This is a genomic window from Rossellomorea sp. H136 (assembly GCF_056838065.1).
Window position 1 is genome coordinate 4795858 of sequence record NZ_CM166371.1, and the last position, 57671, is coordinate 4853528.

Genomic DNA, 57671 nt, shown 5'->3' on the forward strand with positions numbered 1-57671 from the left:
CATTGCCCAACGACGGAATCCCCACATCTGTCCCTGGACGAATACATTTTGAGCCAGCATATGGATCTGATCTTCATCAAGCTCAAGCTTTCCACTCTCGACACAGCCTACGATGAGATTTTCCACCATCCCCACCATTTCAAGTTCTTTACGCAGTACATATGGAAGTGCGTCCTTCGATAAAGATTTCGCCTCCTGATACATGACGAGGACTTCATCCTGCATACGATCCATCACTTTAAAATAATGAGCGATGCCAAGCCTTAAGCTCTCAAGTGTCCCTTTTCCGACATCCAGCTCCTCAAGCTCCAACCGAACCTGCTCATAGATGCTGTCACACACTAAATACAGGACATCTTCCTTTGTTCGAATATATTCGTATAGCGTCCCGATACTGAATCCGGCGGCCTTTGCGATCTCTCTAGTCGTGGTGCGATGAAACCCCTTTTGTTTAAATAGAGAGACGGCCCCACGAATCATCTGATCACGCCGCTTTTCTACTAAACGCTCATCCTTAACCGAAGCATGAACTTCCCTCTTCTTATTCAAAACAACCGACCGCCTTTACTATCCATTTCTCCCATTGACCTGAAGTCCAAAACCACCTGCTCTATCCCCAACAAAGCAGACCAATCTATCTCTCTAACCACATATCTATACATACCGGGTCTGGCACCCTAAAGTCGCATGCAATAATACGAACCCCTCTACGCTGAAGCATAGTAGAACCTATCAGGTGCCTGACACGCTTCAGGACGACCAAGAGATCTCTCAAAGAAATCCCCTACAAAGTACCCTACTTCGTCACCATCCGAGAAATAACCAACCTCTGAATCTCCTGCGTCCCCTCATAAATCTGCGTAATCTTCGCATCACGCATATAACGCTCTACCGGATAGTCTTTTGTATATCCATATCCACCAAAGATCTGAACAGCTTCCGTTGTCACTTTCATCGCTGTATCCCCGGCCATCAGCTTCGACATCGCCGATTCTTTTCCGTACGGAAGACCTTCTGACTCCAACCAGGCAGCTTGATAGGTTAGTAGACGGGAAGCTTCGATGGACGTCGCCATATCGGCAATCTTGAATGAAATTCCTTGGTTCGCTGCAATCGGCTTCCCGAATTGCTCACGCTCTTTTGCATAATCGACAGACGCATCAAGTGCCCCTTGCGCAATCCCGACCGCCTGTGCAGCAATTCCGTTACGTCCGCCATCAAGAGTCATCATGGCAATCTTGAATCCATCGCCTTCGTTCCCTAGCATGTTTTCTTTCGGTACCTTACAATCTTCAAACACGATCTCAGTCGTTGGAGATGAACGAATCCCCAGCTTCTTCTCTTTCTTCCCTACAGAGAATCCTTCAAATTCTTTCTCTACGATGAACGCACTCGTTCCACGCTGACGCTGAGAAGGATCTGTCAAAGCAAATACGATGTACGTATCGGCAATTCCACCGTTCGTGATGAAAATTTTAGAGCCGTTCAATACGTAGTGATCACCTTCTAAACGAGCCGTCGTTTTCATACCGCCGGCATCAGATCCTGAACCAGGCTCAGTCAATCCGTAAGCCCCGATTTTTTCACCTTGCGCCATTGGACGAAGGTACTTCTGCTTTTGCTCTTCTGTACCGAATTTATATACTGGCCAGCCTGCTAAAGACGTATGAGCGGAAAGAGTCACTCCTGTAGATGCACATACTCTTGATAGCTCTTCAACAGCGATACAGTATGCCAGGTAGTCACTCCCGATTCCACCGTACTCTTCCGGCCAAGGAATCCCCGTCAGCCCAAGCTCAGCCATCTTCTTAAACAAATCCATATCAAAGCGCTCTTCCTCATCACGCTCGGCAGCAGTCGGCGCCACCTCATTCCGCGCAAAATCACGCACCATCTTACGTATCATTTCATGCTCTTCCGATAACTTAAAATTCATCTCAATTCCCCCATATCATAAATGTATTACAGTACCGGGTCTCTCACCTTAACGAGGCGAGCAAAGAAACAAACCCCTTTTCCCCACTAAACCTCTCAATCAAGATAAGGTGCCAGACACGTTTCAGAATATGTGCACACGTACACTCTTCCAAGATCTCAAGCTCACCAATCAAACTAAACCAACAAATTCTTCCCAATCACCATTCTCTGAATCTCACTCGTACCCTCATAAATCTCCGTCACCTTCGCATCACGGAACAAACGCTCAACCGGATATTCTTTTGTATAACCATATCCGCCGTAGACTTGAATCGCTTCGGTCGACACTTCGACCGCTGTTTTAGAAGCAAATAACTTTGCCATGCTTGCTTCTTTTGCACAGGAAATGTTGTTTGAACGAAGATTTGCCGCACGGTACACAAGAAGCTTCGATCCTTCAACAGCCGTCGCCATATCGGCAAGCTTAAATCCAATGCCTTGCTGGGCTGCGATCGGCTTACCGAATTGTACGCGCTCTTTGGCATAAGCGGTGGAATAGTCGAAAGCCGCTTCAGCAATCCCTAATGCTTGTGCTGCGATCCCGATCCTGCCGACATCCAGATTAGCCATGGCGATTTTGAAGCCTTCCCCTTCTTGACCCAGAAGGTTTTCAACCGGGACTTTCATATCTTCAAAGGTCAACTGAACCGTTCTTGAACCGTTGAGACCCATTTTATGTTCGTCTTTTCCAATCACAAGGCCCGGTGTATCTTTCTCTACGATGAAGGCTGATACTCCCCTGCTTCCTTTTGACGGGTCCGTTGCAGCAAAGACAATATACGTATCCGCTTCGCCACCATTTGTAATAAAGACTTTTGAGCCATTTAATACATAGTGATCGTCACGTTTTTCGGCTTTCGTTTTCAAGCTTTTCGCATCCGATCCTGCACTTGGTTCCGTTAAGCAAAAAGCGCCTAAATATTCCCCGGTCGCAAGCTTAGGAAGATACTTTTGTTTCTGATCCTCGTTTCCGAAATATAGAATCGGATTTGTTCCTACTGAAGTATGCACAGACAGGATCACCCCGATGGTTGCGCTTACTTTAGACAGCTCATGAATGGCAATGATATAGGATGTGAAATCCATTTCAGAACCACCATATTTCTCAGGAATCGTGATTCCCATCAGGCCAAGCTCAGCCATTTTGTTCAAAATCTCCCTCGGGAATTGTCCCTCTTCCATCTTCTCGATAAACGGCTGGATTTCCGTTTCGGCAAAATCCCGTACCATTTTTCTCATCATCTGTTGCTCTTCCGTGAATCGTAACTCCATGAATGGTTCCTCCCTGATGTTCGTCGTTATTACTCGTATGAATAGAAACCGCGGCCTGTTTTACGTCCTAACCAGCCTGCTTTAACATATTTTCTAAGTAGCGGGCATGGGCGATATTTGTCATCACCGAAGCCTTCATGCAGTGTTTCCATGATGTATAGGCATGTATCAAGTCCGATGAAGTCTGCAAGAGTGAGAGGACCCATTGGATGATTCATACCGAGCTTCATCACTTCATCGATCGCCTCTTTACTCGCGACTCCTTCATACAGCGTATAGATCGCTTCATTGATCATCGGCATAAGGATACGATTTGAGACGAATCCAGGAAAATCTTCTACTTCAACCGGTACTTTGTGGAGGGATTTCGTCATGTCTTCGATCACTTGATACACTTCATCCGTTGTTGCAAGGCCACGAATGATTTCAACTAGTTTCATGACCGGTACCGGGTTCATAAAGTGCATTCCGATTACTTGCTGGGGACGCTTTGTCGCTGCAGCGATTTCTGTAATCGGTAGTGATGAAGTGTTAGAAGCAAGGATCGTGTGCTTTGGTGCAATCTCATCCAGTTGAGCAAAGATTTTTGTTTTGATATCCATGTTTTCAACCGCTGCCTCGATGACAAGGTCTACTTGCTTCGCGTCGTGAATATCGGTTGAAGCCGTTAACCGGTTCACTGTAGCTGTTCTATCTTCTTCTGAAATTCTTCCTTTTTCAACGGAGCGCGTCAGATTCTTTGTGATCACGCTGATGCCCTTTTGTACAAATTCCGCTTTCAAATCGTTCAGGTAGACGTCGAATCCTGCTTGCGCACACACTTGAGCGATCCCTGATCCCATTTGTCCTGCCCCGATGACCATTACTTTTTTGATGTTCATTATTTTCTCCCCTTTGTTATAGCTAACACTAGTAAACTAGTTGGATTCGTTTGTAATTGAAGTTGTGGCTGATCACATTTATGCGTGCCAGGTATAAATTAGCCGTTTTGTATTGGTACAATCCTATCGCCCTACTGCTTCGCGACCTCTATCATAATCGCATCCCCTTGACCACCGCCGCTGCAGATCGATGCAATTCCTACACCGCCTCCGCGACGCTTCAGTTCGTATGCCAGTGTCAGGATGATACGTGCTCCGCTTGCTCCGATCGGATGACCAAGGGCGACTGCTCCACCATTCACATTGACTTTTTCCGGATCTAACCCGGCGATTTTCCCACTTGTTAATGCAACAGCTGCGAATGCTTCATTAATTTCAAACAAGTCAATTTCTTCAAGTGATTTGCCTGTTTTCTTCAGCAGCTCATTGATGACGAGTCCCGGTGTTTGCGGGAAGTCCTTTGCTTCAACGGCAATTGCTGTATGTCCAAGGATAGTAGCTAATGGCTTCTTTCCTTCTTTTATGGCTCTTTCTTCGCTCATGAGTACCATTGCTGCCGCACCGTCGTTGACCCCTGGTGCGTTCCCTGCTGTGATCGTTCCTTCTGATCCGAAGACCGGACCTAATTTGGCCAGAGCTTCGATGGACGTTTCTTTGCGTGGGGCTTCATCTTTACTGACTACTACTGGTTCCCCTCTACGCTGTGGTACTTCCACCGCGACGATTTCTTCCCCCAGAATACCTGTATCTGTCGCTTTAAGAGCGCGTTCATGGCTTCTAAGTGCCCACCCGTCCTGCTCTTCTCTTGATAGTTCAAATTCCTTCGCTGTTTCATTTCCGTACGTTCCCATGTGAACATTGTTGAAGCTGCACGTTAATCCGTCATGAACCATTAAGTCCTTCACTTGGGAATCCCCCATCTTGAAGCCCCAGCGAGCTTTCGGAAGGATGTACGGTGCATTTGACATGGATTCCATTCCCCCCGCCACGATCACCTCGCCGTCACCTGAACGGATGATTTGGTCACCCATTGTCACACTGCGCATTCCTGAAGCACATACCTTGTTGATGGTTTCCGTTTTGACGTTCCACGGTAATCCTGCATGACGGGATGCTTGTCGGGACGGGATCTGCCCCTGCCCCCCTTGTAGTACAGATCCTAGGATCACTTCTTCTACCTCTTCACCTTTTATTCCTGATCGTTTCAGGGCTTCCTTCACGGCAAAACCGCCCAGCTCTGAAGCTGTAAAACTGCTTAAGGCTCCACCGAATTTACCGAATGGCGTTCTTGCTCCATCTAAAATAACCGTTTTTCCCATCTCAATCGCTCTCCTTTATATATGAATGATTTGATTCGACAAAAACAAATTGTATACGCTTTCAACTGTTCTTAAAAAAATAGGACTTACTTATATTCGACTGAACGCTCGCTCAACCAGTCCCCAAAAGAGAAGGGACAGATTTCGTCCCTTATATACCTTTATTGTACTTCATATTAGGATAGAACGTAATGATTTTTTAGAAAGTTTTTATTTTTCTTTTAATTATATTATTGTAGAAAAACAATAGGAGTGAAACGCAGGTAGAGGCTTTTGTTTCACTCCTGATTCTTCAACTACTGAGAAGCAGACTTTTCATTATTAAACAGATAATATTCTTTTTACGATGCAGCTGGCTGATCTTTTTGATCGCCACATACCGCTTTTTCAAGGATTTCTGCCACATCCTGAGTAGAGACGGTTTCTTCTACTTCCTTCGCTTTCGTTCCATCAGATAGCATCGTTAGGCAGTATGGACAACCCGAGCTGATGACCGATGGGCTGACCTCAAGTGCCTGCTCTGTACGGGAAACGTTCACGCGGTGACCTGCGTCTTCTTCCATCCACATGAGTCCTCCACCCGCTCCACAGCACATGCCTTTTTCACGGTTACGTTCCATTTCAACCAATTTCACGCCGGAGATCGATTTCAGGATTTCCCGTGGTGGATCGTATACTTCATTGTAACGTCCCAGGTAACAGGAATCGTGGAAGGTGATCGTTTCATTCACTTCGTATTTCGGCTTCAGACGCCCTTCTTTTACCAGGTCATATAGAAGCTCTGTATGGTGATACACTTCCGCTTCCAATCCGAAGTCCGGATACTCATTTTTGAAAATGTTATACGCATGTGGATCGATCGTAATAATTTTCTTGATTTCATTCTTTTCGAATTCGGCGATGTTTTGACCTGCAAGCTCCTGGAATAGGAACTCATTACCGAGTCGGCGTGGTGTATCACCGGAGTTCTTTTCTTTGTTACCTAAGATTGCGAATTTCACGCCTGCTTCATTCAGCAGCTTGGCAAAGGATAACGCAATTTTTTGACTTCGGTTATCGAATGAACCCATGGATCCAACCCAGAATAAATATTCAAAGTCTTCTCCCGCTTTTTTCATTTCTTTCACCGTAGGAATATGAACGTCTTCTCTCGCTTCACGCCAATTTTCACGTTCTTTCCGGTTCAGACCCCAAGGATTCCCTTGGCGTTCGATATTTTGCATCGCGCGTTGTGCATCTGCATCCATCTTTCCTTCTGTCAGGACCAGGTAACGGCGAAGATCGATGATTTTATCCACATGCTCGTTCATGACTGGACATTGATCTTCACAGTTACGGCACGTCGTACATGCCCAGATCTCTTCTTCTGTGATGACGTCTCCGATCAGGCTTGGACTGTACGTAGCTCCAGCAGCCGCTTCTTCCGCTGCTTGAGTGGCACTCGCCATCGCCAGCTGATTCCCTTTAGTGCCATTGAATGCAAATGTCGGCACCCAAGGTTTTTTCTGCGTAACGACCGCACCATGATTGGTCAGATTATCACGCAGCTTGACGATTAAATCCATTGGGGAAAGCATTTTCCCTGTTCCTGTTGCAGGACACATATTCGTACAACGACCACATTCCACGCAAGCGTAGAAATCGATCATTTGATGTTGCGTGAACTCTTCAATCTTCCCTACCCCGAAGCTTTCCGCTGACTCATCTTCAAAGTCGATGGGCTTAAGCTTTCCAGGGTTGTCTAATCGATTGAAGTAGACATTCGCAGGACCTGCAATTAAATGGGCGTGCTTGGATTGTGGAACATATACAAGGAAAGCCAGTAAGAATAGTAAATGGATCCACCAGGCCACATAGAAGATGACGATGGAAGCTGTTTCTCCTATGGCTCCAAGTGCTCCTGCAATGAGTGACGCTACAGGCTCTGTCCAGGCAAGCTCTTCACCGTGCCAGATAAGGCCCATTCCGTTCCCTACAAGGACCGATAGCATTAATCCACCGATGAATAGGAGAACCAATCCTGATTTAAATCCTCTTTTTAAACGAACCAACTTCTCCACATAGCGTCGATGGAAAGCCCAAACAACCGCTACCAGGATCATCAGTGTGACAAGCTCCTGGAAGAACGTGAATCCGGGATATAACGGTCCCAGTGGTAAGTGACTACCCGGTGCCAGTCCTTTCCAGATGAAATCGATGGCTCCGAATTGAACTAATATGAAGCCGTAGAAGAACATGACATGGATCGCTCCACTCTTCTTATCCTTCAAGAGCTTCTTCTGTCCGAAAACATTGACCACGATCTTCTGGAATCGTTCTTTGAATCGCTGGTCGAACTCTACTTTCTTTCCGAGCTTAATATATTCAATTCTCGTCTTTACTACATACACAAACAGACTAAGTGCGTAAACGGTCACAAGAATAAATGCAACCCAATTGAAAATGAGTAACCCATTCATTGAAAAACACTCCCCCTTCTTTGGTTCGATTGAACTTCCCCTTTGTTCAAACTTTTACAAACCAAATTAATATTCTGAATAGTCCATATATCCATTATATTATGAATGAGCATTCAGTCAATGGTTTTTACCAAGAAAAATGAAAACCTTTACATGAATAGTCATTCATTCCTTGGAAGCAACCAGGACTTTTTGTCCCCCCTATAGGTTTCAATATGAATATTTAAGGTAAAAGAAGAAAGAGTGCAAAGTAGGTAAGGTTTAAGGGCATACTAATGCCAATGCAGATGAGAGAGTGATTATATGTGGTGGTTCATCCTACTGTTCATAATAGTTGTTGTCATAGGCTGGTTAATGATCGACTTTAAGCTGGGGAGAAGTCGTTTCATCCGGACACGGACAAGAAGAGATTATGAAAAACGAAACAGCAATATTAAGTTATTTTCCAGAGGTCCCGAGCTTTTCGATCAAATGTTTAAAGAAATGAAAGAAGCCAAGTCTTCCATTCATGTTTTATTCTATATCGTACAAGATGACCACTTTGCTTTACGGTTTATGGAATTACTGAAGGATAAAGCAAAAGAAGGCGTAGAGGTCCGCCTGTTAATGGATCAGATCGGAAGTCATAAAGTACCTAAATCAAAAATAAAAATGCTACGTGACGCAGGTGTGGAGGCAGCCTTCTGCGAAAAGGTGCGCCTCCCCTTCCTCTTCTTCTCCTCTCAACAGCGTAACCACCGAAAGATCACGGTGATCGATGGCAAGATTGGATATCTGGGAGGTTATAACGTCGGGAAAGAATATATTGATGAAAATGACAAACCCGAGCTTTCTCCTTGGAGGGATTACCATCTTCGTTTAGAAGGGGAAGGTGTGCTCGATTTACAAACAGAATATTGCATCGATTGGTTCAGAGCGACGAAAAAGGATCTGAAAGACGAAACGAAATACTTCCCTTCGGCTGAAAAAGGAAGCATTCCCCATCAGGTTTTCCCGACAGAAGGAGTGAATATCGAGGATTTCTTCAAAAATTTCATCGATGAAGCCGAGAAGGAAATCATCATTGGGACTCCTTATTTCATTCCCACCCCAATTTTAATGGAGGCACTATGTGATGCATTGGAACGGGGCGTTATTGTAAGGATCATCACTCCAAATTATGCCGATCATATGTTAGTGAAGGAGGCAGCATTCCCTTACTTTAGAACCTTACTGACTAAAGGGGCAAAGGTGTACCAGTTTATGAACGGTTTTTACCATGCGAAGGTAATGATCGTAGACGATCATTTCTGTGATTTAGGTACGGCCAATTTTGACAAAAGAAGTTTCTTTATTAATCTTGAAATTAACAATCTTATTTTCGACAAAGAATTTATTCACACATTGAAAAAAGAAATGGCAAAGGATATGGAAGCATCCGACATGCTGAGCGAAAGCGATCTTGGAAATGTTTCCTTGCTCACCCGTATAAAAGAGCGTGTCGCTTCATCCATTTCAATCTTACTTTAGGAGGATATCACATGAAAGTCAGATTGGGGTTCGTTGCTAATTCCCTTTCCTTATGGGACGCGAGCCCTGCCAAAACCATGACCTTCAAACGATATTCTGTTCTTCCCAAAGAGGAACGAATGGATCGTTTGAAGGAAGTAACAAGATTAAACCTGGAACATACGAAACGCATACTGTATCTGTGTGCAGCTCATGAAATTGAAGTGTACCGACTCTCAAGCTCGCTTGTTCCATTAGCTACTCACCCGGAAGTGGAATGGGATTTCCATACTCCTTTTAAAAAAGAATGGAAAGAACTTGGGGAACTGATCAAGAAGTTTGGAATCAGGGCAAGCTTTCACCCCAATCAATTCACTTTATTCACTAGCCCCAAGCAGCATGTCACTGACAACGCCGTGAAGGATATGGTCTATCATTACCGCATGCTTGAGTATATGGGGATTGAGGATAGCTCTGTCATTAACATTCATATTGGTGGAAGCTATGGTGATAAGGAAGAAACGCTGATACGTTTTCATGAGAATCTGAAAGACCTCCCGACTAAGGTGAAAGAGATCATGACCTTGGAGAACGACGACAAAACCTATACGGTAGAAGAAACATTAGGTGTTTGTCAAAAAGAAAACATCCCCATGGTCCTTGATATCCACCATCACAAGGCCAACCTTAGTGAGCGGCCTTTAGAAGATTATCTTGAAGCGATTTTTGCTACATGGGAAAAGAGAGATCTCGTTCCAAAAATACATATTTCCTCGCCTAAATCGGAAAAAGCATTCCGCTCTCACGCTGATTTGGTCGATGCGGGCTTCGTAGAGGGGTTTTTCAAATCACTCACGACGTTTGATCAGGATGTTGACTTTATGATTGAAGCAAAGCATAAAGATTTGGCCATGCTGAAACTGATAGAGGACCTCTCGACGATTCGGGGAGTGAAGCGGATTAGTGGCGGTGCGTTGGAATGGTAGAGGGAAAGATGAACACGCTGTTGTTCGTCTTTTTTTTGCCTATTCCAGGAACCGGTAACTTTCAAGATCGTTGGAAGCCACCGGAAATGGAATCGATTCCCATGTAAATTTTATTTAAAGACCGATTCGATCCAAGGCTGAATTGATGTGAAGGCTTTAAATCCAAGATAAATGCCTACGATTCCTGCAATTCCTGCCAAGGCAGGCGGTGCAGGAATCGGAAGCTTGAATAAAGCAAAAATAAATCCAACCAGGAAACCGGTCACAATTGCTAAGATAACTGTTTTCATAACATCCTCCTGAACAATATGTCTACTTTTATTATACGTAAAAGCTGGAGAAATATAAGAAAAAAGGTCCACCCCGAGGGACGGACCTTCTTCATCTATCGTCATTACATTTTTTCCGGAGCGGCAACTCCGATTAATGCAAGAGCGTTTTGTAATGTGACTCGAACCACTTTTACAAGAGCCAGACGAGCCGTTGTAAGTTCACGGTTTTCTTCGTCAAGAACCTTATTGGCATTGTAGAAGCTATGGAAAGCTGATGCCAAGTCGTTAATGTAATTTGCTATACGGTGAGGTGTACGTTTCTCCGCTGCATCGGCAACCATTTGTGGGAATTCACCTAGTTTTTTCAGTAAATCCACTTCTTTTTCCGTGCCGATCAGCTTTAAGTCAATCTTATCTTCGGAAGCGAGTCCCTGCTCCTCTGCTTGACGAAGAATGCTGCAAATACGCGCGTGGGCATATTGAGCATAGTACACTGGATTTTCATTTGATTGGGATACCGCTAAGTCCAAATCAAAGTCCATATGCGTATCCGCACTTCTCATGGCAAAGAAATAACGGACTGCATCCAGGCCGACCTCTTCTACAAGCTCACGTAAAGTGACTGCTTTACCTGTACGCTTACTCATCTTCATCTTCTCACCATTTTTATAGAGGTGAACCAGTTGAATCACTTCTACTTCTAATTTCTCACGGTCAAAACCAAGTGCTTCAATCGCCGCTTTCATACGAGGGATGTATCCGTGGTGGTCAGCACCCCAAATATTGATCAGCACATCGTGTCCGCGTTCGAATTTATCCTGGTGATAGGAAATATCCGGAGTCAAGTACGTGTATGTTCCATCATTCTTGATGAGAACACGGTCCTTGTCATCGCCAAGTTCAGTCGAACGGAACCAGGTTGCGCCTTCCTCTTCATAAACGTGACCATTGTCTTTTAGTGTTTTTAGCGCAGCGTCAATTTTACCGTTTTCGTAAAGGGATGTTTCAGAGTACCACACGTTGAATGGCACACGGAACATTTCCAGGTCCTTTTGAAGCTTGGCCATTTCGATCTTCAGCCCGTACTCACGGAAGAACTTGTAGCGCTCTTCGTCACTTACTTCCGCATATTTCGAACCGAATTCTTCCGCTAGTTTCTTTCCGATTCCGATGATGTCCGCCCCATGATATCCATCTTCAGGCATCGCTTTGTCTTCTCCAAGAGCTTGGAAATAACGGGCATCGACGGAAATCGCCAAGTTATGAATTTGGTTTCCTGCATCGTTGATGTAGTATTCACGCGTGACTTTATAGCCGGCTTTTTCAAGAACGTTACATAGGGAATCACCTACAGCCGCTCCACGGGCATGCCCAAGATGAAGGTCACCTGTCGGGTTGGCAGATACAAACTCGACGTTCACTCTCTCGCCATTCCCCGCGTTAGATTGACCGTATTCCTGGTTTTGATCAAGAATCAATGGAATCAAGTCGGTCAGGTATTCATTGTTCATGTAGAAGTTAATGAATCCAGGTCCTGCGATCTCCATTTTTTCAATTGATGCCTTGGACTGGTCGAAGTTCGCCATTATGTCATCTGCAATCATGCGCGGCGCTTTTTTCGCTACGCGTGCAAGCTGCATCGCCATATTGGTAGAGTAGTCCCCGTGGGATTTTTCTTTCGGGACTTCTAAAATAACATCAGGAATCTGATCCTCTGTTGCGAGTCCCGCTTTCAGAACCGCTGCTTTTATTTCGGATTTCAGGTTTTCTTGTACTTTTTCGACAATATTCATATCGCTATGCTTCCTCCTTATAGTGAATGGACATAACATAATCCCCTACTGGACTATCTTGCATCTTTAACTCGTAAGAAAGGTTGAAATCCCCTTCCAGTTCGGAGTTACTTTGTGTATGTGAAAGTTTCTTTGTTTTGGTTGTAAGTAAGAGAGTACCCATCTGGCTTTCATATGAACCATTTTGTTCCTCCCGTTCGTTAAAGGCCATTCTCATTTTCACTGCACCGCTTCTGAGAATAAGAGCTTGTTGATCCGAGACTTTAACAATCGTATGGGTGGTTCCTTCCTCTTGCACCTCATCGTACTTCAGGAAAACGGCATCTCCTTTTTCATAGTATCGACCAAATGATACCAATTCAAAAGAATCACTTTCCTCTCCTATTGTGATTTTGGTTTTCAAGTGAACTTTGACAGGGGTGTAATCTGTTTTTGCCGTCAAACCACTCACATCCTTTTCTATTTTAGGGTCCGATCAAGTGATAGGTCCGTCCCTCTTTTAGACGTCCCTTCCTTCTAACTAATTAAGTATAAGAAGTATTGTGGGAAATTGCAATGGAACACGGGGAGTTTTCCTTTTCCGGAGTGGATGTAAGCGGATTTATGGTAAAAGAAAAGCCTCTTCTGTCAAAAGAAGAGGCTTTGGGAATTTATTTTACCCAGCCCAGGAGCATTTCGCGAATCAGCTTACTTGCTGTATTGGCTGTTTGCTCGGACGGATCATAGATCGGGGCTACTTCTACAAGATCTGCACCTACTACATCCACGTCAGAGTGAGCGATGGCATGGATCGATGCCAGTAATTCTTTAGACGTAATCCCCCCGCAATCCACGGTTCCTGTACCAGGAGCGTGGGCAGGGTCTAATACATCAATATCGATCGTCACGTACACAGGACGTCCTGCAAGCTGAGGAAGAATTTCCTTCAATGGCTCAAGTACTTCAAATTTCGAGATGTGCATGCCGTTTTCTTTCGCCCATTGGAATTCTTCTTTCATACCGGAACGGATTCCGAATGAGTAGACATTCTTTGGTCCGATATGCTCAGCGATTTTGCGGATTGGAGTTGAATGAGATAATGGCTCTCCTTCATACTCTTCACGAAGATCCGTGTGAGCGTCCATATGAATGATTGCAAGGTCCGGGTATTTCTTAGCGACTGCTTTCATTACTGGCCATGAGACCAAGTGCTCTCCACCCATTCCAAATGGGATTTTCCCGTCTCCAAGAAGACCGTCGATATAGTCTTCAATCATATCAATGCTTCGCTGCGGGTTACCGAATGGCAATGGAATATCCCCGGCATCAAAGAATTTCACTTCTTCAAGCTCACGGTCTAAATAGGCACTGTACTCTTCTAAACCGATCGATACCTCCCGAATACGGGCCGGGCCAAAACGGGAGCCCGGGCGGTAACTTACCGTCCAATCCATCGGCATACCGTAAAGAACTACCTGGCTGTCTTCATAAGAAGGATGACTCTTAATAAACACATTACCTGAATAAGCCTCATCAAAACGCATACTCTTCAACCTCTCTTTTTAGAGGGACGGACCTCTAGAAGGTGCTTAACACCTTCTGAAGGCCCGTCCCTATCCAATTTGAACTATTTTCATTGAAATTTGAGGTCCGTCCCTCAAATTTTCTTTATTTCGTCAGGTCTTTAACGAATTTAGGAAGGGCGAATGCTGCTTTGTGCAGTTCTGGCGTGTAGTATTTTGTTTCGATTTCATGGAAACGGTCTTCCGGCACTTCGATTGGGTCGTGCTTTTTCGAACCGATGGTGAATGCCCATAATCCGCTTGGGTATGTCGGGATATTCGCAGTGTACAGACGTGTAATCGGGAAGATTTCCTTTACATCGCTTTGTACTTGGCGAATAAGATCTGCTTTGAACCAAGGATTATCACATTGAGCGACAAAGATCCCGTCTTCTTTCAGTGCTTTCGAAATTCCTGCATAGAAACCTTTTGTGAATAGGTTTACTGCTGGACCGACCGGCTCAGTCGAGTCAACCATGATCACGTCATATTCATTCTCACTTTTCGCGATGTGCATGAAGCCATCGTCCACTTGTACGTCAACACGCTCGTTTTCCAGTTCCCCAGCAATCTCCGGTAGATACTTCTTAGAATACTCGATTACTTTTCCGTCGATTTCAACAAGTACCGCTTTCTTCACGCTTGGGTGTTTTAACACTTCACGGATTACGCCACCGTCTCCGCCACCGACAACTAATACTTTCTCAGGATTAGGGTGAGTGAATAAAGGCACGTGAGCTACCATTTCGTGATATACGAACTCGTCTTTTTGGCTTGTCATCACCATTCCATCAAGGAATAGCATGTTACCCCACTCTTCTGTCTCTGCCATTTCAAGATATTGAAAATCCGTTTGCTCTGTATGTAAAGTTTTCTTGATTTTCATCGTGATTCCGAAGTTTTCTGTTTGTTTTTCTGTGTACCAAAGTCCACTCATTGTTTCAACTTCCCTTCTTGTTTTTTGTTGATTTTTCCGCAATTTCCGTTCTTCGCTATAAAAATCATATACCACTAGTTTGAGTTTTCACACGTTCATCTCAGGACAAAATAGATCACTCAGTTAAGCGAAAGCCTGTAATGACGGGCTTTACTCCTATTTATAAAAACGTCCGCAACAGACGTCATTTTTATCCTTCCCTATCATGATAAATACAAACATGAGAAAAAGTATAGTGGAATCTAGCAAAATTTCAAGTGAAATTTTTTCTAAATCTTTGACGTTTAAAAACTCGTAAAACTTTTCATACTGATACTATACGCTAAACATAATATAGGATGTTTACTATTGTCTAAATACAAATCAAGGTCCGTCCCTAAACTTACGGACCTTGGGAGGAGAAGGTGGGGAGAGGTATGGAACTGATGGCACGAATGGAGAAAACAAAAAAGTATGCCAGAGTGGCAGTCGTTGCAGGTTTATTGGTTACGGTCCTGATTCTTGGTGGGCTGATCGGAGTTTTAACATACGCTAAAATCCAGGGACCCCCTCCGCTTGCCGTGCCTCAATCCACTTTGCTCTACGGTGAGGACGGTTCGGTTATAGGGGAAACGAATACAGGAGAAAAACGATATTGGGTGAGCCTGAAAGAAATCTCCCCTGCGCTCATTGAAGCGACCATCTCCATTGAAGACAAAAGCTTCTATCAGCACTATGGCTTCGATATCAAACGTATGGCGGGAGCAGCACTTGCCGACTTGAAAGCCATGGCAAAGGTGCAAGGAGCCAGTACCATTTCCCAGCAGTATGCTCGTAATCTATTTTTATCCCATGACAAGACATGGAAAAGAAAGATTTCAGAAGCCCTCTATACGATTCGGATTGAGATGAACTATTCTAAGAAAGAAATTCTGGAAGGCTATTTAAATACCATCTATTATGGACACGGAGCCTATGGAGTCCAGGCAGCGAGTCAATACTATTTTGGCAAGGATGCCAACCAATTGACCGTAGCCGAAGCTTCGATGCTTGCAGGCATCCCGAAAGCACCGACGTACTATTCTCCCGTCGCCAATATGGAGAATGCCAAGAAGCGCCAGGAACTGATCCTTAAGTCCATGACCGAGGACGGCTTCATTACAAAAGAACAACAGGCAGTTTCAAAGGCAGCTCCGATTACCATAACAGGCGAACATGCACACCATAAGGCAAAAACGGCTCCATATTTTCAAGACGTTGTGAAAAGCATTCTGCGCTCTGACTTAGGCATAGAAGAGCGGACTATTGAAATGGGCGGACTGAAGGTATACACCACCCTTCATCCCAATCATCAAAAAGTGGCAGAAAAAGTCGTGAAGGATCAAATCCCTGATGAATCTGATATTCAACTGGGATTTGTATCGATGAACCCTAAAAATGGTTATGTAACAGCGCTTGTCGGTGGAAGAAGCTATGAGGAAAGCCCATTTAATCGTGCGGTTCAGGCCATTCGTCAGCCGGGATCAACGATTAAACCGCTCCTGTACTATTCTGCCCTGGAGCAAGGTTTCACCCCATCAACGACGATGAAAAGTGAGTTAACTTCATTCACATTTGATGATGGCAAAGCGAAATACACACCTCACAACTACAACAATAAATATGCAGGGGATGACATCACCCTTGCTCAGGCCATTGCTCTTTCCGATAATGTGTACGCAGTGAAAACCCACCTTTTCATTGGTCAGGATACCTTAACGAAAACAGCACAAGATACATTTGGATTAACAACAAAGGTAAAAAAGTATCCTTCCTCTGCACTCGGTACTTCAGGGGCAAGAGTCATCGATATGGTCAACGCCTATAATATCTTCGCAAACGGAGGCTATAAGGTAAAACCGGTATTCATTACACGTGTGGAAGACTGGTCCGGTAACATCATTTACGAAAATAAATCTGAAAAAAAACAGATTTTGGACCCTGATCAGGCGTACGTCATGACACATATGCTGAGTGGTATATTTGATCCAAAGCTCAATGATTACTCCACGGTAACGGGGATCCAGATCCGGAAAGACGCCACCCGTCCCTATGCCGGAAAATCAGGTACCACCAACACAGATAACTGGATGATCGGCTACTCACCTCAGCTCACTGCAGGGGTGTGGACCGGATATGACAAAGAAAAAGAAATCTCCCTGGTCGACGATAAATATTTAGCCAAGAAACTCTGGGTGAATTTCATGGAGGAAGCGCTGAAGGATGAACCCGTTAAAAATTTCAAGCCAACGAAGGGTGTCGTCGGCGTAGCCGTAAACCCCCATAACGGGAAACTGGCCACAGAGGACTGTCCCGTGCAGCGCTTCACGTACTTTGTAAAAGGAACCGAACCTACAGAATACTGTCATGACCACCTGGGTGAAAATGAAGCTCCGAAAGAAAAGGCACCAACGAAAAAAGAAGAAAAACCTTGGTATGAAAAAGTGAAGGATTGGATTTTTTAGCAGAAAAGCGGAAGGGGCTCGCTATGGGGCGACAAGCATAAGACGAGTAACCCGGAAAGGCGTTCTTTGCCTTTTTGGGTTACTTGGCTTATGACCTCGAGCCCCAAGCCCCTGGAGCTGGACATGTAGAAAAGCGGAGGCGGCTTGGGCAGTCAGAAAAGTCGTGATCACAATTTGGCGCAACAAAGTTCAATAGTGGCACAAGTTTGCCGGAAAGTGGCACAACAAATCCCAAAAGTGGAACGAGTTTGCAAGAAAGTGGCACAAGTTATTTCGGAAATGCCGCAAATTTAGCCGAATGTACCGCAACAAACCCACATCGCGCCCCCAAATCACGCTAAATATCTATAAAAACGAAAAACCACGGGTTTGTGCGAACCCGTGGTTTTTCATGTCCTAGTTTATGTGCAAACTGTGATTTAAGTGTACTTTTTTTCAAGCATAAGGGCAAGATGTGAACGACATATTCAAAAAAATGTCATGGTTTGTTCACAAAAGAAGTTTTTTCTAGGATTTTAAACTTTTAACGCTTCCTTTAATTCATCTTTTGAGCGTTCCCACATACCCTCATCATGATTCTTCAGGAAGTCCGTGAGAATCCCTTTCGACTTGTCGTCCAGTTGATCAAGGACGATTTTACGTTTAATCGATTTATCCATATTATTCACATGCTCCGGCATGGACTTGTATCCTCTGCGCTTCTCACGGTTCACGACCATTTCACATGCCGTCACACCTGCATAGTACGGTCCATTTTCCATACGGTCGATGGTCACCCAGATCAACCAGTAAGGTTTACCACCTGCTGAATCCTCACGATTATTCGTGAATTTAATCCCTTTTTCGATCGGGCTCCTCGCATGCATAGCTCCGATTTCAATCGTCGCTTCCCCTTCTTCGACATCAATCATCACTGGGGAAACATTATCAAGACTTAATGAGCCTACACCATAGCCTCCGTGGCCGTCAGTAGGATCACTTTTGATGATATTGAACCCGATGTTCTTTTTCTTTTCCATGTATCTTCACTCCTTGTCGTTGACATTCTTAGCTAAAGACTGAAAAAACAGTTGTAAATATCGCACTGAAAGCCTGGTTTGTTGCTGTCATCCCACCTTGTAACAACGGCCAGATCGTATACTCATCAAGCGGTGTAATCACGATGATCAGAAATAATACGACTCCATACTGCTCATACTGAGTCAGTTTTGCCCTGACATGATTCGGAGACAGGTCCTCTATGATCCGGTACCCATCCAGCGGAGGGAACGGCAGCAGATTAAATACAAATAACAACACATTCAGATACACAATCATCTGCAGGAGATCGATGACAAAGGGAGGAACCCCGACTCCACCAGTCACTCCTACAAAAAAATAAAAAAATCCAAATGCAATGAATGCAAGTAAGAAATTACTCAGCGGTCCTGCCACTGAAACTAATACCCCTGCCAAACGGGGATTTTTAAATCGGGATCTCATGACCGGCACAGGACGCGCCCAGCCAAACCCCGCAATTAAAATCAAAATGGTTCCCAGGGGATCCAGATGTTGAATCGGATTTAACGTGAGCCTTCCCTGATCCTTCGCTGTCGTGTCGCCAAATTTGTACGCCACAAATGCATGGGCAAACTCATGAACCGTAAAGGCCATGACCAGGGCAATCACCACAAACGGAAGCTCTTCCAACCGAAAGACGGAAATGGACTCAAAAAGAGAGCTAAATGTATCCAAAGTATGTACTCCTTTAAAAAAATGATTTACTTTCTTATTCCATAGTATACAGAAAAATTCCTGCCTTCATGACCACTCTTAAGAACAATTCCAATTTCCCACCATAAGAGACTTGCTCTCACATCCCCTACCCTTTACATTTAAAAGGTGGGCTAAAACGATCATGCCTACCACAGATTGTACCAAATCCAAATGCAAGGAGCGAACCATAATGCCTTATATCACCGTAAAAATGCTCGAAGGCCGTTCAGAAGAACAGAAACGCGCCCTCGTCGAAAAAGTAACCGAAGCCGTAAGTGAAACAACCGGGGCACCTGAAGAAAAAATCGTTGTCTTCATTGAAGAAATGACGAAAGGTCACTATGCAGTCGGCGGTAAGAGACTCAGTGATCAATAAGAATTAAGGACAATAAGCCTGCCATCAGACCGATCGCAGGCTCCAATCGTATCCTATACGAAGGAACACTCATATGAAATTCTTCAAACCCATGTCCCCTAATGAAAAGACCAACTGGAACAAAAGTGCCGTACTGGGATTCTATACATTTATGGGTTTACTCTGCGTTAATTATATATCTTCATTGATATCAGGCAGTGGTACCTCTTTTCCTCAGCTCTCATCTTCTTTACCGGACTGATCATCACATTCGACTATTACTGAAATGTAAAAAAGGGGTAAATTCTCACCTCGATGAATACGATATACCAAACCCATATGGAAAGGATGAAGTGAAATGGACATAAATACCGGTGATTTACTCTACCAATTGTTCATGATGGCTTTCCTGGCAGCCATTGTGGTGTTCGCTTTCATGGTGGCAAAAGGGGTTCGAAATCGAAAGGTCCAGCAGCGGAAATATGATAAACAAATTGAAGAAAAGCTTGATCAGATTATAGAAAAAATGGATCAAACACCTAAATAGAATGAGGAAAATCGTTACGCTCATGAGTGACGATTTTTTTTGTTCATTTAAAAGGGGATCACCCATTTCAAGTGATCCCCGCCATTCATATGAAACGCCCTTTATTGGACGATTTTTTTCATTTTTAATCCTTCGATGTATGCGAAGGCTTCGTCGATTTCTTCTGTTGTATATTTCTGCTTGCTCTTAAGTGTAAATACTTTCTCCACGACTTCTTCTTTAGGAAGGCTATCAAAATATAAAACTGTTGAAACAAGTTCAAGAAAGCGTGCTGATTGAACGTTCATATCCGTCAGGCAATCTTGTAAGCATGGCATCTCTTTCTCATAAATCTGCAGGAAGTCTTCCCCTTCTTTGGTGACAGTGTACCGATATTGGTAATATCCACCCTTTTTTTCCTTCACCTCGGAGATGAATCCCATATTGCAGAGCTCTTCAACCCTTAGTGTAAGCTCTTCCGAGTATGGTCCATAAAAATGGAACTGAAATTTTTCCTGAAACGGGAATTCAAGCTTCTTCGCGATGAATATCATCTTCTGAAGCTTTTTTCTTCCCACCACTTCACCTGAGGCTAAGAAGGCACTCATTAGTTTTGCATGATCTTTCAACAATGTACGTCATCTCCTACTCCTAGTATTGCGTTTGTAGATCCCCATTGTGTCGTGTCGTCTATGTTAGTTCTAGAATCGTACGTATTTGTCTTTTTATATTTTTCTTCGTTGATTCGTCAGTTAGTAAATCCACAGGATAATATAGTTTATGATCGGTTCGGCGTTTTCCGGAAATAGAATCGACGATGTCCGACTGCCTCGATAACTCGCGCAGCTCATCATTTCTCATTAACAGATGAATCGGAAGTCGTTCCTCTTCCTCGCCTGGTCTGTAGAAATCGTATGGAAGGTCTGAAGATGAGTCCACCACTAAATAATAGTCAGGGTCGATCCCCGCTTTTTTAAACAGAACTTCAAGCTCACTGTGCTTCTTATATTCCTTCGCTGGATCAAATTCTACGTACTTAAATAAATTACGGTTCATGAACCGCTCACATAAATCCCGTAAAATAGGATCCTCTTCTTCCTGCCAGATTTGAAAATAATACATAATGACCGCTTCATCCAGCTTTAAATAGTCCTCAAGTGAAACCTCTCCTTCAAACAGGGAGTAAAAATGGATCGGGCTTTGCTTAAAGGAATAATACTCTTCATGAAGCTCCTTCGCCCTATGTAGAATCTTCGTTAAAATCACTTCTGCACTCCGGGTGACCGGATGAAAATAAACCTGCCAGTACATCTGATAACGGCTCATAATATAATCTTCCACTGCATGCATTCCGCTCTGTTTGATTACTACTTGGTCCTCACGGGGTCTCATCACACGAAGAATGCGCTCCATATCGAAGTGACCGTAGCTGACTCCTGTAAAATAAGCATCACGCTGCAAATAATCCATTCGGTCCGCATCAATCTGGCTTGAAATCAGACTGACAACCAGCTTGTTCTTATACGTCTTCGCTATCACTTCCGCTACATGCTTCGGAAAATCAGGTCCTACTTTCGCTAGAACTTCATTCACCTCTGTATCCCCTAAGATGATGGATTGAGTGAAGTGCTCGTGATCCAGGTGAAACACTTTTTCAAAAGAATGGGAAAACGGTCCATGCCCCAGATCGTGTAATAACGCAGCGCAAAGCGACAATAATCGCTCATCCTGATTCCACTCCGGTCTGCCTGCGAAGACATCGTCCACGATTCGGCGGATGATCTCATACACGCCAAGAGAATGATTGAACCGGCTATGCTCGGCACCATGAAAGGTCAGGTAAGTGGTTCCCAGCTGCCTGATCCTGCGAAGGCGTTGAAACTCTTTCGTTCCAATCAAATCCCAAATCACGCGATCCCTTACATGAACATACCGATGAACAGGGTCTTTAAATACTTTTTCTTCATGTAATTTCTGCTTGGCATACTCCATCTTCTACCCTCTTCCTAAACTAGCATATTTCTATTATAGCGACTTTTATCCTGGCATTCATCTCGAATTTTGTCGAAAAAAATAGGTAATTGGCTTCTGAATGATCCGCGGCAAGCGTTCCATTTCCTTCAAAAAAGTTTCAGCTTTTGGGCACTCTTGACAATGATCTACGCTTTCCCTACTTATTCTCTACCCTCTAACTAGTTTCCTTTTCCAAGAAGAACCAAACCGATAATTTTTTGTTCAGCAGAAAAGAAAAAACTCCCTCACTGGAAGTTTTCCTTTATTTCTTTATTTTCTTGATTACTTTTTCCATGAGTTCTTCTTCCGTCAACGCCGCTACAGGACGATTATTCACAAAAGCGAATGTCTTCTTGCGTCCTGGACCACAATAGGATTGACACGCAATATCGATCGGTGCATCCGGGTCGATTTCTTTTAATTTGGGAATCAAGGTCTTCAGGTTAACGGCCTGACAATCATCGCAAACACGAAATTCGTTTGCCATTTGTCAACAACCCTTTCTATCTATTTAAATGATTTTTATTCGTCGTAAACATCGATTTATAGAATACAGTTTTCTGCAATGTTTTGCAAGAGAACATCGTTTCCAGCTTGTGGGAACCCCCACTTATACAACGAAACTAGCAGACAAAAAATAAATTTAACATATTCGTATAAAAACCTATAAAACTGTCCATCCTTAAACTAACGAACCATTTAAGAAAACTATGGGAGTTGAGATGAAATGATGATGAAAACAAGACAGGATGCCTGGACGGAAGAGAATGATCTATTATTAGCAGAAACGGTCCTACGTCATGTACGGGAAGGCAGCACACAATTAAATGCCTTTGAAGAAGTCGGGGACAAACTGAACCGCACATCTGCCGCATGTGGATTCCGCTGGAACGCAGTGGTGCGTCACCAATATGAAAAAGCTCTTCAACTAGCAAAAAAACAACGCAAACAGCGCCACCGCATCCTCGGTAAAGATCAGGGCGGCAAGAAAAAGCTTTTATATCAGCCACCAGCACCTTCATTCGAAGATTTAGATGCTATGTCTCTATCAATGTCCGAAGCCGAAGAAGAAATGGAATTTGCTGAGTATGAGAACTATGTGCCAGAAACGGAACAGTTGGGGAAAGAATCCGAAGAAGCACCGAAGTTCGAAATGGAAGCAAGCGAGGAACAAGTCTACGTCACACAGCAGGCGCCTGCCGCTAACCATGTGGTAAAACCTTCAGGACTAAAAGGTGAAGTGACCCTCGAAAAAGTCATTGCCTTCCTGCAAAACCTTGCTCAAACTAACATGAATTCCGACTATGTAAAAATTGAGAATCAGAGATTGAAGCAGGAAATCGCTGAAATCAGAAAAGAAAACAGTGAGCTTGAAAAGAAAGTCAAAGCTCTTGAAAACAATTCCGTCACCATGCAGGAAGACTACGAAACACTTATGCAAATCATGAACCGTGCCAGAAAGCTTGTCCTATTCGATGAAGACGATGCCAAAGCGCCACGTTTCAAAATGGATCGTAACGGAAACTTAGAAAAAGTAGCTGAATAATGTTCGTTCCCAACCAGTGCGCCTGTGGGTGTGCTGGTTTTTCGGTTGGGTTGCCCATTCTTACACAACCAAAAAAGCCAGACCCCAAACCAATCGAAGTCCAGCCTATCCTTCTACCCCAAAAACTTCTCATTCCGATCAACGACTCTCTGATAATACATTTCATACATTCCATACTCTTCCCCTTGAAGGGCACTGCTATAAAACTCACCGCTGAATCCTTTCAACGACTGCAGGAACCTGAGCATCACGTCTTGAATCGATAACTCGACTCCAAGCAGCTCCGATAAAGAAGCCATCACTTCAGGATCAATAACAGGAAATGTGAACTTCGTCGTTCCATCCTTCAACCCGATCTCATAAAAACGCTGAATCAGCTTCGCTCGTCCAGCACCACTTCCATTGACGCAGAGGTACACCTGTACGGCTACTCCATTTCGAATTCTGCGCTGGGAAATACCCGCAAATTTCTGATCATGTATGCTCAAATCATAACTTCCAGGACAGTAGGACTGCGTGATTTCCTTCGCCTCGATCTTCACATCAAAGTCCTTGAACATATCCTCAACAAGCAACCACATGGCATCGTAGCCACGGTTAATATCGATCCCTTTTTCAGAATCGGGGAAAACCAATGATAGATTCAATACTCCTTCATCCAATACAACAGCAAGGCCTCCGGAGTTTCTTACAATATATTGATAGCCTTCTTCTTCCAACACCTTCAAGGCATCAGAAAGAAACGGCAGCTTTGTATCCTGAATGCCCAGTACGACTGTTTGATGGTGAACCCATGAGCGTGCCGTCGGGTCAGACTGAGCTGCTCCAACTGCCGTGCACAACGTATCATCCATGGCAAATGACTGTAGGGCCCCGAACATCGGTCCCAAGCTCGATTGATCAATCACTCTCCATCTGTCTTGACGAAGCAGTGCATATGCTTTTTCCTTATCCATAACGCTTCTCCTTCACTCACAACATGCGAGCTCATTATATCATATATTGGCGGGGTTGCTAAAAAAGGGGTTGGACAAGCCAAGAGGCCCGCTTTTCGTGTGAAGTTGATTGTCTGTTAAAGAATGTGGTTATTTTGATATCCCGATTTATTTGCCTGTTAAAAACTGCGGCTATTTTGACAGGTGAATATCTCGATTTATTTTCCTGTCAAAAAACAAGTGATATTTAACAGGCAAACGTAATTCTCTCCTGGTGCCAGGCACCAATTGAGCACACATAAACGAAAAAAAGCCAAACCCCCAAAAGGATCCGGCTTTCTTCACAGCATCTATAAAATTACAGCGCCTGAGCAGCCGTAATCAACGCCAGCTTATACACATCTTCTTCGTTACAACCACGTGAAAGATCGTTTACAGGTGCGTTCAGTCCTTGAAGGATCGGGCCAACTGCTTCGAAGTTTCCTAGGCGTTGGGCGATTTTGTATCCGATGTTTCCTGCTTCCAGGCTTGGGAATACGAATACGTTCGCATTACCTTGGATGTCGGCACCCGGTGCTTTTTTCTCTGCAATAGATGGAACGAATGCTGCGTCGAATTGGAATTCACCGTCGACAGTCAGTTCCGGTGCTTTTTCTTTTGCGACCGAAACGGCTTCAACCACTTTTTCCGTTTCCGGTGATTTAGCCGAACCTTTTGTAGAGAAGCTTAGCATTGCCACGCGTGGGTCGATGTCAAACATTTCAGCTGTTTTCGCACTTTCGATTGCGATTTCAGCAAGATCCTGGCTGTCAGGTGAAATGTTGATTGCACAATCAGCGAATACATACTTCTCTTCTTCACGAACCATGATGAAGACACCGGAAGTTTTGCGGACGCCTTCTTTTGTTTTGATGATTTGAAGAGCCGGACGAACCGTATCAGCTGTCGAGTGAGCTGCTCCACTTACAAGACCGTGAGCTTTGCCCGTGTATACGAGCATTGTTCCGAAATAGTTTCCGTCTAATAGGATTCTTTTCGCATCTTCTTCTGAAGCTTTTCCTTTACGACGCTCTACAAATGCCTTCACAAGCTCGTCCATTCCAGAAAATGATACCGGGTCTACAACGTCACAACCGTCAAGCTTCACACCCAGCTGGTCGGCTTTTGCATTGACTTCATCCACGTTTCCGACTACGATCGGCGTCAAGATGCCGTCGCCAGCTAAACGGGAGGCTGCTGTTAGAATACGCTCGTCTGTACCTTCAGGGAAAACGATTTTTAACTCTTTGCCTTTTACTTTATCTGTTAGTGTTGTAAATAAGTTGCTCAATAGAGGGACCTCCTTGATTTATACATATCCAATCTTAGAATACTCTTCTCATATAGGAATTCAAGGAAAAGGAGAAATGATATCGGTTTCACAGAAAAAGTCTTTGTTTTCTAATAATTTCTATTTCCTATTACCCTTTCTTCTACAACCCTAAGCCTATGTAATAATCTACGAAGATAGTGTGTTCCAGATATCCGTTACCTATCCACCATTTGTGCCATTTTAACGACATTGGGTTTTGTATTCTTACTCTAAGGCCAAACTATGATATAGTAAAGTTGGAAAAAGTACTTTAAGGAGTGATTACGATGGCAGAACCGGCACAAACGTTAGATGGTTGGTATTCCCTGCATGATTTTCGCGCGATGGATTGGACGTCCTGGAAGATGCTTCCGAGTGAAGAAAGATCCTCGGCGATTTCTGAATTCCACCGTTTCTTAGATAAGTTAAACAGCACGCAGGATGCGAAAGAAGGAAGTCACGCTCTTTACACGATCGTTGGTCAAAAAGCAGACTTCATGCTGATGATCCTTCGTCCTACTATGGAAGAATTAAATGAGCTGGAAAATGAATTCAACAAGCTGAAAATTGCTGAATTTACGATTCCGACATACTCTTATGTTTCTGTAGTGGAACTTGGCAATTACATGCCATCTGAGGGCGATCCTTATGATAATCCATATGTACAGGAGCGCATCTACCCGATCCTTCCGAAAGCGAATCATATCTGCTTCTATCCAATGGACAAGCGTCGCCAGGGAAATGATAACTGGTACATGCTGCCGATGGAAGAGCGTCGCGACATGATGAGAAGTCATGGAATGATCGGCCGCCAATACGCAGGAAAAGTTAAACAGATCATCACAGGTTCTGTTGGTTTTGATGATTACGAGTGGGGTGTGACCCTATTTGCTGACGACGTCCTTCAATTCAAAAAGCTTGTATACGAAATGCGTTTTGATGAAGTAAGTGCACGCTACGGCGAATTCGGTACCTTCTATGTAGGTAATCTATTAAAAGAAGATGCAATTGCGAAATTCCTTCACGTGAACTAAATACAAACATAAACGACAAGCCCTCGCGGCTTGTCGTTTTTTCATGAAAAAAGTTCGTCTTCCTCATTCAAAAAACAAACGAATATATTATTCTCCCCCTACATAGACATGAAATAGTGAGACAGATAGTATCTTCAAAAGTGAGGTGGCTGTTATTCCTTATAACGAGAAGGAAGTGAAACTTCTGGAAGTCCCACTGTTTCTATCAGCCTGCTCATAGAGATTGTCCGAAAGTATTCTAACTTTATTAAAAGGAGGTATTCGGTTTGGCGAATCAACAATCAAACCCGTATATGCAAGGGTATAATCCATATGGTCAATATTATGGAGGAGGGCAAGTTCAGGGTCAACAATATTATCCCCAACAGCAAGGTGGTGGAGGTTTCCAAGTACCTCCACCGACGAGTGCTCCAGCCCCTACACAAAATATTCAGGGGATGCTACCTATTGAAGAATCGTATATCGAGAATATTCTTCGTTTGAACAAAGGAAAAGTAGCGACTGTTTACACTACGTTTGAAAACAATACAGAATGGAATGCAAAAATCTTCAAAGGAATCATAGAAGCCGCGGGCCGGGATCATCTTATCCTGAGTGATCCACAAACAGGGACCAGGTACCTCATCCCAATGATTTATTTAGACTACATTACATTTGATGAAGAAATTGAATATGAATATCCGTATGGAGCTGGAGGCTCTATGCAAAGTTATTCCCAGCGATAAAAAAATACCCTGACAGGAGAATATTTTCCTGTCAGGGTTTCTTATTTTTTATAACGTTTTTACTGCAAAGACAATCAGAAGCACCCATGCTGCCAAGAAACTGACGCCTCCTAGAGGTGTGATTGCTCCAAGGACCTTAATTCCGGATAGGCTTAATACATAAAGGCTTCCTGAGAATAATACCGTTCCGATCAGCATCAGCCAGCCGGACCAGGACAGTAATGAGGTTGGTGTAACATTCCCCATCAGAACCCCGACAATGATGATTCCAATCGCGTGAAACATCTGATAGAGAACTCCGGTATTCCAAATATCAATATACTTCTGTGAGATTTTCCCTTCCAACGCGTGGGCACCGAATGCTCCTAAAGCGACCGATAAAAAGGCGTTAATTGCTCCAATAATAATAAATGTTTTCATGATGGCCCTCCTGTTCCTTCTTTCACTTAGTGACTAAAAGTCGAATAACGAATTTCCATTCGCTCCGTCATCCGTCTCCAGAGGCTCTTCTTTCTGGATGGTGACAGGCTTCTGACTCGGTTGTGACGCTTGTAAATATGGCATCGTTTGTTGGGTTTGAAACGAAGATGCTGCAGTAGCTGCCCCGTGGTTTTCCTCCAACAAAACTTCACATAGAGCCTTTATCGAATACACATGCTCTCGGATTTGCTGTGACTTTTCCGCTGTTTTTGCTTTTCCGAGTTCATGTTCTATTTTCTTTATTAATGATTGATGTGGGATATTCACAATTGATGACTCCTTCCACAAGTCTTCCCGTACATGATTTATCTTTTTACATACAGTATGTACTTCCTCTGATGAACCTACATCCCTATCCTAATTCTAAATGAAGGATTTCGCAAATATCTTCTTGTCATCATTTCACTTAGGCTTGAATTTCATACAGGGACTTCCTGAGGATTGGAAAACCACCAGTGAAGGCATGGCCATCGTTTTGAATCCGTAGCCTTTACAACCCCTGGGGTGAGCCTGCTCCCAGGTTGTATAGAAATATTGACATTGAAAGCAGTTGATACGCTTTTCATTTTTCATTTGGCATCCCCCTTATACAAAATAAACCCCTCCATATATGAGGGGCCATCCATTGTTTCACGTGAAACATCCGGTTATTCGATACACCAGTCAATCTCTTTTATCCCATGGTCCCTTAAAAATCCGTTTGTTTTTGAAAATGGTTTACTTCCAAAGAAACCCCGGTGTGCAGATAATGGACTTGGATGAGGAGCCGTCACAATATAGTGATTGGAAGAATCGATGAGCGCCTGTTTCGCCTGAGCGGGTTTCCCCCATAAAATAAATACCATCGGCTTCTCTCGTTCATTCAGGATCGAGATGACATGATCTGTGAATTGTTCCCACCCTTTTCCCCGGTGGGAGTGCGCCTTCCCTTCTTGTACGGTTAAGACGGTATTTAACAGCAGGACACCTTGCTCTGCCCATTTTACCAGGGAGCCATGAGGAGGGATCTGACATCCGATATCATCATGAAGCTCTTTATACATATTTCGTAACGACGGCGGAATCTTGACTCCTTTTTTGACAGAAAAACTTAAGCCTTCTGCCTGATTCGGTCCATGATACGGATCTTGTCCAAGCAATACAACCTTCACATCTTCGTAAGCTGTATAATGAAAAGCATTGAAGATGTCATGCATAGAAGGATAAGTTGTGTTCGTTTCATATTCCCCTTTAAGCCATTCTCTCAAGCTCTGATAGTACTCCCTCTGGAGTTCACCTTCCAGAATGTCTGCCCAATCGTTTTGAAAAATCTTTGTCACTGTTAGACATCCTTTCTAGTCCCTAAATTGAATCGCAACGTCATAGCCCAATTGTTCAAAGAAACCCTTCAACGATTTCTCAGCATTTTTCTCCGCGGCTTGAAGCAATCCCTGCTCAACCGCTTCCTGACTGATTTGGTCCTTTGCCACTTCCGCAAGGGCAAACCCTTCATTCCAGTCCACATCATTTCTGAATATCCCTTCTACCGAGAAGGTCTTAATGTTCTCAGTATCAATGGAAGGGTCCTGAAGAATCTCTGCACGCGGCAGGGCTAATTGAATTTCTTTCTTCACTTCATCAACTACTATATCGCCTTCATCGATTCCCTGTAAATCAACCCCTGCCAGGACGGTTCCGGGTACTACCATCAGAAGCTTCCGTTTTGTCCCGGGTATATCCGTATTGATGTCTTTCCCGAATAATTGATTATCCTCCTGCTCGATCACGGCCTTTACAAACCCTTGAGCCGTCGCCAGGGAACTCATCTCTTGAATTCGTTCGACAAACGCCCCCTTCTCTTCTGTAAAGGTAGATCCGGATAACCACGAATAGACCCCTATGGATACTCCCCCTATTATTAGGATGAAAAGAAGGATAATCAACAACACTCTATTTTTCCAAAAGGACAGAACGGATGTTGTTAATTTCCAAGCCGGGAAACGTCTACTACTTCTATTTTCAAACGCCAAAGAGGCACCGGTTTCTCTTTCACTTGCTTTCAAATCTGCTATAATCGCCTCAATTTCTTGTATTTTCTTGTATTGATTTGTCAAATGCTTCACCTTCCTCTCTTCTATTATAGGAAATAATGTAGAATCTTGGAAACAATTATTCTCTCGAAAGTATTTCTATATTATGGAAAGTTTGATTTTTGTACAACCGGGAAAAGAAGGGACAAGACATTAAATTAAAACTGGAGGTAATGATTATGTATAAAATTCAAACAGCTGAAAATGTGGTAGAAGCGAAAAGAGAAATTGAAATGTTTACAAGTGAAGGCTACTCAAAAGATGAAATCTATGTGTTCGCCCATGACAAACATCGATCTGAACATATTACTGAAGCAACCCATACGGAATCCACCGGTATAAAAGAACAAGGAATCATTGAGTCCATGAGTAACCTATTCAACAGCCGCGGAGATGAATTACGTTTGAAAATGAAGTCCGTGGGGATGAACCAGGCAGAAGCAGATGTCTATGAAGAAGAACTCGATAAAGGAAAGCTTGTCATCGTCGCTTCCAAAGAAGCAACAACTAATGATGCGAAACCATTCTAATTTTTACGATCCATCCCATCCAAAAAGACGTCGAGGATATCATTCCCGGCGTCTTTTTTTGTAACTAGCCATAGTCAAAAGAATTTGTATTTACCCGTCCATTATTATATTCTTTAGTCAGACTTTTACAATTATAACAAGTTACTTTCTTAGGAGGAATGCAACTATGACATTGAAAAAAACCCTTACGATCGCTGGATCCGATACAAGCGGTGGAGCCGGTATCCAAGCTGATCTTAAAACATTCCAGGAGCATGGCGTGTATGGCATGACGGCTCTTACAACGGTTGTTACGATGGATCCGAACAACCATTGGCACCACCAGGTACATCCATTATCCATTGATACATTGGAAGCACAACTGGAAACGGTTCTTTCTGTCGGAATCGATGCCATGAAAACAGGCATGCTCGGTACAGTCGAGATCATTGAGCTTGCAGCGAAGAAAATCGATGCATTCGGTTTGGATAAAGTCGTCATCGACCCTGTAATGGTATGTAAGGGCGAAGATGAAGTGTTAAACCCTGAAACAACGGATGCCATGAGAGAGCATTTGCTCAAGCGCGCTACCGTAGTGACTCCTAACCTGTTCGAAGCAGGTCAGCTTGCCGGGTCAGGTCCCATCAAGACCATTGATGAAATGAAGGAAGCCGCAAAGAAAATCCACGACCTTGGAGCGAAACATGTTGTCATCAAGGGCGGAAAGCAATTACAACATGACAAAGCTCTTGATTTATTCTATGACGGAAACGAATTCACTCTACTTGAAGAAGAGAAAGTAGCAACGACGTATAACCACGGTGCCGGCTGTACTTTCGCAGCAGCCATCACATCAAACCTTGCAAATGGACAAAACGTGAAAGAAGCTGTACAAAACGCGAAAACCTTTGTTACAGCAGCCATCAAACATGGCTTCAAACTGAACGAATACGTTGGACCTGTCATGCATGGTGCCTATAATCGTTTAGAAAAATAATTACCGGCTGGTGCCAGGCACGAAAGAATGATCTCGTGCCTGGCACTTTTTTTGAGGGACGGACCTTTCAAAAAGTACATCCTCCCCCAATCATACTTTTCGCATTCATTCATGAATTTTAGTAAGATAGTACATAATGGTTAAGAGTCTTTTCTGTATTTAAGGAGGAAAAAGAATGGAACCGATTAAGATTGCTGATGTGCAAGGGATCATTACCCAGCTTGCCCGTCAGGACGTTTATATACATTTAGAAACTACCAACGGAGCCTATGCATCTCACTTTAATGAGGGCTTCTTTTCAGCCGGAGCCTATATCCGCAACGCGAAGGTCAACTATGAGCACGGGAAGATCATCGGGGACGGACCTTACCGCGTCGGTTTGAAAATTGAAGTCGGCTGGATTTATGCTGAAGGACTGACTCATTATGAATTCGATGAAGAGGGCCGCCTGTTACTTGCAGGACATGGCGCCGACGGGAAACTGGCCGTTGCCCTTGAAATCAGCCCGACACCTTTCAACTAAACCACTAGAATCAATATAAAAGGAGAGGTCAAAATGGAAAAAGAAAGACAAGTACTCGTCATCTTTCCCCACCCCGATGATGAAGCATTTGGTGTATCAGGAACCATTTCCACTCACGTGAATAATAGAACACCCGTCACCTACGCATGCCTCACATTAGGGGAAATGGGAAGAAACTTAGGGAACCCACCCTTTGCAACAAGAGAGTCGCTTCCACTGATTCGTAAAAAAGAATTACAAAAAGCGGCCGATGTGATGGGAATACAGGATTTACGCATGATGGGATACCGGGATAAAACCCTTGAATTTGAAAATGATGAAAAGCTTTCAAACATGGTGACTGAGTTAATGGAAGAATTAAATCCTTCACTCATCATCACCTTCTATCCGGACTACTCCGTTCACCCCGATCACGAAGCAACTGCAAGAGCTGTGGTCCGTGCCGTTCGACGTTTGCCGAAAGCATCAAGACCGAAGCTCCACTGCCTTGCCTTCTCCAAGAATTGTGAGGAAGCGTTAGGACAGCCGGATATCCTTGTTGATATCACACCAGTTAAAGATCAAAAAATTGATGCCATGAAGGCGCATATCTCCCAAACAGCATGGATGCTCAAGGATTTAGAAAAAGGCATTCAGCAAAATGACCCTGAAGCATTAAAATGGGTGACTGTTGAGCGATTCTGGAGCTACCAATGGGAAAATGACACAGTAGAATAATGGTTTTAAAAGAGTTTGGGCTTTGCTCGAGCTCTTTTTTAATTGTGCACTTCTAAGGAATCATTTTGTGAATAGAATAAGTATAACTGGTTAGTGAGTGATTACTCACTTTACAATTCACCCGGCATACTTTATATTATTAGTGAGTAATCACTTACTAATCTCCGAAAGGTGTGATTCAATTGAAATCCATCATCCAATTGAACGGGCTGTCCAAATCATTCGGCTCTCAAGAAGTGTTGAAAAGCGTTTCTCTCAACATTCAAAAAGGTGATATCTATGGATTATTAGGACCCTCTGGCTCGGGTAAGACGACTTTAATCAAGCTTATGATCGGTCTCGAAACCCCCTCGACAGGGAGTGTAACTTTCAAAGGGAGCAAGCTGAAAGCAAATGAGCTGTATCCATCCATCGGATATATGGCACAATCCGATGCCCTTTATGATGAGCTGACCGCAAAAGAAAACCTATCCTTTATGGCTTCCCTCTACGGATTAAAGAAAGCTGAAAGGAAAGAACAAATTGAAAAAGTGATGACGACCGTAGATCTGCTTGATAACCTCTATAAGCCTGTCCATCAGTACTCAGGAGGAATGAAAAGAAGGCTTTCCCTTGCCATTGCTCTTCTGCATGAGCCTGAAGTCTTATTTTTAGATGAACCGACTGTCGGGATTGATCCCGTTTTAAGAAAGGAAATATGGGATAGCTTTCACCGTCTTAAGGAAGAAGGCAGAACCCTTGTCATTACAACCCATGTGATGGATGAAGCAGAAAGATGTGACCGGCTTGGCCTCCTATCGCATGGAGAAATCATTTCAAGCGATACACCGGATGCCATTAAAGAAACGTATGGAGTTACTTCGATTGAAGATGTATTTTTGAAAAATGGGGGTGTTTCCATTGCGGATTAGAGGTTTTGTCATTCGGATTCTTCAACAGCTGCTAAGGGATAAACGAACATTGGCTTTGATGTTTTTAGCTCCATTATTGATACTCAGCATGCTGTCTCTCGTATTTAACTCGGATGATTACGACGCAAAAGTGGCGATTGTCGATCTGCCACAGCAACTGGAAGCGAAATTCGATACGAAGGATTTTCAATCTTATGCGAGTCCCGATAAGGCCTTGAAAGACATTAAAAATGGTGAACTGGATGGCTATATTTCATTCGAGGAGGACCCTACTTCCCCTTCGATTGTCATTGAAGGAAGTGACCCCACAGTCAACGGTGCTGTGATGAAAAAAATTCAAACTTTGTTTCCCTCCAACTCTCCAAAACTATCAGATCAGATTGAGTTTGTGTACGGAAGCGGGGACATGGAGATGTTTGACTCCTTTGGACCAGTACTTCTGGGCTTTTTCGTTTTCTTCTTTGTCTTTTTGATCAGCGGGGTATCTTTCCTGAGAGAGAGAACGACGGGCACACTTGAGAGGTTGCTTGCTTCCCCGATCAAGATTTGGGAAATGGTTGTCAGCTATGTCCTTGGTTTCGGTATCGTCACCCTCCTGCAAGCATCCTTGATTTCCTGGTATGCCATCTATGTATTGGATATGATGATGGAAGGAAGCTTTTTCAATGTATTGATCATCATTGTATCATTATCATTCACGGCCCTGACACTTGGAATATTGCTATCGGCTTTTGCCAAGAATGAATTACAGATGATGCAGTTCATTCCGATTGTGGTCGTGCCTCAGATATTCTTTTCAGGATTATTTAATTTAGATACGATCTCTGAATGGCTGAGCTGGATCGGTCCCATCACCCCTCTATATTATGCTGCGGATGCTTTAAGAGATGTGATGATACGGGGGTTTGCTTTTGAGGGTTTGCTCTTTAACTTATCGGTATTGATTGGGTTTTCTATACTCTTTATCGTTCTCAATGTTGCAGCCCTCAGAAAATACCGTAAAATATAGGTAAGTAATGAACGACAAGTTAGGGGTTTAAAGCATGACTGAAGAAAAGAATATATTTAAACAGCTATTTGATCAGGAAGAAACACTGACTGAAAAGCAACAGAAAATCGTGGAGGCAGCCATTGAAATGTTTGCAGAAAAAGGCTACGCTTCCACCTCTACCAGTCAAATCGCAAAAAAAGCCGGCGTCGCAGAAGGAACTATCTTCCGGCATTACAAAACGAAGAAAGACCTGCTTCTTTCGATTGTATCCCCTACGATGGCCAAGCTGATCGCCCCATTTGTAATCCGGGATCTCAATAAAGTGCTCGATGCGAAATATGATCGGTATGAAGATTTCCTGAAAGCGATGATTTTGAATCGGCAGGAATTCTTGAAGGAAAACATGACTGCTTTCAAAATATTAATACAAGAAATCCCTTTCCATCCTGAGCTGAAGGAACAATTCAAAGAGCATATCGCTGAAAAAGTGGTCGAGAAATTCGTGAGGCTCGTCGATCATTATAAAGAAAAGGGACAGATCATCGACCTCCCTTCCTACACAGTCGTGCGATTTTCAGCCACCAGTATCTTCGGATTGCTGCTTGTCCGGTACCTCTTCCTTCCTGAAGCCGATTGGGATGACGAGAAGGAGATCGACATGACGGTGCAGATGATTGTGAATGGGATTGGTAAGGGATAAACGTGTAGAAAGGACTCCAAATGAGAGATTTGGGGTTCTTTTTTTAGGCTGTAAAGGACCATTGGGACTGAAAATGGATCCTGGACGCAGATATTGATTCGTCTTGTTCATGCAATGAGGGGTTTATTTTCAATTTCATCCTACTTATTTTCAAATTTCCATTTTTATTTTCAATTCTCCACCATTTATTTTCAAAACCACGAATTTATTTTCAAAACCGACATTCCACTCCGCAGTCACCTGTTTTCCTCCTCCCCGAAACGGGTAAATCCTACTATACAACACAAGGAGGTAAAAAAATGAGTTTCCTTTTCCATGAAAACACATTGAAAGACCAGCATATCCTCATTACTGGTGCCACAGGCGGCATCGGATTTGAAACGGCGAAAGTGGCCGTTCAGGCAGGCGCAAAGGTGACGATTACAGGAAGAAATGAAGAAAAGCTGAAACAACTGAAAAACGAATGCCGGGACTCAGACAAGGTCTTCCTATATATAGCGGATCTTACCAACACTGAAGATCGCGAAAAGCTTCTATCGGCAGCAAGAAACCAGCTCGGCCCCATCACAGGTCTCGTGAACTCAGCCGGGATAGGCGGCGGTGATATGGTCGAGAGTCTATCCAAAGAAGACCTGAGAAATATAATGGAGTTAAACTACTTCTCACTGGTTCAGCTCTCACAGGCCGTCTATAACCAAATGAAGGATAAGAAAAGTGGTTCCATCGTCAATATCTCTTCCCTGTCAGGTTTAAGAGGGACACATGGAAATAGCGCGTACAGTGCTTCTAAGTTTGCCGTAACCGGATTTACACAAGCCTTTGCCCATGAAGCGATTGAAAACAACATACGAGTGAATGCCATTTGCCCGGGTTATGTAGATACCGATATGGGAAGAATCGCCATAAAATCAAAAGGCGAACGTGAAGGCAGAAGTTATGAGGAGCAATTGGAGATCGCGAAAGAAAGTATTCCTTCTGGACGGCTTACCTCACCGACTGAGGTGGCAAATACGATTGTATATCTACTAAGTGATGCCGCTCGGAACATTGTTGGTGAATCAGTGAAAATATCAGGCGGCAGCGTCATGCGCTAATGAGTGGCCGCACATGAACAAGCAAGGATTTTTTCATCCTTGCTTGTTTCTTTCAATTATCTGTATCACCTTCGGAAGAATTCCCCTCTTGGATTTTCTTTTTAATCTCCTCAATGTATTTCTTCTTCTCTTTTTCATTAATCAGTTGATTGCTATTTTTATCTTTAAGATATTTTTGAAGAGCTTTTTCTATCTCTTCGGGGGAAGCATCTTCAGATATCACGCCGGTCTTTTTTAACATCTCTATGATCTTTTCATCGTTGGCAAGAACATCTACCTTATCTGCCGTCTGATTGGAATCAGGTGAAGGCAAATCGGAATTCACTTCAGACGAATCCAGATCTTCCTGAACCGGTTGATCATCTGTTCCTCCACATCCACTAAGTAAAATGAGAACGAGAAAAAATGAGAGTATCCGTTTTCCATTCATGTCACCACATCCCTTTCAAAGAGTTTTCATCCTTGTATTTCATATTAAATAAAACACCATTGATTTCCTTTATTGAAATGACTTCGCTAAATATTTGAGGTTTTTATGTTTTTATTTATCGCGGCGTATAGGACAATCTTATGTCCGGGAAGCCTTTAAATAAGGAGGCGATGTATTCATGAATACGTTTGAGGTATTATCTCTGATGCTCAGCTTTGGGATGTTTGTGATCGCTATTCTGAAATATAAAGACAATGATGAGAATAAGAATTCATAAACACGCTCTTTAGCGTGTTATTTTTTTGCGAAAGATACCTCCCTCAGCTCAACGTTAAGGAAGGTATCTCTTTCTTATTCTTCAATTGTCAATGAATTCAAATCCACCTCATACAATTTATCATCATTCTCCCGGGGGATCCCGCGTCCATCTGTGTTATTCGATACAAAGTAAAGGGTGTCACCTTCCACAAGCACGTCCCGAATACGACCAAAGTCCGTCAGCAAGTCTGATACTTTCCCGGTTTCAGGGTTAAATCGCTTTACACTTTGACCGGCGAGAGAGGCAAATACTAAATCTTCTTTCCAAAAGTCCGCTCCTGACGGGGCCCATGATGGTTCTCCGGAGTGAGTGAGAGGCGAAATCAAGGAACCCTCTTTTTCATCCCCAGTAATCTTTGGCCATCCATAATTGTTGCCCGCTTCGATACGATTCACTTCATCATATCCGTTAGGTCCGTGCTCTGTTTCATAAAGCTCTCCAGCTTTGTTCCATGCCAGCCCCTGAGGATTGCGATGGCCGTAGCTGTATACGTAAGAATCCTGAAATGGATTGTCGTCTGGTATTCCACCATCCAAATTCATCCGAAGAATTTTCCCACCAAGAAAGGAGAGGTCCTGAGCCTTATCCTGTTGAGTCGCATCCCCTGCCGTAATGTAAAGCTTGTTATCCGGACCGATTTCCAACCGTCCACCATGATGGTATTGACCGCTTGGGATACGGTCCAGCAATACTTTTTCCTCACTCCATTGATTTTCCGTTCGCTTCAATACTACGACACGGTTGTACGGGTCCCCTGAGTCATCATACGTATAGTAGACATATGCCTGCTGATTTGTTTTAAAATCCGGATGAAGCACAAATCCCAGCAACCCCGCTTCTGGCCGTTTAGATAATGGCTTTGAAAGATTGGTTTTCACAACGGTTTTCTTGCCATCCTTTATTTCAATGATATCCCCTGTCCTTTGGGAGATGTAGAATACATTATCAAGCTTTTGAATCGACCAGGGAATGGAGAGATTCTGTGCGATCACGCTGCTTTCGACTCTCGGTTTACTGACGGATTCGCTTTCTTCCTGTTGTTCATCTGGCTGTCCCATTGAGCAGGCACTAAGTAGCAAGCTAAGACCAATGACGAATAAGAACGAACGACTTCTGATTCGGTTTCCCATTTTTTCAAGCTCCCTTATTCACTTTTTTTACCAGTATGGACAACAGAAGACGTTCTCATGAGTTTGCCGTCTGTTGAAGTACTTCCTGAATCGCTTTTGCGACACCGTCTTCACGGTTTGTTGCCGTGACGAATGGACAGAACTCTTTTACCTGATCCAGGGCATTCCCCATGGCCACTGGTCTTCCCACAACTTTCATCATGGATAGGTCGTTAAGGTTATCACCCATTGCCATGGCATGTTGCGCTGAAAGCCCTTTGTCGTTCAGTAGCTTCTGCAGAGCGACTCCTTTTTGTGCCTCAAGGCTATTCACTTCAATGTTTTCTTTACCCGACGAGCTAATGGCAATACCTGTTATTTCATTTAATTTTTCATTAGCTTCTGTTAATTGCTTTTCATCAAAAGAGAAAACAAGAAACTTGTAAACAAGTTGGGAAGCGTCCTCGAATAAAACCCCGTAATCTTCAACTAATTTGATATGACCTTTATCAAATCGTTCTTTGGCTGCTTGCCTCACCTGCTCTTCTGATACTTCAGGGTTGGCTGTCGTGAAAATATCGACGATCAACTCGACGCCCATCTCATAATTTTCAGTGTATGTTCCCTGATCTGTGTAGATTTCAAAGTAAATACCGGTTTCGTTTAAGACAGCGGCAATTTTTTTCGCTTGTGCTGATTCAATGCCTGCCTGATAGACTATTTCACCCTTTTTATTTCGAACCTCTGCTCCATTGGCACAAACGATATCACATGAGATACCGGCCTCCTGTATGACATAGCGAGCTTCTTCATATGATCTTCCTGTGGCAACTACGACTTCTATTCCTTGCTGTTGCGCATCCAGGATAGCTTGTTTGTTGGCTTCGCTGATTTCCTGTTTTTCATTCAATAAAGTACCGTCCATATCTGTTGCGATACATGTAATCATAAGTAGACACCTTCCTAACGTTGAATGTTATTAATTTAGCCATTGTATCATGAAATATTTATCCTCTTGTACTTATGTCACTTACTCTTAACAAAATTCATACACACACTCTTATTTTCAGTTAATTCATAAAAATGAAAGGGTTTTCAATAATCATTATAGAAGAATAGAAAGTGTAGGTATTTAATAAGGGGGATTAAAAGATGAAAGCACTTATTTCATTCTCTAATAAGATCATGCAACGCTATCTGCCAGATCCATTTTTATTTGTTATCATCTTAACTTTGGCCGTATTTGGATTTGGTCTTATCTTCACTGAAAGTTCAAGCCTCGAAATGGTTCAGTATTGGGGTAACGGATTCTGGAGCCTGCTTGCCTTTTCCATGCAGATGGTCCTTGTGCTTGTTACGGGGTATGTACTGGCAAGCAGTCCATTGTTTAAACGGTTTCTTGGTTTTCTTGCCTCATTTGCGAAATCACCTGGTTCCGCGATTGTCATTGTTACTGTCGTTTCGATGATTGCCAGCTGGATCAACTGGGGCTTCGGGCTTGTAATCGGGGCATTATTTGCGAAAGAGTTGGCAAAGCGGGTGAAAGGGGTCGATTACCGGTTGCTGATTGCCAGTGCTTATTCCGGATTTGTTGTCTGGCATGCAGGGTTCTCTGGTTCCATTCCGTTATCGATTGCAACAGCCGATCATCCATTCCAAGATATGATCGGTGTCATCTCGACAAGTGAGACGATCTTCGCTACGTTCAATGTCCTGATTGTGTTAGCTCTATTTATTGTTCTTCCGGTCATTAACAGGATGCTGATGCCGTCAAAAGAAGAAACTGTAACCGTAGATCCTGAAATCTTTAATGAAACAGCCGCCACTCTTGAAAAAGAGGCATTAACACCTGCTGAGCGCCTGGAAAACAGTATGATTCTATCAATTATTGTTGCCGTTCTCGGGATTGCTTTCCTATTTTCATATTTTGTTCAAAACGGTTTCTCCCTCAATTTAGATATCGTCAACTTTTTATTCTTATTCCTGGGCATTCTCTTTCACGGGACGCCAAAGCGCTTTCTTGCGGCTGTACAGGAAGCGATCAAAGGCGCTAGCGGGATTGTCATTCAATTCCCTTTCTACGCAGGAATCATGGGAATGATGACTGCATCTGGTCTTGCTGTCGTCATGTCCGAGGCTTTTGTATCGATTTCAAATGATGTGACCTTTTACTTCTTCGCCTTCCTCAGCGCCGGGATTGTGAACTTCTTTGTTCCTTCCGGGGGAGGACAGTGGGCCGTCCAAGCTCCTATTATGCTTGATGCCGCTCAAACACTGGATGCTTCTGTGGCTAAGACCGCTATGGCTGTTGCTTGGGGAGACGCCTGGACAAATCTGATCCAGCCGTTCTGGGCATTGCCTGCTTTAGCGATCGCAGGGTTAAAGGCGAAGGATATTATGGGTTACTGCGTAATTATCCTTGTCATTAGTGGAGTCGTCATTTCCCTTGGATTACTATTCTTATAAAAAACTAAAAGTGCCTCAGAGTGTCTCGACTTTGCCTGAGAATCACCAGGGCACTATTGTCTTATGAAAATAAAAATAGGCTGACCTTCATTTGGAGATCAGCCGTTATGTATGGCGTTTCATTGTTTTTATTTTAGGTCCTATCGAGCAACTTCTCTTCTTTCCAGCTCTCCTTCTAACATCTCAATAAATTCTTCTTCCAATCCTTCTTCCTGTGCTAATTGATAGACATTAGCCAATTGCTCTTCCGTAAGTATCGTTAACGATGTCATCGATTACAACTCCTGACTTACCAAGGTATGAATTTCTTAATACCCTCTTTCATACTACTTAAACCTCATTATAGAAATAGCTAATAATCTTTTTTAGGTAATAATCCCCCGTAACTTCAGACTTTTTCACTTAAAATGTGAGAAATAAAAATGTTTTTCATCTTATAATTGAAATTTTTAAAAATTTTAGTAAAATAGAGAGGTACCGAAAGATAGCGCTTTCTTTTTTGTATACATTCATTTACTAGATCGATCATTCAATATTTTATGTTTCACTTTCACACCGTTTGGGAAAAACAGCTAGGTAATGCATAATCCCCCTTGTGGGAACTTCTTATGGACAAATTTATATGTATGCATTAGAATGAATAATGTTTCATTTTCCGTTATAACTACATCTGAGGTGAATTTATGAATCGACAACATCGCTTTACATTAACAAGTCATTTACGATTTATCATTCCTTCCCTATTGGGAATTTTTCTTTTTATGGTTCCGATTCCACAGGAAGACGGGATCACGATACCAATCGCCATTCTTTCAGGACTATTACAGGACTGGATTGGAAGCTATGTACCTACGATTATGACAGGATTAATCATCCTTACCGTATTAGGGACTTTTATCACTAAGTTCGTACGCCCGGCTTTCATTGAAAAATCTCCGTTTTTCACAAGCCTGTTCGATGTAAGACCTGTTTGGGTTTTTGTCAGAGTACTAGGTGCTGTGTTTGCAATCATGACTCTATTTAAATTAGGGCCTGAATGGATCTGGTCAGACGCAACGGGTGGACTTCTATTAAACCCGGATGGACTTCTCACTATTCTATTCTCTGTATTTTTATTTGCCGGACTTTTTCTACCTTTATTATTAAATTTCGGTCTACTTGAATTATTCGGTGCTCTCTTAACGAAAGTGATGCGTCCCGTATTCGGTTTACCCGGGCGTTCTTCCATCGATTGTTTAGCTTCCTGGTTAGGAGACGGAACGATCGGGGTGCTACTGACAAGTAAGCAATATGAAGAAGGATACTATACGAAGAAGGAAGCAGCGATCATTGGTACGACATTCTCTGTTGTATCCATTACCTTCAGTCTAGTCGTCATTTCTGAGGTTGGTCTTGGAAAATACTTCATTCCTTTCTATATAACTGTAGCAATTTCAGGAATTATTGCCGCAATCGTGCTGCCACGAATCCCGCCATTATCCCGTAAGCCTGACACTTACTATAATGATCAAGAAGGCAAGAACACGATGGAAGTCATTCCAGAAGGCTATAGCCGCGTAGGTTATGGATATGAACAAGCCCTTGTTCAGGCTAAGAATAACAATAGTACTTCTAAGTTTTTTACTGATGGAATGAAAAATGTGTTGGATATGTGGATGGGGGTTGCGCCCATCGTTATGGCAATCGGTACTACAGCACTGATCGTAGCGGAGAATACAAAGTTCTTCGAATACATCGGTATGCCGCTAATTCCCTTACTGGAGCTTCTTCAAATTCCAGAGGCAGCAGAAGCGTCTCAATCGATCCTTGTCGGTTTTGCCGATATGTTCCTTCCAGCCATCTTTGGATCTGGAATTGAAAGTGAGCTGACACGCTTTGTGATTGCTTGTTTATCTGTAACACAATTGATCTACATGTCTGAAGTCGGGGGACTGCTACTAGGTTCTAAGATCCCGGTTGATTTCAAAGACTTAGTGATCATCTTCTTACAACGTACATTCTTGACTTTACTTGTGATTGTTGCAATTGCTCATATGATTTTTTGATGAAGTAAAACCCAGGTTCGGAATGGAGTGACACAGTCAAATAAGACTAAATAAAGCACCTAAGCTGCCATGACTCTAAATTCTACCGGAGTCTGGCAGTTTAATTTTGTAAAAGGACGACAATAATTATAATAATACATGTACGATTCTATTTTCTTTCGTACTGTATGGTTGGTTAGTTTCCCTCGATCCAGAGGGCTGAATTCTTCTGACTTTAAAGAGGAGTGGAAGGATTCGATGACGGCATTATCAAAGCAGTTTCCTCGTCGGGACATGCTTGTGATAATGCCTCTTTTTTTTGCGTCTTCCTGAAAATCATACGATGTATATTGAGACCCTTGATCACTGTGAAGGATGCATCCAGATACATCACGACCTTCACACGCTCTCTTTAACGTATCTAGCACTAGAGCTTTATCTTGTTTATCACTAATGGTGTAAGCAAGAATTTCGTTATTATACAAGTCCATAATCGTTGATAAATATAACATTTTCTCACCATAAGGAAGATAGGTAATATCTGTAACCCATTTTTCACTTGGCTTAGATGCATGGAATTCTCTGTTTAAGTAATTCGGCACCACGATTTTACTTTCCCCAGCTATATAGTTTTGTCTTTTCCGTTTAACACGGCACTGAATATTAAATTTCTGCATAATTCGTTGTACAGTGTTCCGATTGACTTTGAGTTTGTGCTCTTTACGCAAGAGATCACGAACCATCCGGTGCCCGATGCGAAATTTCAAATCCCCGCAAATATCAATGATTTTCTTCTCTAATTCTGATGGGCCCCATGACTTTCCCCGCCAACGATAATAAGTAGCCTTTGCCACTCCAAAGCATTCACAAAGGGCAATAACGGTATATTTATGTTTAAACATCTCTACGGTCTGTACGAATACTTCTGGGACCACTTCCTTTCGATTTCCCTGTACTTTCCCAACAATTCCTCACGCATTTCATAATAAGCAACTTTCTTTCGTAACTGGGCTAGTTCACTTTCATCATTAGGACCTTTCCCATAAGAATATTGTTTACCAAGAGGTTGAGCAAAACGATGGGCCTCACCATTCTTGAACCATTTCACCCAGGTCTTAATCTGAGATCGATTCTTAATCCCGAACATCTCCATTAACTCTTGATTTGAATGTTTACCTTCTAATTTTAAACGGACAACTTCTTTCTTAACTTCTTCTGGATAGGACATTTTATTACCCATAGAAAAAACACCTCCAAATGTAAATGAATTATTTACTACTTGAAGGTGTTTTATTCAGTCTCATATTATTAGGTCTCTCTAGAATTCGAACCTGGGTTTTTATCTTTTCATAAACTTTTTTCTGAAGGAAGTAGTGGTTGATGAGATTCTTCAAGAAGACTATGCAACTTCCTCGCCATTTGAGCATATCACCTGCTTACATAATTCAAGGCTGCATCGCAATGAGGCAGCCTTGGATTTCATTTATGTTTCACCGGTAAGGTTACTTCTACTTTTGTTCCCTTGTTCACTTCTGATTCAATGTGTATAGACCCTTTATGGTCTTCAATGATCTTTTGACTGATGGTCAGCCCGAGTCCCATCCCTTTTTCTTTCAAAGTAAAGAATGGCTCACCGAGTCTCTTTAAACGTTCAGGTGGAATTCCCACCCCTTGATCTTGAATCGAGATGATGATCGTTTCGTTCAGAACATTCCAGTTGACACTGATTTCTCCTTCATCCATGGATTCGATTGCATTTTTTATAATATTTATAAAGACCTGTACACATTGATTCTTATCTCCAAATACGTGAATGGAGGACGATGGTACTTGAACATTTAATGTGATCCCTTTGAGGATTGCTTCATGCTCCATTATCTTGATCACATAGTTTAACACTTCATTCATATCAAAGACCTGGTATTCCCTCATTTGAGGTTTTGATAAAATGAGTAACTCTCCTACAATTTGGTTGATTCGATCCATCTCGGAGGACATAACCTGAAGATAATTTTCGGATACATGCTCATTCTCTTCAAGCAGTTGAATGAAACCCTTGATGCTCGTAAGGGGATTCCGGATCTCATGGGCGATTCCCGCAGCAAGCTCCCCGACCACAGATAATTTCTCTTTTCTTAATAGCATTTCTTCAGCTATTTTCTGCTGAGAAATATCCCTGCCGATGATGACTAATCCCTTTCTTGTCTGATTCGAATGAAATAACGGAACTTTTATGACATCAAAGGTCTTGTATTCACCGTTCGGAAGGTAGAATCCTTCTTCACATCTCGTTACCTTTTCGGCTTTCCACGATTGTTCATCCGAGTCAACACAATAGTGGAAGGCGTCTTTAAAAAAGGGAACCAGATCTCCTAATTCACTATCAGTCTTCCCTACATAATCAATTCGTTCAAGGTTATACAGTTTTCTGCCAAATTGATTGACCTTTAACCAGCGGCCCTGTCCATCCTTAAAGCACACAAAATCAGGCAGGGAGTGGAGAAGGGTAGAAAGCTGATTTTCTTCTTCCAGCAATTTTCGATGCTCTGCCAGGAACGTTTTCCCTTCTTTTGATAATTGGGCCAGGACTACTACCCCTACAATGGTTATTAGAAGGGCAGCGATTACGTTCCATGGCTTATCAATGGAGAGTAAAACGATGAACTGTAAGACAAATAGAGCCATGAGGATCATTATTTTGTTGTAAAAGGTATGTTTTTTCATATGATTCATTTTCTCCATCATCTAAGTCACCCGTCCCACTCATACTTTTATTCGTTAAAATAAGTTAAATATATATGGACCGATTGAAGTAATATAAAACAATATATATATTCCCATGAAGTAAAAGGCACCTGCAAATGATCCCCAATCAGGGTCCCGTCCTATTTTCCAAATCACCCAAGTGATCACACTAATCAACAATAATAGTGCGTAGCCGCTTCCCGGAAACACCAAATACTCCGGTGCCACTTGGTAAAAATATGCGTTCATTGCATTGCTTGTATAGCTGATCGGCATAAGCATAAAAATGATGATCGATGCATATTCAGCCCAGCTGATCCCATCTTTTTCAAACGCGTTTGGTCTGAATATATACAATAAGATTAATAGAAAGAGTGATGGAAGCACCCAGTAAAAGGATGTCAATACCGTCACCAAGCTGCTGAACATCATGAGAACGCCGTTGTTAAGTGCCTCTTTCACTGATCTTTTCGACCAGTTTGTACTTTCTGAAACGACTTGATCGTTCTGAGATGCCCCGTATAGTTCATATGTACCACCATCATAATTAAACCAAACCAGTGCTTCGTCTGTTAATTGCACGGGTGAATATGTGACATGCTTGGTCGTACTAAGAGGAGAACCCTCCAGAATCCCCTGATTTTGAAAAGGAGCCGCATACAGGCTCATCGCACTGTTATCACCAATACGCTGTCCTTCTGAAGTGAACACCACGGATTCTTTCCCATCAACGTTTACAAACTGTACCCCACCGGCACTCGCCAACTTTTCGCCGGTATCTTTATTGACGAATTCAATCTTACTCCCGGATAAGATCGACGACCCCATTTCCTGTAATGGAACCTGCACCTTGTATGTACTGTAGGAAAGCGTGCCTTGTGTGCGTGATTTCTCATTGTATAGTAAGGTGAGCCGCTCATCTGTTACTTTAAACGTTAAACCTTCCACCTTTTTATTCGGTGCTGTATTTACTAGTAAAAAAGGCTTCTCACTTACTTCACGGTTTTCATTCATATAGTAGACGAAATCATGAGTATCATCTTGTTTAACCTGAATGATGGCACTTCCATTGTCTACTGCGTGAATCTCGGAAATTTCAGACGGAAAAGTATAGACCTCCCTGGAAGAACCTTCTTGCACATTATATTCATATAGTTGTTCGTTACTCCAATAATAGATATGGTTTGCGCTCGCTCCGAGACCCGTAATCTCTTTCGAAAGGATTTGATCCTCATTGTCCCGGGTCGAAACTAAGCCACCATCTTTATAGTAGATGAATTCGTTGCCATCGGTCCAAAATGGATAGCCCCTAGTAATAGTGGTATCAATGACTCTTTCATCTGCTACTTTCATTTCATCATTGATTGTAAAAGCATGAATCTTCCCTTTACTTGAAATGTAAAGTTCCCCATTGTTTTGAAACACCTGTGGTCTCTCTTTTGCTGTGTAGTCTAATGGGAGTGAACGACTCCAGTTTGGCTGAGGTAATTCCTTCACTAACAACAGCTGGTGAAAGAACAAGGCAGCGATGAATAGAAGCATGATTCCTATAGGTATCCCAAATACTTTCAATTTTCCTCTCATCTGAATCCCCCTTATGTAAAATCCTTAGACTTCTGAATTTTAGCATAATTTATATAGGTTATCACCATTTTTTCCCACAAAAAGGGGCTTGGTTTCATTTATTCATTCTGTTTCAGTATAACATTTCCCTTTCAATTTACTATCAATTATTGTCATATTTTGTCGTATTTTAGAATTTAAATGAATACACGGACCGTTCCTTTCCGCTCCAGGTACAAGATTCCCCGGGGAGGAAGTCGAGCCTCCTCGGGCTTTGCCCTGCGGGGTCTCGACCTTTCCTCTATTTCCCGCAGGAGTCAAGTACCTTCCGCTACAATCCACTCTGTGCTTTTACATTATGACTGGCTAATGATAGACAAACAAAAAATGACCCCAAAGAAACTATTGCTTCTCAGGGATCATTCTGTTTACTTCGTTTTTAATTTTTCTAACATATCAGCGGTCATTTTGGCTAGGTCGTACTCTGCTTTGAAGCCCCATTCGTTCATGGCTGCGCTGGAATCTATGGCGTTCGGCCAGCTTTCGGCAATGGTTTGACGAACTGGATCTACGCTATAATCCAGCGTAAAGTCCGGTTGGTGAACGCGGATCGCTTTTGCAATATCCTCAGGTGCTACGCTCATGGCAGATACATTGAAGGAATTACGGTGCTCAAGCTTTGAACCGTCCGCTTCCATAAGGTCGATGATCGCATTAAGTGCATCAGGCATATACATCATATCCATATTGGTTCCTTCACCGATGTATGAAGTATACTGGTTATTCTTGATTGCTTCATAATAAATTTCAACTGCATAATCAGTCGTCCCGCCACCTGGTAGGGTTTCATATGAAATCAGACCTGGAAAACGCAGTCCTCTTGTATCCACCCCAAATTTAGTGAAGTAATAATCAGATAGAAGTTCTCCTGACACTTTGTTTACCCCATACATGGTGGTAGGGCGCATGATGGTATCTTGTGGAGTTGAATCCTTTGGCGTTGATGGACCGAAAGCTCCAATTGAACTAGGTGTGAAGAACTGACAATCCAATTCTCTTGCTGCTTCCAGGGCATTTACCAGTCCGCCCATATTTAAATTCCAGGCAAGAAGCGGTTTTGCTTCCGCTGTTGCAGATAATAGAGCCGCCAGGTGAATAATGGTATCCACCTTATTCGTTTTGGCAATATCAAACATTTTCTCGGCATCGGTCACGTCTAATTGCTCAAAAGGGCCGTCCGTTACGACCGGGCTGTCTGTTTCCCGGATATCTGTCGCAATGACATTATCAGAACCGTACACAGTACGAAGTTTATTGGTGAGCTCAGAACCGATTTGTCCCAAGGCACCCGTTACTAAAATCTTTTTCATCGTCTTTCCTCCTGCATTTCCCTATGGTGATAGAATGATTTTATTATTCATACAGATAGGGCTGACTTTTTTCAGCCAGACCCTATCACGTTATTTTTAAAGGGGGATTAGATAATTCCCATTTCCTTACCGACTTTTTCATATGCTTTAATCGCTTGATCGAGCATTTCCTTCGTATGTGCTGCTGAAGGCATGTTTCTCACACGGCCGGTTCCTCTTGGTACTGTTGGGAACACGATGGATTTGGCATATACACCCTCTTCATATAGGCGTTTACTGAAGTCCTGGGTTGCCTGCTCTTCACCGATGATAACCGGAGTGATAGGTGTCTCACTGTTTCCGATGTCAAAGCCAAGCTTCGTCAACTCTTCTTTCAGATAACGACTGTTTTCCCACATATTATCTTGCAGCTCTGTAGAGTTCATGATCAGGTCAAGTGCTTCTGTACAAGCCGTTACATCTGCCGGAGTCAAGGATGTAGAGAATAGGAATGGACGTGAGCGGACCTTTAACCAGTCGATCAGGTTCTGAGTTCCTGCCACATATCCACCTACTACACCGATTGCTTTCGATAACGTACCCATTTGGAAGTCCACTTTGTCTGAAAGGCCGAAGTGTTTAACTGTACCTGCACCTTTTCCAAGGACACCCGAACCGTGAGCGTCATCTACATACGTCATGATATCAAATTCCTCAGCAATTTCAACGATTTCAGGAAGTTTACATACATCTCCATCCATTGAAAATACTCCGTCGGTGATGATCATGATTTTGTTGTATTGACCTGACTCCTTTGCTTCTTTTGCTTTCGCACGAAGATCTTCCATGTCTGAGTGACCAAAACGGATAATCTTAGCTTTCGAAAGACGACAGCCATCAATAATCGATGCATGGTTCAATTCATCAGAAAGGATGGCGTCGTTCTTGTCCATAACCGCCGAAATCGCAGCCATATTACAGTTGAATCCTGACTGATAAGCAATGGCAGCTTCCGTTCCTTTAAACTTCGCCAGCTTCTCTTCAAGCTTCACATGAAGATCAAGGGTACCATTGATTGTACGGACGGCCCCAGCCCCTACACCATATTCTTTCACCGCTTCAATCGCTACTTTTTTTAAGCGTTCATCCGTTGCGAGTCCAAGATAATTGTTAGAAGAAAGGTTCACAAGTTTTTTATCATTGATCGTAATCACCGGACCGTTTGCACCTTGTAATGGGTCGATCTCATTATATAAACCACGTGATTTTAGGTCTTCAAGATTTTCCTGTAAAAAATGATCTAATGTTTTACTAGTCATATACGTATCCTCCTGTTATGTAAGCGTTTTAAAAACAAATGTCCACTCCAAAAACACACTATTTATCAGTTGAATCTTTATTATTGCTAATGATTATTCTGATTCTTAGTTTAACATGTTTTTTTGTGATGGACAAAAATTTTCTTCAAATTCATCCTGTCATTTAGTGTTCCCCTTATACTAAAAATACTTCAGACTTTTTTACAGCACGATATATATGGTCTGTTATCAGGGAGTATCGGAGCCCTCGTTCTTTATTTCTTTTAAAGAAAAAGGATGAACAAATGGCATCTCATTTGTTCATCCTTTTTTTATTTCATGACGTTACGGTTGACCCTATAGTCCAATATCGCCTCGTGGATTCTTCTTAATGCCAAATCGATCCGCTCTTTCGGACAGGCAATGTTCATTCTGACAAAGGTGTGCCCGCTCTGACCAAATTTAAAGCCTTCATCAAATTTCACTTTGGCTTTGTTTAAGAAAAACGTACACAACTCTTCACCTGTCATGCCTAATTCCGTGCAATCCATCCAAATAAGGTGTGTAGCCTGTGGGGTAATGCCTTTCAGCTCCGGAAGGTGTTGCTCTAGATAATTCAGTACATACTGTTTATTCTCTTCAAGAACCATTAATAGCTCATTAAGCCATGGTTCGCCTTCCTCATAAGCCGCAATCGTCCCTTCAATCCCAAACACATTCGGTCTCATCAGTCCATAGCCCGTAAGCTTTTCATTATACTTATCTCTCAGGTCTTTATTCGGTATGAGAAGGATGGAGGTTTGAAGCCCCGCGATATTAAAGGTTTTACTTGGAGCTGCACATAGAATACTGCGCTCTACTAAGCTGTCATCCCCTTTAAACAGAGGAATGTGTTCATATCCTTTGTATACCAGGTCTCCATGCATTTCATCTGAAATGATCCACAGGTCATGTCGTTTAGCGATCGAACCAATTTTCATTAATTCTTCTTGCGTCCATACCCGTCCAACAGGATTATGAGGACTACAGAGAATAAGAAGTTTCGTTCTGGGATGACGTGCCTTTTCTTCTAAGTCGTCAAAATCAATCGAGTATACTCCATCCTCATAAAGCAATGTATTTTTCATAACCGAGCAACCATGGTTCTCGATCGTACTGTAAAAAGGATAGTAAACGGGATCTTGAATGATTACACCGTCTCCAGGCTCCGTTAACACGGACAACAATACATTGATACCCGGAATGATTCCAGGGCTAAAGCTGATCCACTCTTTCTCTATTTCCATCTGGAAGCGCCTCTTCCACCATGAGATGACAGACTCGAAGTATCGATCACTAAATGTCGTATAACCGTATATACCATGCTGAGCCTTGCGATTCATGGCATCGACAATGGCAGGAGACACCTGAAAGTCCATGTCTGCTATGCACATAGGAATTACATCCTCGGCAGGAAACGACCATTTCACAGAGTGAGTGTTTGTTCTCTCGATGCAATCATTCCAATTCATATCCTATTACCCCTCTCACATATATCTGTCCTTACTTTATACTAGATTTACTTAATGGTGAATATCTAATTTAAAAATAGGAATCCCCCTTACTTAATTTAGATGAGTGTCATGTCCAGATGCTTAATATATTCGCTACTTTTCAACGGTTTTCCCTTCCTTTGCTCTTCTATGGATATGCTTCATTCCTTCTCGCTTACTTAGCGGCGCCAGCTTTTCTGATTCGATGAATTGCTGTACCGCTTCCGGGTCCGTTTTTGAATACTCCCTCAATGCCCAGCCTATTGCCTTCTGAATAAAAAACTCCTTTGATTCATTATGCAATAATATGTATCTGAACAGGCGTCCCTGATCTGTTTTTTCTTTATATTTCAATTGATGCAAAATAGAGATCCGATTCAACCACATATAATCTGAATGAATCCATTTCTCTAAGTATGCGTCATCTTCTTCCGTTTGATAGATTTTCCCTACATGATTGGGAGCAATATGATCAACCGTATCCCACCAGGATTTATCTGTGATTATTTCTTCCAAAAATGGCAGGTGGTCTTTCGTTAAGTGCCTGGATTGTTTGTCCAGAAGGGAAAGAGCGATATACTGACACTCCCTTTGCGGTTCAGACCAAAGGGAACGAACAATGTCAGGCAATTCTTCAACCTGTGGTTTACCGTGTTCCTTCAGAAAGTCCCTTAGTAAAGCAGTACGTTCAGGGGTCCTAATGCCAAAGAATTGAAATTGGTTTCTCATATATGCTTCCATTGCTTCTCGATTTTCACTATTTTGATGCTTTTTTAATAGAGTGACGATTTTATCTGAATACTCATGCCCCATCCTTTTTCTCCCCTTTTTGATTTTGTTCTTCGCATTCAAAACAACTGCTTTTTCCATCCTCTTTTTGCACACCGTTAAAGAACCCGTCTAAACAATAAAGAGGCTTTTGACAGAGATAACAGTAGTCTACCAGCTCTTTCATCTTTTTACTGTATCCTTCTCACGAGTAAGTTAGTAGCTTGTTCGTTACCCATATATGATAGTCCAGCTTAATTTCCATTTAATCCTCCCCAGTCTGCACAAACTCTATTCTTACTTCTTTCTTGTGTAGAGATATACCTCTTTTAAACAAAAAAAGAAACAACCCTTAGCTCGCCAAAGGATTGTCTCTTTTTGTCACTTGTCTCATAAGGAAAAAGTGAAGAAGCTTTTTGCTTTGAGGTAATGAAAATCCGACGATGGAACCGAGTCCCAATGCGATAATGACCGTACCGATCCCGACAGGACCTCCGAGTAACCAACCAAAGAAGAACACGATAATCTCCATCCCATTCCGTACCCACTGAACTTTCCATCCCGTTTTTTCAACCACGAGCAGCATCAGGCTGTCACGGGGTCCTGCCCCCAGGTCAGCTGACACATAGAGTCCGATACCATACCCGATTACCACAATCCCAATAGCAAATACAATCGACTGTGCCAATAACGATTGAGGATCAGGAAGTACGTAATTAAATAAATCTATGAAAATACCAATTAACAACATATTTATAAAAGCGCCGACTTTAGGAAATGACTTCGTTCCAATCCCCGTCACGAACAAGATGACAAAGCCCGCAATAATGGACCATGTACCAATCGTCAGTCCGAGCTGCTTGAAGAGCCCATAATGAAACACATCCCAAGGTCCGATACCCAGGTCTTTCCCTTTGATCGTCAAGCTTATGCCAAACGCAAGTACAAGGAGGCCTGTAAAGAAGAATGACCAACGTAAAACTAATTCTCTATTCATGAAAATCCCTTCCTACACCATAGTCATTTCATTTATTACCCGGATAACTGTATCACAGAATAATAAACAAAAAAATTTCACAAAACCTATGGGGTTGGTGGGGTTTAATGAAATAATAAACGGTCTACTCTTCAACCAACTCAATGATTTCCCCGTCAGGTCCAAAGAAAAAGACCACTTTCCAGCCATTTTCAAGAAGAACAGGTCCCTCAACGGGTACTAACCCATTCTCCTCTAATAGACCAATCTCTGCTTCCAAATCGATGACTGCCAGGGCTATATGAAGAAATGTCCGCTTTGATCCGTTATCCTCCCCAGGCTCTTCGATGAGCTCCAATCGACAATCGTTCTTTTTCATAAATAGGATTTTCTCACTACCCCATTCGAAATACGTTTCCTCTTCAAACCCAAAATAAAATTGATAGAATTCCTTCGATAACACTAAACTCTTTACATTCATCCCAATATGATGAAGTCTCATATCCATTCCCCTTACAAAATTACATTCACGTCGCCAAATTCATGCCATTTATAGTTTTTTAATAGAGCCGTTTGATAGGCGTTCAATAACTTTTTTTCCGAGATAAAAGCCTTTAAGAGATCCAGATGGCTCGCTTCCGGTTCATGCAGCCCCGTAATGAGACCATCTACGAGTTGAAGAGGGGTATCCCCTGATATATATAAGTTTGTTACGCCTTCAGAAGGCTTTAGCTGTCCATATTGCATCATGATGGTTTCAAGGGCACGAACGACAGTAGTGCCCACTGCAATGACCCGTTTCCCACTATTCTTTGCCTTGAGTATTTTGTCCACTGTCCCTGAACCTACATGGTATTCTTCAGGATGATTTTTTGGTGTCGGCCAGCGATCATCCCCGTAATAGCTCAAGCCTGCGTGAAGCTGTATGAACACGATTTCAATTCCTTTCTGCTTCAAGGACTGTATCAACTTCCAAGAAAAGGCCCTTCCGGCAGATGTCATTTCCACAGACCCAGGGACTGATCCATATACAGTCTGGTAACAATCAAGTGGCCAGGGAGAATCAATATATTCATAACGGATCGGCTCTCCGTTTCTGTAAATAAAATCAAAAAGCTCTACACCACTCTTGTTAAATTTCAATTGCACCAGTGGTTTTTCACTTCCTTCACCCACCATGTTGGCCCGGACTTCCTCTGAAAAACAAATAGGTTCCCCCGCTTGATAGAAGTCTCCTATGATAAGCGCATCCCAGCTGTTATCATCTTTTTTTCTGGATAAACGAACTTCGAGATGCCTGTTTCCTTGCTTCCCTTTAAGTGATGCAGGAATGGTCCTGCTATTGTTTAAAACAAGTACGTCCCCCTTATTTAAAAACTCAGGTAACTGCTTGAATTGGGTATGATCACATTTTCCGGTCTCCCGGTTCAACATCATTAACTTTACTTCGTCTCTCTCAAATCCTTGTAACTCAATGGGGGTTGATGCGTTTAAATGGGACGGGATATCAAAGGTCTTAGCCAGTTCATTCATTCTCCCCGCCTCGATTCCACTTAAATTCTTGAGCTTCAAATCGATACCCATTCTCGTTTTCTGAAGCGTCGGAAGCCAGATATAAAAAGACCTCAAGGTGATCACGAGGGTCGGCAAGCGGATAATTACATTCCGGGACTGCCTTTTCGTGCATTTCCGTATCCATTTCCCCTGGATCGACCATATTCACCCGTATCCCTGTATCACTTAGCTCGTCGGCCCACGTTTGAGTTAATCCTTCGACGGCAAATTTCGAAATTCCGTATGCTCCCCACTCAGCAAATCCTGTTTTACCCGCTTCTGACGTTAAGTTAATGATTGAGCCCTTTCCCCGGCTGATCATTCCAGGAAGGACTCTTTTCGTTACTAAAAATGGGTTTAACGTATTGATTCTTAGCACATCAAGGAATTCTTCTTCAGGATAATCAGCCAGAAGGCGGGGACCCGGACCAAAAACGGATGCATTGTTAAAAAGAATATCTACTCCACCTAACACTTCCTCCGTTACAGAAACAAAACGGTCTACATCCCGGGAATGAGAAACATCGGCTTCCAAAGCTACCACTTCTCCCCCTAACTTCTTCAATTCTCTCTCAACCTCCAGAAGGGGTCCACCCGATCGTGCACAAATCGCAAGCTTCGCCCCTTCCTTGGCACATTGTACGGCAAGTGCCCTTCCCAACCCTTTTGAGGCTCCTGTGATCATGACTACTTTATTTTTCAACATCTTTATTTCCCCTTTCCTAACTCTTGTTACTCACAGTTTATGAAAAATCCCCTTTCGACAAATCATCTAAATGGGGTTGGGAGATATAGAAAATTAGAAGTAGCATCTTATCAGTCTTTTGATGTAGCTTTACAAAAACACGAACATTAACACTAGAATTTTTCTTTATATTCGTGTTATAATTAATTTGAAAATAAATATAGCAGTGACTGGCGAAAATGTGGAATCAACCACAAGGGAGCTGCAAATCTTACAAAACATGAGCCATTAGCCGTTCGCCTGGGCAGAAGGCAAGGGGATACCCTTGTCTTCTTTTACTATAATCAGGAGGGATTGCAGTGGAACCACTAGTATTAGACGGGAAACTTGTTGCATCTGAGGTAAAGGAAAGCCTAAAGTCGAGAGTTGCTGTATTAAAGGAGAATGGTATTACCCCATGTCTTGCTACGGTACTTGTTGGAGATGACCCATCTTCTGCTACGTATGTGAAAATGAAGGGCAATGCCTGCGCAAAGATCGGGATGGAATCAAGAAGGATTCATCTTCCAAAGGAAACGACAACGAATGAACTGTTGGACGTGATCCAGGAGCTTAATCAAGATTCTTCCGTTCATGGGATTCTCTTGCAGCACCCTGTTCCTCATCATATTGATGAACGTGCTGCCTTTGAAGCAATCACCATTGAAAAAGACGTTGATGGAGTCACAAGCCTTGGATTCGGTCAAAATTCATTAGGGTTTGGTGAATATCCATCCTGCACACCTGCTGCAATCATGAGCATCATCGATTACTACGGTGTGTCTCTTGAAGGAAAACACGCTGTCGTTGTAGGAAGAAGCCCGATTCTAGGAAAGCCTGTGTCCATGATGCTGTTGAATCGAAACGCAACGGTGACGACATGTCATTCGTATACAGAGAACCTGCCTGACATTCTCTCTACTGCAGATATCGTGGTGGCAGCAGTCGGTAAAGCTAACTTCATTCAAGGAGACTGGGTAAAAGAAGGTGCTGTTGTTCTTGATGCCGGATATAACAAAGGGAACGTTGGAGACATAGACTATGAAGCATGCTATGAAAAAGCGAGCGCGATTACTCCAGTTCCTGGCGGAGTTGGCCCCGTCACCATTTCCATGCTGTTAAAACAGACCGTGGATTCTGCTGAGAAATATGGTTCTGTTCTTGAACATTCATAATAAATATCCTTTAAGAGACTGACCCATTATGGGAGCCAGTCTCTTTTTTTCTTATTTCAGACTTATTATTTCTACATTTCAGGAAAGAATGGTAAGGAATAGAAAGATAAAGGAGCGTTCATATGGACACACAACACCAAAGTGCTTTTTCCAAAACACCGGAACCCTATTGGAGGGAAACGACTAAACTCCCCCTATTTAAAAAGCTTGATAAAAACATCAAGGTGGACGTAACCGTTGTTGGCGGCGGGATAGCAGGCATCACCACTGCCTATCTGTTAGCTAAAGGCGGGAAAAAAGTAGCTCTCATTGAGGCTAATCACTTATTGAACGGAACAACGGGGCATACAACGGCTAAGATTTCCGCTCAACATGGATTGATTTATGATGAGCTCATCCAACATTTTGGAGAAGAGTTTGCAAAGAAATATTATCTGTCTCAGACGAAGGCTCTTCAGTTTATAAAAGACACGATTTCCAGTGATAATATAGATTGTCATTTTTCAGAAGAGGACTCGTATGTTTACGCGACTACTGATCAATACGCTACAAAAATCGAGAAGGAGAACGAGGCGTATCAGAAGTTAGAAATCAAAGGAGAACTTGTCAAAAAGCTTCCCATTGATTTACCCATTAAAAACGCAGTCGTGATGAAAGATCAAGCACAGTTTCACCCTTTAAAATACCTTAAAGCCTTGGTTGATTCTTATACGGGACTTGGCGGTCAAGTATTTGAAGGAACTGCGGCTAAAACCATTAACGAAGGGGACTCCACTCAAGTTGTGACGGCAGACGGATATCATCTGGATAGTGAGCATGTTGTCATCTGCTCACACTTCCCATTTTATGATGGTATGGGTTTTTATTTCACAAAAATGTATGCCGAACGCTCGTACATCCTTGGAGTAAAAGCGAAAAAGGATTATCCGGGCGGCATGTACTTAAGTGCAGAAGATCCTACCCGTTCCCTCCGTTCTCAAGAGGATGAAAATGGAGAGAA

Annotated in this window: 59 protein-coding genes and 1 riboswitch (2 of these 60 only partly in view); of the genes, 21 read left to right on the top strand and 38 right to left on the bottom strand. The window is 42.8% G+C overall.

Annotation, left to right across the window (positions count from 1 at the left end; genetic code table 11):
• From ACYH0O_RS24005 to ACYH0O_RS24030, 6 genes are all read right to left on the bottom strand, one after another.
• Positions 1–549 carry the 5' portion of a TetR/AcrR family transcriptional regulator gene (locus ACYH0O_RS24005; protein WP_262481640.1) on the bottom strand. It extends 105 nt beyond the left edge of the window, so only the first 549 of its 654 coding nucleotides appear in the window; it begins with the start codon at positions 547–549; the stop codon falls past the left edge of the window.
• A 247-nt stretch (positions 550–796) separates the two neighbouring features.
• Positions 797–1936, bottom strand: a complete 1140-nt coding sequence (locus ACYH0O_RS24010; RefSeq protein ID WP_482630620.1) for an acyl-CoA dehydrogenase — start codon at positions 1934–1936, stop codon at positions 797–799.
• 176 nt (positions 1937–2112) lie between these two features.
• Positions 2113–3249, bottom strand: coding sequence for an acyl-CoA dehydrogenase (locus ACYH0O_RS24015; RefSeq protein ID WP_482630621.1), 1137 nt, complete (start codon positions 3247–3249; stop codon positions 2113–2115).
• A 29-nt stretch (positions 3250–3278) separates the two neighbouring features.
• Positions 3279–4130, bottom strand: a complete 852-nt coding sequence (locus ACYH0O_RS24020) for a 3-hydroxybutyryl-CoA dehydrogenase (RefSeq protein WP_482630622.1) — start codon at positions 4128–4130, stop codon at positions 3279–3281.
• A gap of 131 nt (positions 4131–4261) precedes the next feature.
• The gene (locus tag ACYH0O_RS24025; protein ID WP_482630623.1) at positions 4262–5449 is read right to left on the bottom strand and encodes an acetyl-CoA C-acetyltransferase; all 1188 of its coding nucleotides are present in this window, start codon (positions 5447–5449) and stop codon (positions 4262–4264) included.
• A 341-nt stretch (positions 5450–5790) separates the two neighbouring features.
• Positions 5791–7908 carry a 4Fe-4S dicluster domain-containing protein gene (locus ACYH0O_RS24030; protein ID WP_482630624.1) on the bottom strand — a complete coding sequence of 706 codons (2118 nt, stop codon included), beginning with the start codon at positions 7906–7908 and terminating at the stop codon, positions 5791–5793.
• 303 nt (positions 7909–8211) lie between these two features.
• Here ACYH0O_RS24030 and cls point away from each other — a divergent pair, with 303 nt between their 5' ends.
• Positions 8212–9417 (top strand): cardiolipin synthase, encoded by a 1206-nt coding sequence (gene cls / locus ACYH0O_RS24035; protein ID WP_482630625.1) that lies wholly within the window; start codon positions 8212–8214, stop codon positions 9415–9417.
• An 11-nt stretch (positions 9418–9428) separates the two neighbouring features.
• Positions 9429–10382, top strand: a complete 954-nt coding sequence (uvsE, locus tag ACYH0O_RS24040) for a UV DNA damage repair endonuclease UvsE (protein WP_482630626.1) — start codon at positions 9429–9431, stop codon at positions 10380–10382.
• A gap of 110 nt (positions 10383–10492) precedes the next feature.
• Here the strand turns inward: uvsE and ACYH0O_RS24045 are convergent, their stop codons facing one another.
• The 5 genes from ACYH0O_RS24045 to speE form a co-directional block, all read right to left on the bottom strand.
• The gene (locus ACYH0O_RS24045) at positions 10493–10672 is read right to left on the bottom strand and encodes a XapX domain-containing protein (protein WP_149154837.1); all 180 of its coding nucleotides are present in this window, start codon (positions 10670–10672) and stop codon (positions 10493–10495) included.
• 104 nt (positions 10673–10776) lie between these two features.
• Positions 10777–12447, bottom strand: coding sequence for an arginine--tRNA ligase (gene argS / locus ACYH0O_RS24050; protein WP_482630627.1), 1671 nt, complete (start codon positions 12445–12447; stop codon positions 10777–10779).
• Between the two features lie 4 nt (positions 12448–12451).
• Positions 12452–12889 (bottom strand): YwiB family protein, encoded by a 438-nt coding sequence (locus ACYH0O_RS24055; RefSeq protein ID WP_482630628.1) that lies wholly within the window; start codon positions 12887–12889, stop codon positions 12452–12454.
• Between the two features lie 208 nt (positions 12890–13097).
• The gene (gene speB, locus ACYH0O_RS24060) at positions 13098–13970 is read right to left on the bottom strand and encodes an agmatinase (protein ID WP_149154840.1); all 873 of its coding nucleotides are present in this window, start codon (positions 13968–13970) and stop codon (positions 13098–13100) included.
• 124 nt (positions 13971–14094) lie between these two features.
• Positions 14095–14925, bottom strand: coding sequence for a spermidine synthase (gene speE / locus ACYH0O_RS24065; RefSeq protein ID WP_149154841.1), 831 nt, complete (start codon positions 14923–14925; stop codon positions 14095–14097).
• A 416-nt stretch (positions 14926–15341) separates the two neighbouring features.
• Here speE and ACYH0O_RS24070 point away from each other — a divergent pair, with 416 nt between their 5' ends.
• Positions 15342–17408 (top strand): transglycosylase domain-containing protein, encoded by a 2067-nt coding sequence (locus ACYH0O_RS24070; RefSeq protein WP_482632655.1) that lies wholly within the window; start codon positions 15342–15344, stop codon positions 17406–17408.
• A gap of 515 nt (positions 17409–17923) precedes the next feature.
• Here ACYH0O_RS24070 and ACYH0O_RS24075 read toward each other — a convergent pair.
• Complete coding sequence (locus ACYH0O_RS24075; RefSeq protein WP_149154842.1) at positions 17924–18427, bottom strand: YwhD family protein; 504 nt, start codon at positions 18425–18427, stop codon at positions 17924–17926.
• Positions 18428–18455: 28 nt separating this feature from the next.
• Positions 18456–19061 carry a site-2 protease family protein gene (locus tag ACYH0O_RS24080; protein ID WP_482632656.1) on the bottom strand — a complete coding sequence of 202 codons (606 nt, stop codon included), beginning with the start codon at positions 19059–19061 and terminating at the stop codon, positions 18456–18458.
• Positions 19062–19353: 292 nt separating this feature from the next.
• Here ACYH0O_RS24080 and ACYH0O_RS24085 point away from each other — a divergent pair, with 292 nt between their 5' ends.
• Both ACYH0O_RS24085 and ACYH0O_RS24090 read left to right on the top strand, forming a co-directional pair.
• A complete protein-coding gene (locus ACYH0O_RS24085) occupies positions 19354–19539 on the top strand; it encodes a 2-hydroxymuconate tautomerase (RefSeq protein WP_034765056.1) in 186 nt (61 codons plus the stop codon).
• Between the two features lie 337 nt (positions 19540–19876).
• Positions 19877–20065, top strand: coding sequence for a DUF4083 family protein (locus ACYH0O_RS24090; RefSeq protein ID WP_482630629.1), 189 nt, complete (start codon positions 19877–19879; stop codon positions 20063–20065).
• Positions 20066–20166: 101 nt separating this feature from the next.
• Here the strand turns inward: ACYH0O_RS24090 and ACYH0O_RS24095 are convergent, their stop codons facing one another.
• The 3 genes from ACYH0O_RS24095 to ACYH0O_RS24105 all read right to left on the bottom strand — a co-directional run bounded on the left by ACYH0O_RS24095 (position 20167) and on the right by ACYH0O_RS24105 (position 22544).
• Positions 20167–20676, bottom strand: a complete 510-nt coding sequence (locus ACYH0O_RS24095; RefSeq protein ID WP_482630630.1) for a YwgA family protein — start codon at positions 20674–20676, stop codon at positions 20167–20169.
• A 58-nt stretch (positions 20677–20734) separates the two neighbouring features.
• Positions 20735–22036, bottom strand: a complete 1302-nt coding sequence (locus ACYH0O_RS24100; protein ID WP_482630631.1) for an HD domain-containing protein — start codon at positions 22034–22036, stop codon at positions 20735–20737.
• Positions 22037–22319: 283 nt separating this feature from the next.
• Positions 22320–22544 (bottom strand): YuzB family protein, encoded by a 225-nt coding sequence (locus ACYH0O_RS24105; protein WP_034765044.1) that lies wholly within the window; start codon positions 22542–22544, stop codon positions 22320–22322.
• A gap of 246 nt (positions 22545–22790) precedes the next feature.
• Here ACYH0O_RS24105 and ACYH0O_RS24110 point away from each other — a divergent pair, with 246 nt between their 5' ends.
• The gene (locus tag ACYH0O_RS24110; protein ID WP_482632657.1) at positions 22791–23603 is read left to right on the top strand and encodes an RsfA family transcriptional regulator; all 813 of its coding nucleotides are present in this window, start codon (positions 22791–22793) and stop codon (positions 23601–23603) included.
• A 113-nt stretch (positions 23604–23716) separates the two neighbouring features.
• Here ACYH0O_RS24110 and lipL read toward each other — a convergent pair whose 3' ends face one another.
• A complete protein-coding gene (lipL, locus tag ACYH0O_RS24115) occupies positions 23717–24559 on the bottom strand; it encodes an octanoyl-[GcvH]:protein N-octanoyltransferase (RefSeq protein WP_149154846.1) in 843 nt (280 codons plus the stop codon).
• Between the two features lie 337 nt (positions 24560–24896).
• Complete coding sequence (gene pta / locus ACYH0O_RS24120) at positions 24897–25868, bottom strand: phosphate acetyltransferase (protein ID WP_482630632.1); 972 nt, start codon at positions 25866–25868, stop codon at positions 24897–24899.
• Positions 25869–26176: 308 nt separating this feature from the next.
• On the opposite strand from pta, the gene hemQ reads away from it, so the two are divergent.
• Together hemQ and gerQ are read left to right on the top strand one after the other, a co-directional pair.
• Positions 26177–26923 carry a hydrogen peroxide-dependent heme synthase gene (hemQ, locus tag ACYH0O_RS24125; protein ID WP_482630633.1) on the top strand — a complete coding sequence of 249 codons (747 nt, stop codon included), beginning with the start codon at positions 26177–26179 and terminating at the stop codon, positions 26921–26923.
• A gap of 293 nt (positions 26924–27216) precedes the next feature.
• A complete protein-coding gene (gene gerQ / locus ACYH0O_RS24130) occupies positions 27217–27648 on the top strand; it encodes a spore coat protein GerQ (protein WP_149154986.1) in 432 nt (143 codons plus the stop codon).
• A gap of 48 nt (positions 27649–27696) precedes the next feature.
• Here gerQ and ACYH0O_RS24135 read toward each other — a convergent pair whose 3' ends face one another.
• From ACYH0O_RS24135 to ACYH0O_RS24155, 5 genes are all read right to left on the bottom strand, one after another.
• Positions 27697–28068: a DUF423 domain-containing protein gene (locus ACYH0O_RS24135; RefSeq protein WP_482630634.1), complete on the bottom strand. Its 372-nt coding sequence runs from the start codon at positions 28066–28068 to the stop codon at positions 27697–27699.
• A 33-nt stretch (positions 28069–28101) separates the two neighbouring features.
• The gene (locus ACYH0O_RS24140; RefSeq protein ID WP_482630635.1) at positions 28102–28395 is read right to left on the bottom strand and encodes a YwdI family protein; all 294 of its coding nucleotides are present in this window, start codon (positions 28393–28395) and stop codon (positions 28102–28104) included.
• 135 nt (positions 28396–28530) lie between these two features.
• Positions 28531–28701, bottom strand: coding sequence for a uracil-DNA glycosylase (locus ACYH0O_RS24145; protein ID WP_482630636.1), 171 nt, complete (start codon positions 28699–28701; stop codon positions 28531–28533).
• Between the two features lie 74 nt (positions 28702–28775).
• Positions 28776–29447: a uracil-DNA glycosylase gene (locus tag ACYH0O_RS24150; protein WP_482630637.1), complete on the bottom strand. Its 672-nt coding sequence runs from the start codon at positions 29445–29447 to the stop codon at positions 28776–28778.
• 15 nt (positions 29448–29462) lie between these two features.
• Positions 29463–30230 carry a DUF4230 domain-containing protein gene (locus ACYH0O_RS24155; protein ID WP_482630638.1) on the bottom strand — a complete coding sequence of 256 codons (768 nt, stop codon included), beginning with the start codon at positions 30228–30230 and terminating at the stop codon, positions 29463–29465.
• Positions 30231–30376: 146 nt separating this feature from the next.
• Between ACYH0O_RS24155 and ACYH0O_RS24160 the strand changes: the two genes are divergently transcribed.
• The 8 genes from ACYH0O_RS24160 (at position 30377) to ACYH0O_RS24195 (ending at position 36639) form a co-directional block, all read left to right on the top strand.
• On the top strand, positions 30377–30727 hold the full coding sequence (locus ACYH0O_RS24160; protein ID WP_482630639.1) for a YflT domain-containing protein: 351 nt from the start codon (positions 30377–30379) through the stop codon (positions 30725–30727).
• A 166-nt stretch (positions 30728–30893) separates the two neighbouring features.
• Entirely contained in the window at positions 30894–31703 is an 810-nt protein-coding gene (gene pdxK, locus ACYH0O_RS24165; RefSeq protein ID WP_482630640.1) for a pyridoxine/pyridoxal/pyridoxamine kinase, read from the top strand.
• A 175-nt stretch (positions 31704–31878) separates the two neighbouring features.
• Complete coding sequence (locus ACYH0O_RS24170) at positions 31879–32226, top strand: YojF family protein (RefSeq protein WP_482630641.1); 348 nt, start codon at positions 31879–31881, stop codon at positions 32224–32226.
• A 33-nt stretch (positions 32227–32259) separates the two neighbouring features.
• Positions 32260–32943, top strand: a complete 684-nt coding sequence (bshB2, locus tag ACYH0O_RS24175; RefSeq protein WP_482630642.1) for a bacillithiol biosynthesis deacetylase BshB2 — start codon at positions 32260–32262, stop codon at positions 32941–32943.
• Positions 32944–33116: 173 nt separating this feature from the next.
• Positions 33117–33854, top strand: coding sequence for an ABC transporter ATP-binding protein (locus ACYH0O_RS24180; RefSeq protein WP_482630643.1), 738 nt, complete (start codon positions 33117–33119; stop codon positions 33852–33854).
• Positions 33844–34863, top strand: coding sequence for an ABC transporter permease (locus ACYH0O_RS24185; RefSeq protein WP_482630644.1), 1020 nt, complete (start codon positions 33844–33846; stop codon positions 34861–34863). The genes ACYH0O_RS24180 and ACYH0O_RS24185 overlap by 11 nt, the downstream gene beginning before the upstream one ends.
• A gap of 34 nt (positions 34864–34897) precedes the next feature.
• Positions 34898–35545, top strand: coding sequence for a TetR/AcrR family transcriptional regulator (locus tag ACYH0O_RS24190; protein ID WP_482630645.1), 648 nt, complete (start codon positions 34898–34900; stop codon positions 35543–35545).
• A 299-nt stretch (positions 35546–35844) separates the two neighbouring features.
• Positions 35845–36639, top strand: a complete 795-nt coding sequence (locus tag ACYH0O_RS24195; RefSeq protein WP_482630646.1) for an SDR family NAD(P)-dependent oxidoreductase — start codon at positions 35845–35847, stop codon at positions 36637–36639.
• A gap of 52 nt (positions 36640–36691) precedes the next feature.
• On the opposite strand, the gene ACYH0O_RS24200 is transcribed toward ACYH0O_RS24195, so the two are convergent.
• Entirely contained in the window at positions 36692–37069 is a 378-nt protein-coding gene (locus ACYH0O_RS24200; protein ID WP_482630647.1) for a hypothetical protein, read from the bottom strand.
• 178 nt (positions 37070–37247) lie between these two features.
• On the opposite strand from ACYH0O_RS24200, the gene ACYH0O_RS24205 reads away from it, so the two are divergent.
• Positions 37248–37346, top strand: coding sequence for a putative holin-like toxin (locus tag ACYH0O_RS24205; RefSeq protein ID WP_220154059.1), 99 nt, complete (start codon positions 37248–37250; stop codon positions 37344–37346).
• 74 nt (positions 37347–37420) lie between these two features.
• Here the strand turns inward: ACYH0O_RS24205 and ACYH0O_RS24210 are convergent, their stop codons facing one another.
• Both ACYH0O_RS24210 and ACYH0O_RS24215 read right to left on the bottom strand, forming a co-directional pair.
• Positions 37421–38518 carry a PQQ-dependent sugar dehydrogenase gene (locus ACYH0O_RS24210; RefSeq protein ID WP_482630648.1) on the bottom strand — a complete coding sequence of 366 codons (1098 nt, stop codon included), beginning with the start codon at positions 38516–38518 and terminating at the stop codon, positions 37421–37423.
• Between the two features lie 55 nt (positions 38519–38573).
• Positions 38574–39446 carry a Cof-type HAD-IIB family hydrolase gene (locus ACYH0O_RS24215; protein ID WP_149154863.1) on the bottom strand — a complete coding sequence of 291 codons (873 nt, stop codon included), beginning with the start codon at positions 39444–39446 and terminating at the stop codon, positions 38574–38576.
• A 203-nt stretch (positions 39447–39649) separates the two neighbouring features.
• Here ACYH0O_RS24215 and ACYH0O_RS24220 point away from each other — a divergent pair, with 203 nt between their 5' ends.
• Entirely contained in the window at positions 39650–40963 is a 1314-nt protein-coding gene (locus ACYH0O_RS24220) for a short-chain fatty acid transporter (RefSeq protein WP_482630649.1), read from the top strand.
• A 140-nt stretch (positions 40964–41103) separates the two neighbouring features.
• Here ACYH0O_RS24220 and sda read toward each other — a convergent pair whose 3' ends face one another.
• Entirely contained in the window at positions 41104–41235 is a 132-nt protein-coding gene (gene sda / locus ACYH0O_RS24225) for a sporulation histidine kinase inhibitor Sda (RefSeq protein WP_149154865.1), read from the bottom strand.
• Positions 41236–41646: 411 nt separating this feature from the next.
• On the opposite strand from sda, the gene ACYH0O_RS24230 reads away from it, so the two are divergent.
• Complete coding sequence (locus ACYH0O_RS24230; protein WP_482630650.1) at positions 41647–43008, top strand: YjiH family protein; 1362 nt, start codon at positions 41647–41649, stop codon at positions 43006–43008.
• A gap of 59 nt (positions 43009–43067) precedes the next feature.
• Here the strand turns inward: ACYH0O_RS24230 and ACYH0O_RS24235 are convergent.
• From ACYH0O_RS24235 to ACYH0O_RS24285, 11 genes are all read right to left on the bottom strand, one after another.
• Positions 43068–44227, bottom strand: a protein-coding gene (locus ACYH0O_RS24235; RefSeq protein WP_482629156.1) for an IS3 family transposase whose coding sequence is annotated in 2 segments (ribosomal slippage) — positions 43068–43948 and positions 43948–44227 — 1161 coding nt in all. Because the reading frame shifts where the segments join, the coding sequence is not laid out codon by codon here.
• A 239-nt stretch (positions 44228–44466) separates the two neighbouring features.
• Positions 44467–45732, bottom strand: coding sequence for an ATP-binding protein (locus ACYH0O_RS24240; RefSeq protein ID WP_482630651.1), 1266 nt, complete (start codon positions 45730–45732; stop codon positions 44467–44469).
• 33 nt (positions 45733–45765) lie between these two features.
• The gene (locus ACYH0O_RS24245) at positions 45766–47316 is read right to left on the bottom strand and encodes a hypothetical protein (protein ID WP_482630652.1); all 1551 of its coding nucleotides are present in this window, start codon (positions 47314–47316) and stop codon (positions 45766–45768) included.
• A gap of 407 nt (positions 47317–47723) precedes the next feature.
• Positions 47724–48665, bottom strand: coding sequence for an L-threonine 3-dehydrogenase (locus ACYH0O_RS24250; RefSeq protein ID WP_482630653.1), 942 nt, complete (start codon positions 48663–48665; stop codon positions 47724–47726).
• 107 nt (positions 48666–48772) lie between these two features.
• Positions 48773–49963 carry a glycine C-acetyltransferase gene (locus ACYH0O_RS24255; RefSeq protein ID WP_426909966.1) on the bottom strand — a complete coding sequence of 397 codons (1191 nt, stop codon included), beginning with the start codon at positions 49961–49963 and terminating at the stop codon, positions 48773–48775.
• 311 nt (positions 49964–50274) lie between these two features.
• The gene (locus ACYH0O_RS24260; protein ID WP_482630654.1) at positions 50275–51453 is read right to left on the bottom strand and encodes a MalY/PatB family protein; all 1179 of its coding nucleotides are present in this window, start codon (positions 51451–51453) and stop codon (positions 50275–50277) included.
• A 135-nt stretch (positions 51454–51588) separates the two neighbouring features.
• Positions 51589–52287, bottom strand: coding sequence for a DNA alkylation repair protein (locus ACYH0O_RS24265; RefSeq protein WP_482630655.1), 699 nt, complete (start codon positions 52285–52287; stop codon positions 51589–51591).
• 307 nt (positions 52288–52594) lie between these two features.
• Positions 52595–53239, bottom strand: a complete 645-nt coding sequence (locus tag ACYH0O_RS24270; RefSeq protein WP_149154874.1) for a YczE/YyaS/YitT family protein — start codon at positions 53237–53239, stop codon at positions 52595–52597.
• A gap of 124 nt (positions 53240–53363) precedes the next feature.
• Complete coding sequence (locus tag ACYH0O_RS24275) at positions 53364–53720, bottom strand: VOC family protein (RefSeq protein WP_482630656.1); 357 nt, start codon at positions 53718–53720, stop codon at positions 53364–53366.
• Positions 53721–53731: 11 nt separating this feature from the next.
• Positions 53732–54751 (bottom strand): S-adenosylmethionine:tRNA ribosyltransferase-isomerase, encoded by a 1020-nt coding sequence (locus ACYH0O_RS24280; RefSeq protein ID WP_482630657.1) that lies wholly within the window; start codon positions 54749–54751, stop codon positions 53732–53734.
• Complete coding sequence (locus ACYH0O_RS24285; RefSeq protein WP_482630658.1) at positions 54744–55478, bottom strand: SDR family NAD(P)-dependent oxidoreductase; 735 nt, start codon at positions 55476–55478, stop codon at positions 54744–54746. Before ACYH0O_RS24285 ends, ACYH0O_RS24280 begins: the two co-directional genes overlap by 8 nt.
• A 195-nt stretch (positions 55479–55673) precedes the next feature.
• Positions 55674–55770, top strand: a riboswitch (ZMP/ZTP riboswitch).
• Between the two features lie 46 nt (positions 55771–55816).
• Between ACYH0O_RS24285 and ACYH0O_RS24290 the strand changes: the two genes are divergently transcribed.
• Together ACYH0O_RS24290 and ACYH0O_RS24295 are read left to right on the top strand one after the other, a co-directional pair.
• The gene (locus ACYH0O_RS24290; RefSeq protein WP_482630659.1) at positions 55817–56671 is read left to right on the top strand and encodes a bifunctional 5,10-methylenetetrahydrofolate dehydrogenase/5,10-methenyltetrahydrofolate cyclohydrolase; all 855 of its coding nucleotides are present in this window, start codon (positions 55817–55819) and stop codon (positions 56669–56671) included.
• 122 nt (positions 56672–56793) lie between these two features.
• Positions 56794–57671 carry the 5' portion of an FAD-dependent oxidoreductase gene (locus tag ACYH0O_RS24295; RefSeq protein WP_482630660.1) on the top strand. 664 nt of this gene lie beyond the right edge of the window, so only the first 878 of its 1542 coding nucleotides appear in the window; its start codon is at positions 56794–56796; the stop codon falls past the right edge of the window.

Excerpts from the sequence above, each read along its gene's own strand:
- ACYH0O_RS24010 (WP_482630620.1), bottom strand. The coding sequence starts at position 1,936 with ATGAATTTTAAGTTATCGGAAGAGCATGAAATGATACGTAAGATGGTG.
- ACYH0O_RS24015 (WP_482630621.1), bottom strand. The coding sequence starts at position 3,249 with ATGGAGTTACGATTCACGGAAGAGCAACAGATGATGAGAAAAATGGTA.
- ACYH0O_RS24020 (WP_482630622.1), bottom strand. The coding sequence starts at position 4,130 with ATGAACATCAAAAAAGTAATGGTCATCGGGGCAGGACAAATGGGATCA.
- ACYH0O_RS24025 (WP_482630623.1), bottom strand. The coding sequence starts at position 5,449 with ATGGGAAAAACGGTTATTTTAGATGGAGCAAGAACGCCATTCGGTAAA.
- ACYH0O_RS24030 (WP_482630624.1), bottom strand. The coding sequence starts at position 7,908 with ATGAATGGGTTACTCATTTTCAATTGGGTTGCATTTATTCTTGTGACC.
- cls (WP_482630625.1), top strand. The coding sequence starts at position 8,212 with ATGTGGTGGTTCATCCTACTGTTCATAATAGTTGTTGTCATAGGCTGG.
- uvsE (WP_482630626.1), top strand. The coding sequence starts at position 9,429 with ATGAAAGTCAGATTGGGGTTCGTTGCTAATTCCCTTTCCTTATGGGAC.
- ACYH0O_RS24045 (WP_149154837.1), bottom strand. The coding sequence starts at position 10,672 with ATGAAAACAGTTATCTTAGCAATTGTGACCGGTTTCCTGGTTGGATTT.
- argS (WP_482630627.1), bottom strand. The coding sequence starts at position 12,447 with ATGAATATTGTCGAAAAAGTACAAGAAAACCTGAAATCCGAAATAAAA.
- speB (WP_149154840.1), bottom strand. The coding sequence starts at position 13,970 with ATGCGTTTTGATGAGGCTTATTCAGGTAATGTGTTTATTAAGAGTCAT.
- speE (WP_149154841.1), bottom strand. The coding sequence starts at position 14,925 with ATGAGTGGACTTTGGTACACAGAAAAACAAACAGAAAACTTCGGAATC.
- ACYH0O_RS24070 (WP_482632655.1), top strand. The coding sequence starts at position 15,342 with ATGGAACTGATGGCACGAATGGAGAAAACAAAAAAGTATGCCAGAGTG.
- ACYH0O_RS24075 (WP_149154842.1), bottom strand. The coding sequence starts at position 18,427 with ATGGAAAAGAAAAAGAACATCGGGTTCAATATCATCAAAAGTGATCCT.
- ACYH0O_RS24080 (WP_482632656.1), bottom strand. The coding sequence starts at position 19,061 with ATGGCCTTTACGGTTCATGAGTTTGCCCATGCATTTGTGGCGTACAAA.
- ACYH0O_RS24085 (WP_034765056.1), top strand. The coding sequence starts at position 19,354 with ATGCCTTATATCACCGTAAAAATGCTCGAAGGCCGTTCAGAAGAACAG.
- ACYH0O_RS24090 (WP_482630629.1), top strand. The coding sequence starts at position 19,877 with ATGGACATAAATACCGGTGATTTACTCTACCAATTGTTCATGATGGCT.
- ACYH0O_RS24100 (WP_482630631.1), bottom strand. The coding sequence starts at position 22,036 with ATGGAGTATGCCAAGCAGAAATTACATGAAGAAAAAGTATTTAAAGAC.
- ACYH0O_RS24105 (WP_034765044.1), bottom strand. The coding sequence starts at position 22,544 with ATGGCAAACGAATTTCGTGTTTGCGATGATTGTCAGGCCGTTAACCTG.
- ACYH0O_RS24110 (WP_482632657.1), top strand. The coding sequence starts at position 22,791 with ATGAAAACAAGACAGGATGCCTGGACGGAAGAGAATGATCTATTATTA.
- lipL (WP_149154846.1), bottom strand. The coding sequence starts at position 24,559 with ATGGATAAGGAAAAAGCATATGCACTGCTTCGTCAAGACAGATGGAGA.
- hemQ (WP_482630633.1), top strand. The coding sequence starts at position 26,177 with ATGGCAGAACCGGCACAAACGTTAGATGGTTGGTATTCCCTGCATGAT.
- gerQ (WP_149154986.1), top strand. The coding sequence starts at position 27,217 with ATGCAAGGGTATAATCCATATGGTCAATATTATGGAGGAGGGCAAGTT.
- ACYH0O_RS24135 (WP_482630634.1), bottom strand. The coding sequence starts at position 28,068 with ATGAAAACATTTATTATTATTGGAGCAATTAACGCCTTTTTATCGGTC.
- ACYH0O_RS24145 (WP_482630636.1), bottom strand. The coding sequence starts at position 28,701 with ATGAAAAATGAAAAGCGTATCAACTGCTTTCAATGTCAATATTTCTAT.
- ACYH0O_RS24160 (WP_482630639.1), top strand. The coding sequence starts at position 30,377 with ATGTATAAAATTCAAACAGCTGAAAATGTGGTAGAAGCGAAAAGAGAA.
- pdxK (WP_482630640.1), top strand. The coding sequence starts at position 30,894 with ATGACATTGAAAAAAACCCTTACGATCGCTGGATCCGATACAAGCGGT.
- ACYH0O_RS24170 (WP_482630641.1), top strand. The coding sequence starts at position 31,879 with ATGGAACCGATTAAGATTGCTGATGTGCAAGGGATCATTACCCAGCTT.
- bshB2 (WP_482630642.1), top strand. The coding sequence starts at position 32,260 with ATGGAAAAAGAAAGACAAGTACTCGTCATCTTTCCCCACCCCGATGAT.
- ACYH0O_RS24190 (WP_482630645.1), top strand. The coding sequence starts at position 34,898 with ATGACTGAAGAAAAGAATATATTTAAACAGCTATTTGATCAGGAAGAA.
- ACYH0O_RS24195 (WP_482630646.1), top strand. The coding sequence starts at position 35,845 with ATGAGTTTCCTTTTCCATGAAAACACATTGAAAGACCAGCATATCCTC.
- ACYH0O_RS24200 (WP_482630647.1), bottom strand. The coding sequence starts at position 37,069 with ATGAATGGAAAACGGATACTCTCATTTTTTCTCGTTCTCATTTTACTT.
- ACYH0O_RS24205 (WP_220154059.1), top strand. The coding sequence starts at position 37,248 with ATGAATACGTTTGAGGTATTATCTCTGATGCTCAGCTTTGGGATGTTT.
- ACYH0O_RS24210 (WP_482630648.1), bottom strand. The coding sequence starts at position 38,518 with ATGGGAAACCGAATCAGAAGTCGTTCGTTCTTATTCGTCATTGGTCTT.
- ACYH0O_RS24215 (WP_149154863.1), bottom strand. The coding sequence starts at position 39,446 with ATGATTACATGTATCGCAACAGATATGGACGGTACTTTATTGAATGAA.
- ACYH0O_RS24220 (WP_482630649.1), top strand. The coding sequence starts at position 39,650 with ATGAAAGCACTTATTTCATTCTCTAATAAGATCATGCAACGCTATCTG.
- sda (WP_149154865.1), bottom strand. The coding sequence starts at position 41,235 with ATGACATCGTTAACGATACTTACGGAAGAGCAATTGGCTAATGTCTAT.
- ACYH0O_RS24230 (WP_482630650.1), top strand. The coding sequence starts at position 41,647 with ATGAATCGACAACATCGCTTTACATTAACAAGTCATTTACGATTTATC.
- ACYH0O_RS24240 (WP_482630651.1), bottom strand. The coding sequence starts at position 45,732 with ATGATGGAGAAAATGAATCATATGAAAAAACATACCTTTTACAACAAA.
- ACYH0O_RS24245 (WP_482630652.1), bottom strand. The coding sequence starts at position 47,316 with ATGAGAGGAAAATTGAAAGTATTTGGGATACCTATAGGAATCATGCTT.
- ACYH0O_RS24250 (WP_482630653.1), bottom strand. The coding sequence starts at position 48,665 with ATGAAAAAGATTTTAGTAACGGGTGCCTTGGGACAAATCGGTTCTGAG.
- ACYH0O_RS24255 (WP_426909966.1), bottom strand. The coding sequence starts at position 49,963 with ATGACTAGTAAAACATTAGATCATTTTTTACAGGAAAATCTTGAAGAC.
- ACYH0O_RS24260 (WP_482630654.1), bottom strand. The coding sequence starts at position 51,453 with ATGAATTGGAATGATTGCATCGAGAGAACAAACACTCACTCTGTGAAA.
- ACYH0O_RS24265 (WP_482630655.1), bottom strand. The coding sequence starts at position 52,287 with ATGGGGCATGAGTATTCAGATAAAATCGTCACTCTATTAAAAAAGCAT.
- ACYH0O_RS24270 (WP_149154874.1), bottom strand. The coding sequence starts at position 53,239 with ATGAATAGAGAATTAGTTTTACGTTGGTCATTCTTCTTTACAGGCCTC.
- ACYH0O_RS24275 (WP_482630656.1), bottom strand. The coding sequence starts at position 53,720 with ATGAGACTTCATCATATTGGGATGAATGTAAAGAGTTTAGTGTTATCG.
- ACYH0O_RS24280 (WP_482630657.1), bottom strand. The coding sequence starts at position 54,751 with ATGAATGAACTGGCTAAGACCTTTGATATCCCGTCCCATTTAAACGCA.
- ACYH0O_RS24285 (WP_482630658.1), bottom strand. The coding sequence starts at position 55,478 with ATGTTGAAAAATAAAGTAGTCATGATCACAGGAGCCTCAAAAGGGTTG.